The sequence below is a fragment of the Rhodoferax sp. genome, from assembly GCF_028688795.1.
GTDB lineage: Bacteria > Pseudomonadota > Gammaproteobacteria > Burkholderiales > Burkholderiaceae_C > Rhodoferax.
On sequence record NZ_JAQTXM010000036.1, the window covers coordinates 1 to 44,159 of the forward strand.

Sequence of the window (44,159 nt, forward strand, 5' to 3'; positions counted from 1 at the left end):
GAAGAGCCTGTAATTATGTAAAGGGCAAAGACATCCTGTTTTGCCCTTTGCAAACGAGACCGCCAACCCAATGAACCCCAACTGTTGATAACTGGGAACTGTGCATAAGGGGTGTAACCTCGCCACCAAGCCCAAACCCTGAACGATTCCTGCGGGTCTAGTTTTGATGATGGTGGGTGCGCCGAACAGTTTTCCAGGTCACCGTAGCCCAGGTGGTTGCCCGTCTCTGCGTTCAGGGCGCGCTCAATGCAGGCTTCTTTGAAATTCTGAAAGCAGGGTCGCCAATTCACAGTTCTGGGTTGTTCGACCAATGAGAAAAGTGAGCATGCCGGCTATTTGGTCTGGTGCAAGAGTCCAATGATCATCAAGCAGTCGCAGTATTTGCGGCATTTCACCTGCGAGTGTGCTTGAGTGGGTGAGTAAGATGGTTATAAGATTTTTTGGCCTATAGCCCTTATTTTATATGCGTAACACGCTATGTTTAACATGGCAAATTGGCTTGACGGCCGAAACCACTGCAAGCTGTCAAACCCGTTTGGCAAACGCCTCAAACGCCGCCAGCGGCAGCGGTTTGCTGAACAAATAGCCCTGGTACGCATGGCAGCCCAGGTGGGCCAGAAAATCAGCCTGCGCCTGCAACTCAACGCCTTCCGCGATCACTGAGAGCCCGGTGCTCTCGGCCAGTGCAATCACCATCCTGGCAATGGCCGCATCGTTGGTGTCTGTGACGATGTTTCTGACAAACCCCTGGTCAATCTTGAGCTGGTCCAGCGGCAAGCGTTTCAAATAGGTCAGCGACGAGTAGCCGGTGCCAAAGTCATCCAGCGAGAAGCCCACACCAGTTCCCTTGAGTGTGCCCATCTTGGCGATGATGCCCTCCACATCGTCTACCAGCATGCTCTCGGTCAACTCCAGCTTGAGCAGTTTGGGCCTAGCACGGGTGCGTGCCAAGGTGGCCAACACCGTGTCGACAAAATCGGCCTGGCGGAACTGACGCGCGCTCACATTGACGGCGATGGTCAGGTGCGCCAGCGCCGGCTGACTGGCCCACGCTGCCAATTGCGCGCAAGCGGTTTCCAGCACCCATTGGCCAATCGGCAAAATCAGGCCGCTCGCCTCAGCCAGGGGAATGAACGCCGCCGGTGACACCATGCCGCGCTGCGGATGCTGCCAGCGCACCAGAGCTTCCACTCCAGTGACGCGCCCGCTGCCCACCACCTGCGCCTGGTAGTGCAGCAAAAACTGCTGCTTGGCCACAGCTTCGCGCAAGTCGGCTTCCAGCGCCGCATGGGCCGACACCTCGGCCTGCATTTGCGCATCAAAAAAGCGCAGCGTATTGCGCCCCACAGCTTTGGCCTGGAACATGGCCAGCTCGGCGCGCTTGAGCGGCTCCTCGCTGCTTTCCGGCAAGGTGTCACCAAACAAAGTGACCCCAATGCTGGCTGTGCTGTGGTGCGCACCGTTGTCCAGCGGGTAGCTTTGCCCGAGTGTGGCCAGTATTTTTTCGCCCACCGCCTCGACCTGGGTGGCGGCATCCAGCGCGTTTTCGCTCAGGTCTTCAAGCATCACCACAAATTCATCGCTGCCCAGGCGGGCCACGCTGTCGCCTTCGCGCACACATGATTTCAGGCGCTGGGCAACCTGCACCAGCAGCGCGTCGCCCTGGTGGTGACCCAGAGTGTCATTGAGCGTTTTGAAGTTGTCCAGGTCGACAAAGAGCAAGGCGCTTTTGCGCGTGTGGTGAATGCTGGCGGTGAGCGCCTGAGCCAGCCGGTCCATCAGCAGGCGGCGGTTAGGCAGGTGGGTCAACGGGTCGTAGAACGCCAGATTGTCAATTTCAGAGGCTGCAAGGGCTTGTGCTTGCTGGGCTTGTTTGCGCTCGGTGATGTCATGAATGGAGACATGTATGGCGGGCTCGCCCTCGTAGACAACCGAGGTGCCCTGAACGATGACATCGATGCTTGTGCCATCCAGTTTGAGGAATCTGGATTCCGTCGAAGGTGCTTGTGGTGCACCGTCAACGATATTTTTCATGCGTGCCGCTTGGTAGGCCTGTTCGTCTGGGTGAATCAGTTGCTGCGTTGTTTTGCGCAACAAGGCCTGCGCGTTGCTGGCCCCAAACAACTTGATGGCAGCCGGATTGCCGTAAAGAATTTTGCCCCGGCGGTGCACCAGAACCGCTTCTGGCGTCCATTCAATCAAGGTACGGTATTTGTCTTCGCTGGCCTGTAACTCCCGCACCGTTCGCAGCCGCGCTGCCTCCTGCTGCTTCATTTTGACGGCTGCACCCGCCAACAGCAGCGCCGCTGCGGCCAACAGCAAACCGTGGCGCCAGGCACCGTATTGCCATGGGCTCAGCACAGACGCAAGCGATAAGCCGTACGACACCACCACCGGGAAGTCGTTCAAGGCACGGTAGCTGTAGATGCGCTCAATGCCATCGCGGTCGACAACCTGGCGCACCGTTCCAGTGGGCCAGCTTGGCATGTGCTGGCGAAACATGGCCGTGTCAGACCAGTTTTTGCCGATGACCGAATCAGCCATAGGCGAGGTGACCACGGCCCAGCCTGAAGACAGGAAGAGCGTGACAAAACCGTCTGCTCCCCGCTCGATCGAGTCGTAAAAGGTCTGGAAATACGTTGCCCTAACCATGGCCACCACGATGCCAGAAAATGCCCCGCCCGTGCCACCCAGGCGGCAGCTGACAGGCAGCAGCCACTGTCCATTGGCGGTCTTGATCGGTCTGCCAAACACCAGCTCCCGGTCGGCGCCGCGAATATGCGGCGCGAAGTAGTCAAGCGTCGTGTCTGGCCCATTCCCGGCGTCTGGCTCAGCCATGGTGGACAGCACCACGGTGCCGGTGTGGTCAAGCACCAGAAAATTTTGAATCAGTTGGTCGTCAGGCAACAGCCTGGTCAATTGCTGGCGCGCTAGTGGCACATCCAGCTTGCCCGTGTCCAGTAAGCGCTGCAGGGCAATATCGGCTTGGGTAAGACGACCGCCCACCCGTCGCAGGGTCTGGCGGGCATGCTCCTCCAACACCCGTGAAAAATTCTCGGTTTGCACGTTTGCGCGCTCAATCGTCACGGCACGCGCGCCAAGCACCAGATTGGCTGAGTAGGCAACCATGAGCAAAACGCTGAGAACCGCCACCAGCGCAGGGGTAAAACGAAGAGACAGCCTCATGCGATTTTCACTTGGCCGCGTTCAGCCTCTTCACGCCCGCCACAAAGCGTGCCAGCGTGTCAGACAGCACGCCGCGTGGAATGGTGATCTCAATCAGCTGAAACTTGCCGCGCGTCGCCACGGCGTTGTCCAGCGCGGCTTTCAGTTCAGCCCGTGTGCCCACGCGCACCCCGTCGCCGCCCATGCCGCTGGCCATTTCGGCAAAACCCCAGTGGTCCAGGTTGTTGAAGGACGATTCGGGCTGGAACGTGCGCAGCATTTCCCAGCTGGCGTTGTTGAACACCAGCACGATCGGGTCCCAGCCGTAGCGGCGGCAGTTGCCCAGCTCCCAGCCAGTCATCTGAAACGCGCCGTCGCCTACCAGAATCAACGGGCGCTCACCCGTGGCGGCCTGCAGGCCCAGCCCGGCGGGCACGCCAAAACCCATGGTGGCGTAGTAGCCGGGGGCGACCAACGCGGTGTGTTTGATTTCCATCGCGGTGAACAGGCAGTCGCCCATATCAGAGGCAATCGGCATCTTGCTGTGTTTGGCCATCAGGTCATTCACCGCCGTGGCAATGTCAGTGGGGGTGATGCTTTGGCCATCGTCTGGCAAACCCACCGGGAATAGCTGGGGCGTGACACTGAACGCCTTGTCCGGCCCCGGCACACGTTCCAGCATGCGGTTCACCACGGCGGCCAAAGGCAGCTTTGAGTAGGTGTGGTAGCCAATGTTGACCTGCCCATTGAGCGCCTGAATGGTCTTGCGCATGTCGATCTTGGTTTCGGACACGGCGAAGTTCGTATCGCAAATGATCTCACCCAGCAGAAACAGGCTGTCCGAGCTTTCCACCAGCTGGGTCACTTCCGGGAACCCGGCCACACCCATGTAGGTGCCCACCAGCGGTGCGTCTTGTTCAGACAGCAGGCCGCGCCCCATGAAACTTGTCACCACTGGCAGTCCCAGGCGGCGCGACAAGGTGGCCACTTTGTCTTCCAGGCCATAACGGCGCACTTCCACGCCCACCATCAGCACCGGAGACTTGGCTTGCGCCAGCCGTTCCAGAATCTCGTCCACACAGGCATCCAGCGCGTCCGGGTCAACTTTTTGTGCGGCTTCAGGCACCACCTCGGCACAGGGTTCAGCCACCATGTCGCGTGGAATCTCGATGTACACCGGCTCAGAGTGGCGCAGGCAGCTGGCCAGCACCCGCGCAATGTCGGCCGGGGCGCGCTCGGCATCGTCCAAGCGCACCTGGTCGCAGGTGATTTCCTTGAAGATTTGAAACTGGCTGTCGAGCGTTTTGGCCTGGTGGTGCAGCAGCAGCCCGGAGCGCGACTCGTTTTTTCCCGGCCCGCCCGACAGCACCACCAGCGGCGATTTTTCAGCAAACGCCGCCGCCACCGAATTGATCATGTTCAGCGCGCCCGCGCCGTAAGTGACGGCAGCCACGCCCAGGCTGCCATTGATGCGGGCTGCTGCATCGGCCGCAAACCCGACGCCGGGTTCGTGGCTCAAGGTGTAGAGCGGCAAAATTTGCGACTCTTCAATGATGCGAAAGTAGGGCAGGGCAAAGTCGCCAGGGATGCCAAAAATCTGCTGTGCACCGTGCTTTTTGAGCGCGTGCAGCAGTTGTTCGGTGAGATTCATGTGGAATGTCTCCAGGGTTTTAGGTTCGCGGATTATCACTGCCGACGCCGCCTTGCATCCGGTGCATGTCAGGGTTTTGGCGTGCCCAAGCCGTTACCATCACGGCTTATTTTCAAAGGAATTTTTAAAAATGGTCATCACAACAGTAGGCATCATTGGCGCGGGCACCATGGGCAACGGCATTGCGCAGGCGTGTGCGGTTTCTGGCTTGAATGTGGTCATGGTCGACATTTCTGACGCGGCCGTGGCCAAAGGCATTGCCACAGTTTCTGGCAGCCTGGACCGGTTGGTGAAAAAGGAAAAAATCACGGCCGACGACAAGACCGCCGCACTGGCCCGCATCAAGGGCAGCACGCACTATGGTGACCTCACCAGTGCCCAGTTGGTGATCGAAGCCGCTACAGAAAACTATGACCTCAAGGTCAAAATCGTCAAGCAGCTCGACGAAATGTTGCCCCCAAATGTGATCGTGGCGTCTAACACCTCCTCCATTTCCATCACCAAGCTGGCCGCTGTGACGCAGCGCGCCGACCGTTTCATTGGCATGCACTTCTTCAACCCGGTGCCGATGATGGCGCTGGTGGAGATCATTCGTGGCCTGCAAACCAGCGACGCCACCCACGCTGCCGTGCATGCCATGGCCACGACGCTGGGTAAAACCCCAATCACGGTAAAGAATTCCCCCGGTTTTGTGGTGAACCGCATCCTGGTGCCAATGATCAATGAGGCGTTTTTTGTGTTGGCCGAAGGCTTGGCCACGGCTGAAGACATTGACGCAGGCATGAAATTGGGCTGCAACCAGCCGATTGGCCCACTGGCGCTGGCCGACATGGTGGGGCTCGATGTGTGTCTGGCGGTGATGGATGTGTACTTGAGTGAATTTGGTGACAGCAAATACCGCGCCTGCCCCTTACTGAAAGAAATGGTAGCTGCTGGCCGCTTGGGTCGCAAAACCGGGCAGGGCGTCTACAGCTACTAAAAATATAGCTGCTTGCGCTTATTTAATAAGGGCTAGAGCCTATTTTTATATATAAAAATGCAAATTGCGTGTTGGCGCCGAAGGGTGCTGGCACCGTACTGCGACAATGCGTCTCCTTTTTTTGATTGACCACCGGGCATGTCCCCGGCCTTGATTCATGTTCGACATTTCCACGTTAGAAGTTCGCCGCGCTGTTGAGCGCGATGCCAAAGCCATTGCCCAGATTCAGGCCAGTGCCAGCCAGAGTGCCTTCAAGGCGCAGTTTCCAGGCGAGGCCATGCCTGAATTTGACAGCCTGAAAAAGAGCCAGGCCTACTGGCGCGAAGCCATTGAGTTCAGCGACCCGCAGGTATTTGTGGCCACGATCGGGGAAGACGTGGTGGGTTTTGTTGGTTATGACCGCTCACGCGACCCCAAAACCCCCGCCACCATGGGTGAAATCTGGGCGCTGTTTGCTCTGCCTAGCCATTGGGGCCAGGGCGTTGGGCTGGCGCTGTGGGATGCCGCACGCGACGGCTTGGCCGAAGAAGGTTGCACAAAAGTCACTGCCTGGGTGCCGCTGGGTTACGAGCGCGCCTTGCGCTTTTTTGACATGGCCGGTTTCAAGCGTGAAATGACCAGCATCAAAACCGTGTTGGTGGGTTTGACACGCATTGAAGAAATCCGCTTCAAGCGCGACCTGACGTAACTACTCATGGCTGGTAGCCTGCTTTTATTGCTGGACGACATTGCCACGGTGCTTGACGACGTGGCAATGCTCACTAAAGTCGCGGCCAAAAAGACCGCAGGCGTGCTGGGCGACGATCTGGCACTAAACGCGCAACAGGTGGCTGGTGTCAAGGCTGACCGCGAGCTGCCGGTGGTGTGGGCCGTGTTCAAAGGCTCCATGATCAACAAAGCCATTCTGGTGCCGGGAGCCTTGGTACTCAGCGCTGTGGCCCCGTGGTCCATCACACCACTGCTGATGGCGGGCGGCCTGTTTTTGTGTTTTGAAGGCTTCGAGAAAGTGGCCCACAAGCTGCTGCATCGCCCTGAGGACGTGGCGGCCGAGCATGACAAGCTGGTGCAGGCCTTGAGCGACGATTCGGTGGACCTGGTGGCGCTGGAGAAAGACAAGATCAAAGGCGCCGTGCGCACCGATTTCATCTTGTCGACAGAGATCATCGTCATCACGCTGGGCACGGTGGCGGCTAGCCCGTTTGTGACCCAATTGACCGTGTTGGCCGGTGTGGCCGTGCTGATGACGGTGGGGGTTTACGGTTTGGTGGCCGGCATTGTCAAGATTGACGACCTGGGGCTGTACCTGAGCCAGCGCAAAACCCGTGTGTTGCAGAACTTGCAGCAAGCGCTGGGGCGTGGTTTGGTGCTGACGGCACCCCTGCTGATGAAAGCCCTGACCGTGGTTGGCACGCTGGCCATGTTTTTGGTTGGCGGCGGCATTTTGGCGCATGGCTGGCACGCGGTTGGCGATGGTATTGAGCAGATCAGCGCGACCGCAGGCAGCTTGGCTCAGCCCTTGGTCGGTTTGGGCTTGAACACGCTGGTAGGTGTGGCAGCGGGTGCTGCGGCGCTGTTGGCAATGACCCTGTTGGGTCGGCTCAAAACCCGATTTTTTTAGCGTTCGAGTTCAGTGCGACCCGGCGGCGGCATTGGCGCCTGCCGCACCTGCCCTCACATGGCGCGTCAGAAACACCACCGGAATCAAGGCCAGAAAAATCAGCGCCGAGGCAAAAAAGATGTCGTTGGCGGCCAGCATGTAAGCCTGTTGATTCACCAGCCGGTCGACCACGGCCAACGATTGCTGCGGTGTCAAGCCGCTTGAAGCCAAGCCTGACAGGCTGCTGGTGGTGGCACTGCTGCCCAGGTTGACGTATTCGCTGAGTTGCGCGTGGTGCAGGGCGGCGCGGTCTTGCCACAGCGTGGTAGCAATGGAGGTGCCGAACGCACCGGCCGTGATGCGCACAAAGTTCGACAGGCCTGACGCAGCCGCAATGCGATCTGGCGACAGGCCAGAAAGCGTGATGGTCATCAGCGGGATGAAGAAAAACGCCATGGCCACGCCCTGGATCAACGTCGGGACCAAAATGGTGCCAAAGTCAGCCTGGGTGTTGAAGTTGGAGCGCATCCACAGCACCAGGCCAAACACCATGAAGGCAAAGGCGGCAAACTTGCGGGGGTCAAATTTGGCAATATTCTTGCCCACTAGGGGCGACAAAATCAGCGCCATCAGGCCGACCGGGGCCAGAATCATGCCGGCTTGCGTGGAGGTGTAGCTCATGTACTGCTGCAGCCACAGCGGCAACAGCACCACGTTGCCAAAAAACAGCCCGTAACCCACCGACAGCGCCACTACTCCGGCCCAGAAGTTGCGACGTTTGAACAGCGTCAAATCGACCACTGGGTGCTCTTCGGTCAGCTCCCAGATCAGAAACGCCACAAAGCCCACGGCTGCCAGCACGGCCAGTGCCACCATTTCCTGCGAATGAAACCAGTCTAGCTCCTGCCCTTTGTCGAGCATGATCTGCAGCGAGCCCACCCAAAGTACCAGCAGCGTGAGGCCCACCGAGTCAATTGGCAGCTTGCGGGTTTGGGTTTCGCGTTTGTGAAAAATGCGCCAGGTGATGAAAGCAGCGCCCACGCCCACCGGGATGTTGATGTAGAAAATCCACGGCCAGGAGATGTTGTCGGTGATCCAGCCACCCAGCAGCGGCCCCAGCACCGGGGCGATCAGTGTCGTCATCGACCACAGCGCCATCGCTAGGCCGGCCAGCGCGGGCGGGTAGCTGGAAAGCAGCAGCGCTTGAGAGAGCGGAATCATTGGCCCGGCCACCAGCCCTTGCAACACGCGAAAGATGATCAGTGTGGTCATGTTGGGTGCCAGCCCGCACAGCCAGGATGTGATGACGAACAGGATGACGCTGGTCACAAACAGTCGCACTTGACCAAAACGCTGCGCCAGCCAGCCGGTGAGTGGCACGGCAATGGCGTTGGCCACGCCAAAACTTGTGATGACCCAGGTGCCCTGATTGGGGCTGACGCCCAGGTCGCCAGCAATGGCTGGAAGCGACACGTTGGCAATCGAGCTGTCGAGCACGTTCATGAACGTGGCGGCGGACAGCGCCAGCGTGCCCCACAGCCGGGCCGAGCCGGTCAGGGGCGGCGGGTGGATGTAACCGGCGGCGGGGGTGGATTGAGACATGAGGCTTGGGGAATTTCGGTGGGATGATCAGACCAATCAACTGGTTGGTTTGGCACGCCGTTGGCTGTGCCCGGCGCAGCTGCAACCCGTCCGGCACAATTGAATTTCAGGGCTTGACAGGTTGTTTGGCGGCACCCGACTGCCCCAGATTGGCCGCAATCACACGCTGAACCAGCTGTTGAGCAGCGTCATCGGTGGGCAAAGCCACAGGCGGCACAACGGCAACTCGCGGCACATCCGCCAGCGCCAGACCATCGGTCTTGCTCACATCGACCTCGACCGTCATCGACAAGCCCACGCGTAAAGGGTGCGCGGCCAGTTGCTTGGCATCCAGCGCAATACGCACCGGCACGCGCTGTACCACCTTGATCCAGTTACCCGTGGCGTTTTGGGCGGGCAACAGCGAAAAAGCCGCACCCGTACCTGCGCCCAGACCGCTCACCGTGCCGCTGTAGCTGACCTTTTTGCCATATTGGTCAGCCACCAGTGTCACCGGCTGACCAATACGGATATTGCGCAACTGCACTTCCTTGAAGTTGGCCTCGACCCAGACCTTGTTCAAGGCAATCACTGACATGAGCGGTGTGCCCGCCGCCACGCGCTGGCCGAGTTGCACCGTGCGTTTAGCCACGTAACCGTCTACTGGGGCCATCAGGGCAGCGCGCTGGGTGGCCAGAAAGGCTTCGCGCAGGCGGGCGCCAGCCAGTTGCACGCTGGGCTGTTGTTCTACCTGGGTGCCTTCGGTCAAGGCCTGGTTGCTGTTCAATTGTTCGCGTGCTGCCAAAACCCCAGCCTGTGCGGCAGCCAGTGTGCTTTGAGCGCTATTGAATTGTTGCTGCGCGTGCTTTAACTCTTCTTGTGATACGGCACCGTTGCCGCTGAGCGACTGGCGGCGTTTCAGGTCGTCGCTGGTGCGCTCCACGTCCACGCGGGCTCGTGTGATATCGGCATCGCGCAGGGCAATTTGCGCTGTGAGCGTGCCATTGTTGGCGTAAAGCGTGCGCGCCTGGCGCACCGCTTGCGCCAGGGCCGCCTGCGCCTGGTCCAGCGCGACCTTCGAGTCGGCAGGGTCCAACTGCACCAGCGTTTGCCCGGCTTTGACAAAGTCGGTGTCATTGGCCAGGATGCCCAGCACCGTACCGCTGATTTGCGGGGTGATCTGGATCACATCACCCTGCACATAGGCGTTGTCAGTGTTTTCAAAGTGACTGGCCACCAGGTACTCATAGGCGGTCCAACCCAGGCCGGCAAGCACCACCACGGCGACCAGAATCGTCAGGCCTTGTTTGCGTTTGGGGTTGCCGCTGCGGGCTGGCGGGGAAGAAGTGGCGGTGTCGGTCATGGTGGTGATTCCTGTCGGTGTCTGGTCAATTATTTAGATAAAAATGGGCTATAGCCCTTTATATATATGCGTAAGTAGCTATATTAAATAAAGCATTCATTCAAGCGATAGCGGCGTTGACGGGCCCAGCCCGCCGCCTAACGCCCGCGCCAGCGCCACCTGGTTTTGCAGTGCGCGGGTGGTCAGGTCCACGCTTTGGCGGAGCTGCGCCAGCACGGCTGATTCAGCGCTGAGCACCTGCAAGGCGTTGAGCAGGCCGCTGGCGTAGCGCTGCTGCGCGGCGGCATAAACCTCTTGCGCAGCCTGAGCGACTTGCGTCTGCTCGGCTTGCTGGCGGGTCAGGGCTTGTCTGGAAGCGAGTTGGTCGGCGGCGTCGTGCACGGCATTGATCACGGTGGCGTTGTAGCTTTCTACTGCAGCGTCGCGCTCGGCGGTCTTGCCGCCCAGGTTGGCGCGCAGCCGGCCACTGTCAAACAGCGGCAGGCTGATGGCCGGGCCCACGCCCCACTGGCGGCTGCCCGACTGCAGCAACTCACCCAGCCCGATGCTGGAAAAACCGGCAAACGCCGTGAGGTTGATGTTGGGGTAGAACTGCGCTTTGGCGCTGTCCACGCCAAGTTCGGCCGCCTGCACGCGCCAACGCGCTGCCGCTACATCGGCGCGCTGGCCCAGCAGGTTGGCGCTGATGGTGCTGTCTATTGTTATGGATTTAATAGCTTCTTGCGCTTGTGGAATAAGGGCTATAGCCTGATTAGGCTCTCCAATAAGTGCTGCCAGCGCGTTGCGGGTCAGGGTAATTTGCTCATCCAGCAGCGCCAGTTGCAGGCGTGCCTCTGGCAACGCAGCTTGGGTCAGGCGCAAATCAAGCGGGGTGTCCAGCCCGGCGTTCACCCTGTCTTGCACCAGTTGCAGGGTTTGCGTGCGTTGCGCCAGCGTACGGCTGGCAACCGCGTGCTGCTCGTTCAGGCCAACCCAGCCCAGGTAGGTTTGCGCCACTTGGGCGGCGAGCAGCAGTCGGGCTGCTTGCGCGTCGGCTTGCGCAGCGCGCTCTGCGCCCAGCGCGGCTTGCAGGGCAGCACGGTTTTTGCCAAAAAAGTCCAACTCCCAATTGGCGGCGAGTTGGGCTGTGCCGCTGCTTTCCACAGATCCCGCCAAGGGGGGTGGAACGGCACCGTTGGCCGTGTAGCGCTGCTGCGTGGCATTGACTTGCGCGACCAGTTGCGGACCTGTGGCAGCGTGGATGAGCCGGGCGGTGGCCTGCGCAGCGGCGATTCTGGCTTGTGCCAGTTTGAGGCTGGGGTTGGCTTGCAGTGCTTGCGCCTCCAACTGGTTCAGTGTGTCGTCGCCAAAACCGCGCCACCATTGGGCATCTTGCAGTGCGTTGGCGTTGGCTTGGGCAGGTGCTGCGGTCAGCCCGAAGGAGGTGGCATCGCGCAGTTCGGCTTTGGGCGTGATGCCGGAAAAGTCGGCGCAGCCCGCCAGGGTGGCCAGCGCCAGAGCGGCAGTCAACGCGCTGATGCCAAACCGTGTGCTCGCAAACAGTGCGACAGGCTTGGTGGGGGAGGGTGTGAACTTAGTTTTCATGGCTGTCCTTGGGTTCGCGCAGGGTTTGGGCGGTGGTGAGAATGCGGCGCAGCAGCCCTTTGAGGGTGTGCCATTCTTCCAGCGAGAAGCCGGCCAGATGCGTGTTTTGTACTTGGCTGAGTACGGCCGGAATCTGCTTGGCTGCGGCGACGCCAGTGGGGGTGAGCTCGATGTGGACAACGCGCCGGTCGTCCTCCGATCGCACCCGCCGGCACAGCTGCTTGGCCTCCAGCCTGTCAAGCAGGCGTGTCATGGAGCCCGCGTCCAGATCGCACGCGCGGGCCAGTTCGGCCGCGGTGGAGCCGCAGCCCAGGTGCAACTTAAACAGCGGCACCCATTGCGCGTTGGTCAGGCCAAGGGGCTCGAACTCGCGGTCGACCTCGCGTGAGATGTGGGTAACGATGCGCCGCATCATGAAGCCCACGCTCTCGCTGGGCTTGTAATCATGGGCGTTATAAAAAGACGTGGCGGCGTCTGGCGGCGCACTGGCCGGGGATGGTGGGGGAGTTTTTGAAGTCACCCAGAAATTCTAATTGCTTAGACAATCATTGCTTAGGCTTCTATTTATTTTCAATGCATTCGACTGTGCCGGTGCGGCTGCCAGCGCGAGATTCAACCACCCGGCGACAACGCACAAAGCTTGCGGCTAAACAATGAATGATGGCGCTGCTTTGTGTAAAAAAAAGATGTTATAGGCCTCTAGCCCTTTTAAATAAAGCGCGAGCAGCTATAATTTTTGTCAATTGCTAACGTCAAGCCTCGCCGCCAAAGTGCTCGGCGAGCTTGTCGATGTACTGCTCCACCAGCTTTTCAAACTCAGCCTCAACCACCGGGCTGACCACCATTTTCATCAAACCCGGCAGCGGCAGGGTCAACTCGCCTTGAAGCTTGAGCACCAGGTGTGTGGACTTTTTCTTGTCGGTGACCTGCCAGCTGCCCGACACCAGCGCGTTGCCCTCGCCTGCAACCGGTGTCCAAACCACGCTTCCATTGGCCTTGTTGGCTGTGTATTTGGAGGCGTAAATGGTTTGCAGGTTGATCTGTGCCAAACCAATCTTGGCCATTTCCCAGCGGTAGACGTTGTCCCCCAGATCCACCAATTGATCGACCTTGGGGAAGAAGCTGGCAGACACCGGCACATTGCTCAGGGTGTCAAAAACCGTGGCGTAGTCAGCTTTGACGGCAAATTCGTAACCCAAGTCGATGGCAACTTTGATGGTCATGGGTGTCTCCAGTATGTTGTTGATTAATTCGCACGGCTCATGTGGGGAGACGTGGGGCCCGGCCAAAAGCCGGGGCCCGAGTTTGCCACCACAATACCGGTCCCCAACGAGAAATCTATGACAACTTTGCTACTTGCGCCCATGGAAGGCCTGCTGGACTTCGTGCTGCGCGACATATTGACCCGTGTGGGCGGGGTTGACCGCTGCGTGTCAGAGTTCATCCGTGTCACCGACACGTTGATGCCTGAACGTGTGTTTTTGCGCTACGTGCCTGAACTGTTGCAGGGCAGCAAAACCACGTCAGGTGTGCCGGTGCGACCCCAGTTGCTGGGTTCAGACCCGATGTGTCTGGCCGAGAACGCCGCCAGTCTGGCCCAATTGGGCGCCGAGGGCATTGACCTGAACTTTGGTTGCCCGTCGCCCGTGGTCAATCGGCACCGAGGTGGTTCCGCCTTGCTGGAAGAGCCTGAATTGCTGTACCGCATTGTGTCGGCGGTGCGTCGGGCGGTTCCACCTCACTTGCCGGTATCGGCCAAGATGCGCCTTGGGCTGCATGATGACCGTCGTGCCGAAGAATGTGCGCTGGCGATTGAGGCCGCCGGAGCGGCTGAGATTGTGGTGCACGCGCGCACCAAGCAAGACGGTTATCGCCCGCCCGCTTATTGGGAGCGTATTTCCGACATGCGCCTGGTGGTGAATTTGCCGCTGGTGGCCAACGGCGAAATCTGGACGGTGGCAGACGCGCTGCGCTGTCGTGAGGTGTCGGGCTGTCAGAACCTGATGCTGGGGCGCGGTATGGTGGCTGATCCCGCCCTGGCCAACGCTATTCGTGCTGCGGATTCGGGCAGTTCGCTGCCTGTGACGATGACCTGGCCAGAATTATTTGATTTGATGGAGCAGTTTTGGCTGCTGGTGGTGGCACATCTGGACCGTGGCCAGCAGACCGGGCGACTCAAGCAGTGGCTTAACCTGTTGCGGCGCGCACACCCCCAGGCGCAAGTTGCGTTTGTGGCCGTGCGTACCTTCCACGATCCCGCAGATGTGGCCAATTGGCTGAAAGCGCAACGCGTATTTCTTGGTGCCGGACAGTTTTTGGCTTGAAATTTGTGTCATTGGTGCCATGTCCTGTACTCGCACCTGTCAAAGCTGGGCCCGATAGAATCAATTCATGGTTACAAAAACTCCAAAAATCATCATGCCCAAGAAGCCAAAAGTGTTAGAGGGCGACAGTGACGGCACAGTGGTGCTAGAGCGGCGCACGCAAAAAACCCGTCCGCCGCCGATGTATCAGGTGCTAATGCTCAATGACGACTACACGCCGATGGAGTTTGTGGTGATCGTGATTCAGGAATTCTTTGGCAAAGATCTAGAAACGGCCACCCAGATCATGTTGAAAATTCACTTGGATGGCCGGGGCGTGTGTGGTGTGTTTTCGCGTGACGTGGCAGCCACCAAAGTGGATCAGGTGATGGATGCAGCCAACAAGGCCGGGCATCCCCTGCAGTGTGTGAGTGAACCGTTGGAACCCTGATGGATTTGTAATCCATTTACCCTGAACTGAATTTGAAATCAGATTACAGTTAACTTCTGAACCAAAGCTATTAAAGGACTCACATGATTGCCCAAGAACTGGAAGTCAGTCTTCACATGGCGTTTGTCGAGGCGCGTCAACAGCGCCATGAATTCATCACTGTGGAGCATTTGCTGCTGGCGCTGCTGGACAACCCCAGCGCCGCCGAGGTGTTGCGGGCCTGCTCCGCCAACATCGACGACCTGCGCAAGTCGCTGGTTACCTTCATCAAAGACAACACACCGCAAGTGGCGGGTACTGACGATGTGGACACGCAACCCACCTTGGGTTTTCAGCGTGTGATTCAGCGTGCCATCATGCATGTGCAAAGCACTGGCAGTGGCAAAAAAGAAGTGACCGGGGCCAACGTGTTAGTGGCCATTTTTGGTGAAAAAGACTCGCACGCCGTGTATTACCTGCACCAGCAGGGCGTGACAAGGCTGGATGTGGTGAATTTCATTGCCCATGGCATTAAAAAGAGCGACCCACCCGAACCCACCAAGACCGGTGAAAGTCAGCCTGAGACAGAAGAGGGTGCGTCTGAGAAGAATGAAAAGTCTTCTCCGCTTGAGCTTTACACGCAAAACCTCAACCAACTGGCGAAAGATGGCAAGATTGACCCGCTGATTGGGCGCGAGTACGAGGTTGAGCGCGTGATTCAAATTTTGTGTCGCCGCCGCAAAAATAATCCGCTGCTGGTGGGCGAAGCTGGCGTGGGCAAAACGGCGATTGCCGAGGGACTGGCCTGGCGCATCACGCAAAAAGCTGTGCCTGATATTTTGGCCGACTCCATCGTGTACTCCCTTGACATGGGAGCGCTGCTGGCTGGCACCAAATACCGTGGTGACTTTGAGCAACGGCTCAAGGGCGTGTTGAAGGCGCTTAAGGACAAGCCCAACACGGTGCTTTTCATTGATGAAATCCACACCTTGATTGGTGCCGGTGCGGCTTCAGGCGGCACGCTGGATGCCTCTAACCTGCTGAAACCTGCGCTGAGTTCTGGTGCACTCAAGTGCATTGGTGCGACCACCTTTACCGAGTACCGGGGTATTTTTGAGAAAGATGCGGCGCTGAGCCGTCGTTTCCAAAAAGTGGATGTGCTCGAACCCACCGTGGAAGAAACGGTTGAAATCCTCAAGGGACTCAAGTCCCGCTTTGAGGAGCACCATAACGTCAAGTACGCTGTGGCTGCACTGCAAGCCGCAGCCGAGTTAAGCGCAAAGTACATCAATGACCGGCACTTGCCAGACAAAGCCATCGACGTGATTGACGAGGCCGGCGCCGCCCAGCGAATTCTGCCACCTAGCCGCCGTAAAAAAATCATCACCAAGACTGAGGTCGAAGAGATCGTGGCCAAGATTGCCCGTATACCGCCAGCCAATGTGTCAAACGATGACCGCGGCAAACTCAAAACGCTTGAGCGTGATCTGCGCAACGTGGTGTTTGGGCAGGATTTGGCCATCGACAAGCTTGCATCCGCCGTCAAGATGGCTCGTTCGGGCTTGGGCAAGGGCGACAAGCCGATCGGGTCCTTCTTGTTCAGCGGCCCCACCGGCGTGGGCAAGACCGAGGCCGCCAAGCAACTGGCCTACATCATGGGCATTGAACTGATCCGTTTCGACATGAGCGAATACATGGAGCAGCATGCCGTGAGTCGCTTGATTGGTGCGCCTCCCGGCTATGTAGGGTTTGATCAGGGGGGCTTGTTGACGGAAGCCATCACCAAGAAGCCACACTGCGTGTTGCTGCTTGATGAGATTGAGAAGGCGCACCCGGCGATTTTCAATGTGCTGTTGCAGGTGATGGACCACGGCACGCTCACTGACAACAATGGTCGCAAGGCCGATTTCCGCAACGTCATCATCATCATGACGACCAATGCCGGTGCGGAGACCATGAATAAGGCCAGCATTGGCTTTACCAACGCACGTGAGGCCGGTGATGAAATGGCGGATATCAAGCGTTTGTTCACGCCTGAGTTCCGCAATCGACTGGACGCCATCGTCAGCTTCAAGGCGCTCGATGAAAACGTGATTCTGCGGGTGGTGGATAAGTTCCTGTTGCAGCTGGAAGCCCAGCTGTCCGACAAAAAAGTGGATGTCACATTCACAGACAAGTTGCGCAAACACCTGGCCAAGAAGGGTTTCGATCCATTGATGGGTGCCCGGCCGATGCAGCGCCTGATTCAGGACACCATCCGCCGTGCCTTGGCTGATGAGTTGTTGTTTGGTCGCTTAACCGAGGGTGGTCGCTTGACGGTAGACCTGGATGAGACCGATGAAACCAAGACCGAAGTCTTGCTGGATATTCAGCCCTTGCCCAAGAAAGAGGGCAGGGCTAAACCAGAGCCGCAGGAAGCCAGTGTTATTTAAAACCCACACGGTCCAGCAGTTGCTGGACCTTTACCTGGTTCATGCCAACGACACTGACATGAACAGTTTCGCTTTTGAAATTACCGCCCGTCATAGCTTGTAGCGCCGGGTTGTTAATGTGAACCCCACGCGCCGCCGGCCATTCGTTGTTGCCATCAGCAAAGTGGTTTTGAGCAGACGGGCTGGCCAAGTACTCCAAAAATTTGATGGCATTTGCCGTGTTTGGTGCATGTTTGGCCACCGCACCCCCTGCGATGTTCACATGGGTTCCCCAACTGGATTGGTTGGGGAATACCACGCCTACCTTTTCTACAACCGCTTTGTCCTCTGGGTTGGTCGAGCGCATCAGTCGGGCCAAGTAGTAACTGTTGGTAACTGCGACGCCACATTCGCCAGAGGCCACGCCTTTGATCTGGTCGGTGTCGCCGCCTTTGGGTGAGCGGGCCATGTTGCTCACCATGCCCTTGAGCCATTGCTCGGTTTGTTTTTCGCCCAGGTGTTCCATCACCGCACCAAACAGTGATAGGTTGTAGGGGTGCGAGCCGGAACGGATGCACAGTTTGCCTTTGTTTTTTGGGTCGGCCAACTCTTCGTAGGTGTCTACATCCTGCGACTTGACGCTGGTCTTGTTGTAAACAATGACACGCGCCCGAGTTGAAAACCCATACCAAGGCGTTTGACCGGCGCTGTCTGTGTTAGCCCTGAATTGTTCGGGAATGGCGTCGTTGAGCAGTTTTGACGAGATGGGTTTGAATAAGCCCTCAGCTTCTCCGCGCCACAAGCGTGAAGCATCCACCAACAGGATCACGTCGGCTGGTGAGGCGGCGCCTTCAGCTTTCAGGCGGGCAATAATGCCGGCATCATCAGCATCAACCCGGTTGATTTTGATGCCTGTGGCCTTGGTGAAATTGCCATACAGCGCCTCGTCCGTCGGGTAGTGCCGGGCGGAGTAAATATTGAGTTCATTGGTCTGAGCAAAGCCAGTACTGCAAAGAACTGCGAGCATGCCGGTTGTGGTGATTTGGGTCAAGTTCATGGTGAATTCAATTGGTTGTGGTTGTGACTTGACTTTAACACAAATGCGAATCATTCCTATTAAATGAAAATACAATTTCTAGTCATGCGTTTGACGACGCTTGCAATTGCGTTGGTTTTGGCAGCTTGTTCAAGCGTTTCAACGCAAAAGCCAACACCAGTGCCAGTGATGACGCCCGCGCCTGCAGTCCTTAAACCGCCCATCATCGGGTTGGTTCTGGGTGGTGGCGCGGCCCGTGGGTTTGCGCACATTGGCGTGATTCAAGCTCTGGAACAGGCTGGTATACGTCCTGATCTGGTGGTGGGTACCTCTGCGGGGAGTGTGGTTGCGGCGCTCTACGCCAGCGGTAAAAATGGGAAAGACTTGCAGAAGGTAGCCGAGTCGATGGAAGAGGCATCGTTCTCAGACTGGCGTTTACCGGTTTTCAAGCCAGGTGTTCTCAAAGGTGAGGCACTGGCAAGATTCATCAGCGGCCAGGTTGGTGGCAGGCAGATCCAGGAGCTGCCAATTGCACTTGGTGTCGTAGCCACAGACCTTGACAGTGGCCGGGGCATACTCTTTCAGCGTGGTGATGTGGCGACTGCAGTGCGAGCGTCGAGTGCCATTCCGGCCTTGTTCCAGCCAGTGTTGATCGCCGGTCGTGAGTACGTTGATGGTGGCTTGGTGGCTCCAGTGCCGGTGCAATTTGCGCGGCAAATGGGCGCTCAGGTGGTGATTGCTGTTGATATCTCAGGGACACCTCAAGGTAACTCTGCTTCAGACACCTTCCAGATACTGATGCAGACGTTCTCGATCATGGGCAAAAGCATCAGCGCATTTGAATTGCGGGAAGCTGATGTGGTGGTAAAGCCATCTTTGACGGGTTTGTCCAGTGCAAGCTTTGCCTCAAGGGCGCAAGCGATTTCTGCTGGGCATCAAGCGATGTTGCCCTGGATTGACAAGCTGCGTAGCGCCATACAGTCCAAATCGAGGTAAGGAGATAAGTCGAAAAAAAAGGGCTGATCTTACGATCAGCCCTTAAGGGATCCCTGAACCTGAAGGTTTCGAAAGGACCCGAGGAGACAACTTGCAGAAACCAGGGTTTCAAAAAACTATCATTGGTGTGAGTATCTCAGGGTTTTCCCTTGAACTTCAGAGCCGGTAAGCTTAATTTTTAAGTGACATCCAAATATTGGCATGCCGTTAAAAATTAACGTTTTTTTGCTGCGGGCTTGGCAGCGCTAGCAGCGGAATTGGCCACTGCATTGAAATTTGTTTCAGCGACATCTGTGGCTTGTTTGACTGCTTTTTGCACGGATTCAAGGGCGTTGGTGGCAGCAGCCACCGCGCTTTTCATCATTGTCACGGCAGGCTCAGAGCCAGCGGGAGCATTTTTAGCAGCGGACTCGACCATGCCAGTGAATTGTTGTTGAACTTCAGAAACTTGAGCTTCCATTGCCTTGGTGAATTCGCCTGTCGTGCCGGTGGCGATTTCATAAAGATGACGGCTGTATGCAGCAGTCTTTTCAGCCAAAGGCTGCAGCAGGCTTTGTTGCAGAGCCATCAGCTCTTGAGCATCTTTAACGCTCAACATTGCTTTGGCGTTTTCGCCAGTTTCATTGAGAGCAGCTTTGGATGCGCTGAGGTTGAGTTCGACGATTTTTTCCACGCCTTCGAAGGCTTTGGAGGTCAGACCCAACAGGGTTTCGATGTTGGCTTTTTGCGAGGCGAGGACTTGTTCTACGGTCAGCATATTTATTTCTCCACTAAGTAAAAAAAACAGTAACCGCTTTGAACCTGAGTCTGACTCGGTTTATGTTGCGGTGCAGCATGACTTTAATTATAGGGTTAACCCGTTCTGATGCAAGTTTTTTCTGTTGCATTGCAGCAATTTAGGCAATCTTTCCTAAAACAGTCAATTTTTTGCAACAAGACACAATATTGATATGCAGGCTTTTTATTCAGACCGTTTCGTACTCCCGCTGCCTGAGGGGCACCGTTTTCCAATGGCAAAGTACGAAATGTTGCGTGCCGGGATTAAAAGTGCGTTGTCGCAAATCATTTTGCATGAGGCACCTGCTGCCACGGAGGGTCAACTTGCTTTGGTACATACCCCGAGTTACATCGATGCTGTGCTCAGTGGAAGCATCACCGCAGTTGCCTTGCGTGAGATTGGATTTCCGTGGAGCGAGATGATGGCTGAGCGCGCGCGTCGTTCTGTGGGTGCGACGGTGGCAGCAGTTCATGCGGCAATGACCACTGGGCTTGGCGCCAACCTCGCTGGTGGCACGCACCACGCCTATGCCGACAAGGGTAGTGGTTTTTGCGTCTTTAACGATGTGGCTGTGGCCTCCCGTCTGGCGCAAATTGAGTGGGCCAAAGTTCATCACAAGCCTTTACAAGTGGCGGTGATTGATCTCGATGTCCATCAGGGTAACGGCACTGCGCATATTTTTCAAGCCGATCCCACTGTATTTACCTTGTCGCTGCATGGTGACAAAAATTTTCCCTTTCGCAAGGAGGCCAGTGATCTGGATGTGGCGTTGGCGGATGGCTGCTGCGACAGTGATTACTTGGCCGCGCTCGACCTGGCGCTACACACTTTAAGCAACCGTTTTGATCCGGGGTTGATCATTTACCTGGCCGGCGCAGACCCCTTCGTGGGGGACCGACTCGGTCGGTTGAGCGTGTCGGCAGACGGGCTTGAGGCCCGTGATCGGCGAGTGTTTGACTGGTGTTTTGGCCGCCAGATTCCGGTAGCCTTTGTGATGGCCGGCGGATACGGCCAGCAAATCGAAGAAACGGTTCAGATTCAGTTGACGACTTACCGCATTGCGCTGTCCTATTGGCAGCGTTGGCAGTTGCGTAACCCAATGTCAACATGACATTGTGCTGCTGTATCTTGAAATAATTGACAGGGAAGTCGGGCGAATTTCACACGCTGAGAATGGTGATCTGTTTAACAATTGACAAGTTACAAAAATCATAAAGCAGGAGAATCTTGATGAATCCGAATGGCCTGACAAAGCGCAACTACCCAAAAAACCCCACTGATGTTTATTTGTTTGCAACCTGCCTGATTGACCAATTCACGCCCCAGGCTGGGCTGGATACAGTGAATTTACTTGAGCGCGAGGGCATTCGGGTGCATTACCCGCTGGCTCAAACATGTTGCGGGCAACCTGCCCACAGCAGCGGTTACGCTGACGAAGCCCGTTCGGTCGCACTGGCACAACTGAATTTGTTTGTCGAGCCCTGGCCTGTTGTGGTGCCATCAGGCTCATGCGGCGGCATGATTCGCTCCCATTACCCGCACTTGTTTGCCGGTGACCCTGAGTTACATGCCAAAGCGGTGGCCTTGGCTGATCGGGTTTATGAGCTTAGTGAATTTCTGGTGCATGTGGTGAACTTTGACCATGCCGATACCGGCGCACCTTGCACCATTGCCTTGCACACCTCTTGTCATGCACGTCGACAGATGGGGGTGCACGACACCAGTGTTGCGTTGCTTGACAGTCTGGATCAGGTTCAGGTGGTGGAGCAAGCGCGCATTGAAGAGTGTTGTGGATTTGGCGGCACGTTTGCGCTGCTGTATCCAGATATTTCAGAGGCCATTGCAACCGACAAGGTGGCCAGTATCAAAGCCACTGGTGCAGCCTGCGTGGTCAGCGCTGACTGTGGCTGCCTGCTCAACATCACAGGCCGTGCAGCCAAACAAGACGAATTGGCGGGCCGCACCACGCCAAGCCTGCCGGGGGAGCATTTAGCCAGCTTCTTGTGGCGGCGTACCCAGGGGAGTGAAGCATGAGCGCCCGGGAACAAATTCTGAACCGCTTGCGCAAGCCCAACGTGACAGCCCAACCGATTTTGCCAGACGTGGCTCATTGGTTTGAATCCCATCGCCGCGCTGAGGACGTGGCACAGCGCACTGCGAGGCTCCGTACAGCGCTTGAGGCGGTGCACACGGAACTGCATGATGTCACGCATGCCAATTGGGCAGACGTGTTGTTGCAAGTGGCTACCGCAAAGGGTTTACACCAAATTCTGATTGGCACGAATACGCCGCATGGCACTGAGCTCCAGGCGCGTGAATCGGGCGCGATTCAGATCATGGCTTATGACAAACCCATCGACAGTTGGCGCGATTTGCTGTTTGACGGTGTTGACTCGGCCCTGACCCTGGCGCGTGGTGCGGTGGCTGAAACCGGCAGTTTGATTCTGTGGCCCAGTCCGGATGAGCCACGTTTGATGTCGTTGGTGCCGTCCACGCACTTTGTGCTGCTGGATGTGGACACGATTCATGCCGATTTCTATGCTGTCATGACAGCGGAAGGCTGGTCAAAAGGCATGCCTACGAATGCCCTGTTGATTTGTGGACCCTCCAAAACGGCGGATATTCAGCAAACTCTGGCCTACGGCGCCCACGGTCCCAAAGAGCTCGTGGTGTTGTTGCGTCACGCAGACGGGAGCATGGCATGAGCAAAATCGTCCAAATCCACCCAGCCAAAGATTTCAAAGCCCGAAGCAAGACCGTGCTGGACAACCCCGGGCAACGCAAGAACTTTCGTGGTGCCATGGATTTTCTGCAAGCCAAGCGTCGCGCGCAATTTACCGATCAGGACGAATTGCAAGGGCTGCGCGAGCTGGGGGCATCCATCAGGCGCTATAGCTTGGCCAACTTGCCTCGATTGTTGGAGCAACTCGAAGCCAATTTGATAGCCAACGGCGTGCAGGTGCACTGGGCGCAAAACTCAACGGATGCCAACGCCATCGCACTCAAGATTGCAGCGCGAGTGAATGCCACGCGCATCATCAAGGGCAAGTCCATGGTGAGCGAAGAAATAGGCTTTAACCATGCCATGGAGGCTGCCGGCATTGAGGCCTTTGAGTCGGACATGGGTGAGTACATTGTTCAGTTGGCAGGCGAGGCGCCGTCGCACATCATCATGCCGGCCATTCATAAAACCAAGCAGGAAATTGCCCAGCTGTTTGCAGATGAGGTGCCCGGCGTGACCTACACCGAAGACGTAGACGCCCTGATTCAAATTGGTCGGAGGGTGCTGCGGCGCAAGTTTGCTGACGCTGACATTGGTTTGTCTGGCGTGAATTTCGCGGTGGCTGAAACCGGTACGCTTTGCTTGATAGAAAACGAAGGCAATGGTCGCATGTGCACCACTGTGCCGCGTGTTCACATTGCCATAACCGGCATTGAAAAAGTTGTGGAAAAGCTCGAACACGTTCCACCGCTTTTGAGCCTGTTAACGCGCTCTGCCACCGGACAGCCAGTGACCACCTATGTCAACATGATCAGTGGTCCACGCAAAGCTGGTGAAAAGGACGGACCACAAGAAGTTCACCTGATCCTGCTCGACAACGGGCGCACCCAAGCCTACGCAGATGATGAATTGCGTGCGACCCTGCAGTGCATTCGCTGCGGCGCTTGCATGAACCACTGCCCGGTTTACGCGCGCATCGGTGGGCACGCGTACGGCACCACTTACCCCGGGCCAATTGGTGCCATCATTTCGCCGCATATGCTGGGGCTGGAGGCTACTTACCCGTTGGCGTTTGCCTCAACCTTGTGCGGTGCCTGTAACGAGGTGTGTCCCGTCAAGATTCCCATCACCGACATTCTGGTGCGTCTGCGTACCGAGGCGCAGGCCAAGCCCGAGACAGAAGATGCGACCTTGCGCGGTAGTGGTGCGGCTCGCACGGTGGCCGCTTCCACCGTGTGGAGCATCTGGTCCCAGGTTTATAGCAAGTCAGGACTTTACAAATTGGCTTCCTGGTTCATGAGCCGAGGCAGATCGCTTTCGCCTTCCGAGCAAGGGGCTTGGACACGAAGCCGCACGCCTCTGGTTCCCGCGTCGAAGCGTTTGCGTGATTTGATGAAGGATCGACAGCCTTAAACATGTTTATTTCCTCTGGAAACGGTTTGACGCTGACAAAATAGGCATCAAATGCGTTTTGGAGGATTTATATGCATGAAACTAAGCCTGTCGACCTGGCGGAAACAATGGCAGCTGTGGACGCCGCCATCACTTCGCGCATGTCGGTGCGGGCGTTTACGCCGCAAGACGTGTCGCGCGAGACGCTACAAGACATCCTGCAGGTGGCCAGTCGGGCACCATCGGGCACCAACACCCAACCCTGGAAGGTTTACGTCATGCAGGGCGATAGTCGGCAAACGCTGGTGGACAAGGTGTGCGCAGCACATGATGCCGTGCGTGCAGACCCGGGGTTGGCCGCCGAGTACGCGGAAGCCTATGACTATTACCCTGAAAGATGGGTGAGTCCATATATTGATCGCCGTCGTGAAAACGGCTGGGGTCTTTATGGGGTGCTTGGCATAGGCAAGGGCGACAAGGACAAGATGCACCTGCAGCATCAGCGCAATTACCGTTTTTTTGACGCACCGGTGGGGCTGATGTTCACCATCGACCGTGTCATGGGCCGCGGCTCACTGCTCGACTATGGGATGTTTTTGCAGAACCTGATGGTGGCGGCCCGTTCCCGCGGTTTGCACACTTGTCCGCAAGCCGCGTGGAATTCGTTTGCCAGCATCATCTTGCCGCACATCGGTGCGGGCGTTGATGAGATGCTAGTGTGTGGCATGGCGTTGGGATATGCCGATGAGCAAGCCGTTGTGAATACCTTTAAAACCCCAAGGGTTCCGGTGGAAGCCTTCACCCACTGGTTGGCTGATTGAAATGCATTGACTGTGCCCCGGTAGCGAAATTTTCGCAGCGGGACACAAGGGATGCTACTTACTTGAGGTCGTCCGCAAGCACCTGAATAATGCGTTGCGCGTCTGCAGCCTGAGCCGCAGTGCCGTCACCGTTTTGGACTGATATGGTGCTGGCATTGTCCAGACTGACCACGGAAATTCTGAATTTCTGTGGTGCACTGTCTTTTTTGGATGAACTGAACAACTTGCTCAGGAAGCCTGGTTCGGCCTTGTCTGCGGTTGGTGCCACATAGCGAACAAAGTAAATGCCTTTGCTGCGGTCGCGGTCTTCTACCGTGAAGTTGGTGCGGTCCAGCGACAGGCCAACCCGGCGCCAGGCGCGATCAAACCCGTCATCGATTTGAACCACCGGCTGGCCGTTGGCTTGGCTGACACGCGAGCTGTTTTTGGCAGCACCGGCGGCTACAAGTACTTTGGATTGCTCTTGGGCGACGCCGAGCTTGACCATCAAGCGGCGCAAAAACTCGGCCTCCAGCTCGGGGTCGGCGGCACGGGGTTGCCAAACTGTGCGGTCTTTTGCGGCTGAGTCGTAGACCTCAATCATGCCGCGATGGCTGATGAATACATCGGTGCCGCCAGCGGCATTGCGTTCCAGGCGGGTGCGAAACTTGTCGCGCTCACCCGTGGAGTAAAGCGAGTCAAATACCTTGCCAAGTGTGTTGCGAATGAAGTCCTGTGGGATCTTGGCCCGGTTTTCAGCCCAATCCGTTTCCATGATGCCTAGATTGGACTGGTCCATGGCCAGTAAGAAGCCGTTTTCTTGCCAGAAGTCTTTCACGGGTTCCCAAAGCTTGTCGGCTGGGCGGTCAATGACCAGCCAGCGCTGCGTGCCCGCGCGTTCGATGCGCACATCGCCCAACGCGGTCGCGGCAGTAGGTGCCGTCTGGACATTGGCCTGGCCTAACTGAAAGCTTGATGCTGTCACTGGCGCACCGGGAACGGCGTAGCGTGTGTCGCGGCTGAGTTGTGTCAAGTCGGGCGGCACTTCAAGCGTCGGGGTCGCCGACTTAGCTGCGCTTTTGTAATCCACCTTGTCACCTTGCAGAACCGAACAGGCTCCAAGGGTGAACGTCAAGCCAAGCAATGCAATTCTGGAAATAGGGTTCACGAAAGTCCTTCGGGTCAATGATCGAATAAAAAGGGAGGGCTTAGATCAAGCCAACGTCGCGCAAAGCAGCTTCAACCACCGCCTCATTGGCTGTTGTCAGTTCAGTCATGGGCAGTCGCAGCGTACCGCCGCACAGACCCATGCGGGCTACAGCCCATTTCACTGGAATGGGGTTAGCTTCTACAAACAGGTGCTTGTGCAGCGGCAACACCTTGAATTGAATTTCCATGGCGCGTTTGACATCGCCGGCAATGGCTGCCACGCACAATTCGTGCATCAGGCGTGGCGCCACGTTGGCTGTCACGCTGATGTTGCCGTGGCCGCCGCAAAGCATCAGCGCCACGGCTGTTGGGTCGTCGCCTGAGTAGATGGCAAAGTTTTTTGGTGCTTGCTTGATCAGCCATTGGGCTCGCCCAATGTCGCCGGTGGCTTCCTTGATGCCGACGATGCCGGGCACTTCTGCCAGGCGCAACACTGTTTCTGGCAACATGTCGGCCACTGAGCGGCCTGGCACGTTGTACAAAATCAGGGGCAAGTCAACGGCTTCTGCAATCGCCTTGAAGTGTTGAAACTGGCCTTCTTGTGTTGGCTTGTTGTAGTAAGGCACGACCTGAAGCTGGCAGTCTGCGCCGACTGATTTTGCAAATCTGGCGTACTCAATGGCTTCTGCCGTGCAGTTGGAACCACAACCCGCCATGATCGGCACCCGGCCGGCTGACTGCTCGACTGCTACTCGAATGATTTCGCAGTTTTCCTGTGCGCTCACGGTTGGCGACTCGCCGGTGGTACCTACCACGCCGATGCAGTCTGTGCCTTCGGCTATGTGCCAATCGATCAGCTTTCGCAGAGCCGGGTAGTCGACGTTGCCGTCGGCAAGCATGGGAGTGACCAGGGCAACGATGCTGCCGGTGATGGGGCGCTGGGAAAGTGTCATCTTGATGGGCCGGTGATAGGTTAGCCGCTTATTTTAGCGAGAGTAGGTGACGCGTTGGCTGCTGCATTGTGCTGCCTGTATCGGTTGGCTTAAAGGCGGCGATGCGCTGGGTAAAACGCTCTGGGCGCGGCAGGAATCCCTCTTCAAAGGCGACGATTTGCAAGCTCTGGCAGCGCTGTAGCAGTTCGCCGGGTTGTAGCAAAAAATCAGGTCGAGAAGGTTTGCCGACTGTTTCATTGCCGCTGGCAAAGGTTTCGTAAAGTAGCAGGCCGCCTGGCGCCAGGCTGCGCAGCAAGGTTGGAAACAGCGGCCGCCAAAGGTAATTGGTCACCAGCACCACATCAAATGGCTGGGGTTGACCGGCTGTGACCAAGGGCCAGGGGTCATTCTCAATGTCAGCTTGCAGCACTGCGCCATATTGGCTGGCTTCTTTGATAGCTTCCGCTGATCGATCCACACCGGTGACATGGCAGCCAAGAGCGGCAAACCATGCCATGTGGCGGCCGCTACCGCAGGCAACATCGAGCAGGCGCGCACGTGGCTGTACCAGATGGCTCCAGCGTTGCACCCACTCGGAAGGCTCTGGGTTGGCGTGTAGCGCTATCAAAAACATCCCCATATCTGGTTGGCTATGGTCATTGCGAAGTCCGGGCGGGCGTACAGGGAAAACACCAGAGCCAATATGGCAGCCAGGGACGTGAATAGAAGCGCTTTTTGAAGTGGCTTCATAACCCTATGCACCCTGCGGCAAAGGTGCGCGAATAATTGCAGCCTCTTTGATCGGCAGGTTCACCAATGACGCCAGCACACCCAAACCAATGGCGATGTACCAGACAATGTCGTAGCTGCCCGTGCGGTCATACAAGAAGCCTCCCAACCAGACCCCCATGAAGGATCCGATCTGGTGACTGAAGAACACAAAACCGCTTAGCATGGAAAGATGCGCTACGCCAAAAATCTGCGCCACAGCAGCGTTGGTAGGTGGGACCGTAGACAGCCAAAGCAAGCCCATGACCGCAGAGAACACATAGACACTCATAGGTGTTAGCGGCACCAGTAAAAAGATGCTGATGACCACGGCTCGGGTGAAATAGATGAACGCCAGGATGTTTTTCTTTTGCATGCGCTGCCCCAAAACGCCTGACGCGTAGGTGCCAAACACATTGAACAACCCAATCAACGCCAGCGAATAACTGGCCACCTGAGGCGCCAGGCCGTGGTCTTTCAGGTAGCTTGGCATGTGTACGCCAATGAACACCACCTGAAACCCACACACAAAGTAGCCGGCCATCAGCAATTGAAAGCTGCGGTATTGAAACGCCTCACGCAGCGCCTGCATGATGGATTGCTCGCGAAAATGGCCAGCACCACCGCGAAAATGCGGCTCGCGCAAGCCCCAGGCCAGCGGCATCATCAACAGCGCGGCGACAGCCAGCGTTACCAGAGCTTGTTGCCAGCCGAAATGGTCAATCAGAAAGCCTTCGGTGGGCACCATCAAAAACTGACCAAACGAGCCTGCTGCGGCGGCAATGCCCATGGCCCAGGAGCGCCGGTTGGCGCTGATGTTGCGGCCAATCACGCCGTAAATGATGGCATAGGTGGTGCCGGCTTGGGCCATACCAATCAACACGCCGGCTGTCAAGGAAAACCCCAGCGCTGACGTGGCGTGTGCCATGCCATACAGGCCCAGGGCGTAAAGTAGCGCACCCGCGACAATGACCCGGAAAGCCCCAAAACGGTCGGCCAGCATGCCAGCAAAAATGCCAGAAAACCCCCACACCAGGTTCTGGATGGCAATGGCGAAAGCAAAGGTCTCGCGGCTCCAGTTCTGGTCTTGCGTGATCGGCTGCAACCACAGGCCAAAGCCATGCCGAATGCCCATGGACACGGTCACGATGGCGGCACCGCAGATGAGAACCTGGTTGATGGAAAGCGATTTTGGGTGGTGTGGCATGTATGGAATATACCGAAACGGTCAGGCTGGAAGTACAGGACCGTCACTCGCGCGACAAGGCTGTTTGGGCATACAGTGATTTTTTGCCCTGATGATTACAATGCGCCGCTATGGCCACCAAAACCACCCCTGAAAACCCCGAGTATTCCGAAAATTCAATCCGTGTCCTGAAAGGCCTGGAGCCAGTCAAACAGCGTCCGGGCATGTACACCCGCACCGACAACCCGGCTCACGTGATCCAGGAAGTGCTGGACAACGCCGCCGACGAAGCATTGGCCGGGCATGGCAAAAAAATCAAGGTGATCGTGCATGACGATGGCTCCATCACCGTGGAAGACGACGGGCGCGGCATCCCGTTTGGCATGCACCCCACCGAACACGCGCCGGTGATTGAGCTGGTGTTCACCCAGTTGCATGCTGGCGGCAAGTTCGACAAAGGCAAAGGCGGGGCTTACAGCTTCTCGGGCGGCCTGCACGGCGTGGGTGTCAGCGTGACCAATGCCTTGGCATTGCGTCTGGATGCCACCACCTACCGCGAAGGCCAGGTGGCGCGCTTGGTGTTTGCCGGCGGCGACGTGATCGAGCCGCTGGTGATTCGCCCCGCAGGTGAGGGTGACCGCAAATCAGGCACCACGGTGCGCGTTTGGCCCGATGGCAAATACTTTGAGACCTTGACCTGGCCCATGGCACATCTGGAACACTTGCTGCGCAGCAAGGCCGTGTTGATGCCAGGCGTGACCGTGACGCTGGTGCAAGAGAAAACCAAAGAAACGAAAACCTGGGTGTTCAAAGGCGGCCTGCGCGACTACCTGACTCAGACGCTTTCTGGCGAGCCCGTCATTCCCCTGTTTGAAGGCGAGGGTTTCGCCGACGCTCAGAACGACAGTTTTGCCGATGGTGAAGGTGCCACCTGGTGCGTTGCCTTCACCGAAGACGGCCAGCCGGTGCGTGAAAGCTATGTCAACCTGATTCCCACCAGCGCTGGCGGCACACACGAGTCTGGTTTGCGCGATGGCCTCTACACCGCCGTCAAGAGTTTTGTGGAGCTGCATTCGCTCTTGCCCAAAGGCGTCAAATTGCTGCCCGACGACGTTTTTGCCAGGGCCAGTTATGTGCTCTCTACCAAAGTGCTTGACCCGCAGTTTCAGGGCCAGATCAAAGAACGCCTGAATTCGCGCGATGCGGTGCGTTTGGTGTCCGGCTTTGTGCGCCCGGCACTGGAACTGTGGTTGAACCAGAACGTTGAATACGGCAAAAAGCTGGCCGAAATTGCCATCAAGGCCGCGCAAAGTCGCCAAAAAGCTGGACAAAAAGTTGAAAAACGCAAAGGCTCCGGCGTGGCTGTGCTGCCCGGCAAATTGACCGACTGTGAGAGCCGCGACATAGCAGAGAACGAGGTCTTCCTGGTCGAAGGCGACTCGGCTGGTGGTAGCGCCAAGATGGGCCGAAACAAGGAAAGCCAGGCGATTTTGCCCTTGCGCGGCAAGGTGCTAAACACCTGGGAAGTGGACCGGGACCGCCTCTTTGCCAACAATGAAATCCATGACATTTCCGTGGCCATAGGTGTCGACCCGCATGGGCCGGATGACACGCCGGATTTAACTGGCCTGCGATACGGCAAGATTTGCATTTTGAGCGACGCCGACGTAGACGGCTCACACATTCAGGTGCTGTTGCTCACGCTGTTTTTCAAACACTTTCCCAAGCTCATCGACACCGGTCATGTGTACGTGGCGCGTCCGCCCTTGTACCGAGTCGACGCGCCGGCCCGCGGTAAAAAACCGGCGTCCAAGGCCTACGCGCTAGATGAAGGCGAACTCACAGCCATTCTGGACAAGCTGCGCAAAGAGGGAGTGCGCGAAGGCGCCTGGTCTATCAGCCGCTTCAAAGGCCTGGGTGAGATGAATGCTGAGCAGTTGTGGGACACCACGCTAAACCCGGACACGCGGCGCTTGTTGCCGGTGCATTTGGGCAGCCAGAGTGTTTTGCAGACGTCTGAACTCATGACCAAATTGATGGGCAAGGGCGAGGCGGGCGCACGCCGGGAGTTGATGGAGTTGCATGGCGACTCGGTGGATTTGGATGTTTAGCTATTTATTGCATAGCTACTTGCGCAATATATATAAGGTCTAGAGGCTGATTTGTTATAAATATATCAAATGCAGATTCGTTTAGCGAGTTGCCCAGACCGCCTCACGGGTGACACCGCGACCGTTCGCCGATGCTGAATTCACTGTGATTTTTTGAAGACATAAACCTGTTTTGTATCTCTTATGACTGATGAACTGATTTTTGATCTGCCGACACCCGCCCAGCCAGAGGGCGACGACGCGCTGAACCTGGCTACCTACGCCCAGCGCGCCTACCTTGAATATGCCCTGAGCGTGGTCAAGGGCCGTGCCTTGCCGGACGTCACCGACGGCCAAAAGCCCGTGCAGCGGCGTATTTTGTATTCCATGAGCCGCATGGGCCTGGGATTTGGCGGGGCCAATGGCAACACAGCGGCCAAACCGGTCAAATGCGCCCGTGTGGTGGGCGATGTGCTGGGCCGTTTTCACCCGCACGGGGACTCGTCGGTGTATGACGCTGCGGTCCGCATGGCGCAGGACTTCTCGTTGCGCTACCCGTTGGTTGACGGCCAGGGTAACTTTGGCAGCCGTGACGGTGACGGCGCCGCCGCCATGCGTTACACCGAGGCGCGTCTTGCCAAAATCACCAGCCTGTTGCTCGATGAAATTGACGAAGGCACGGTCGACTTCACCCCTAATTACGATGGGTCAACTGAGGAACCCCGCCAGCTGCCGGCGCGCCTGCCGTTTGCCCTGCTCAACGGCGCCAGCGGCATTGCGGTCGGTTTAGCCACCGAAATTCCCAGCCACAACCTGCGCGAAGTGGCCGATGCCTGTGTGGCCCTGATCAAGTCGCCCAACCTGTCCGACGACGAACTGTTTGCGTTGGTGCCCGGCCCCGATTTTCCCGGTGGTGGCCAGATCATCAGCAGCACGGCTGACATTGCCGATGCGTACCGTTCTGGCCGTGGCTCGCTCAAATGCCGAGCCCGCTGGAAGATTGAGGAACTGGCGCGTGGTCAGTGGCAACTGGTGGTGACCGAGCTGCCACCCGGCGTCAGCACCCAGCGCGTGCTGGAAGAAATTGAAGAGCTCACCAACCCTAAAATCAAGACCGGCAAAAAAGCCTTGTCGCTGGAGCAAAACCAGCTAAAGGCCTCTGTGCTGTCGGTGCTAGATGTTGTGCGTGACGAGTCCAGCAAAGATGCCGCCGTGCGCCTGGTGTGCGAGCCCAAAACCAGCAAAGTCGGCCAGCAGGAACTCATCAACACGTTGCTGGCCCACACCAGCCTGGAATCGTCAAACCCAATCAACCTGACCATGATTGGGCTCGATGGGCGGCCCACGCAAAAGTCGCTGCGCCAGATGTTCACTGAGTGGATTGCCTTCAGGCAGACCACCATTGAGCGCCGTACGCGCCACCGCCTCGCCAAGGTGCTGGATCGCATCCACATCCTGGAGGGCAGGGCGCTGGTGCTGCTGAACATTGATGAGGTGATTGCCATCATCCGCCAGGCGGATGACCCCAAGGCGGCTTTGATAGCGCGCTTCAACCTGTCTGAGCGGCAAGCCGAAGACATTCTTGACATTCGCCTGCGTCAACTGGCCCGGCTGGAAGCCATCAAGATCGAGCAGGAACTCGTCGGCTTGCGTGGCGAGCAAACAAAACTGGAAGAAATTCTGGGTAACCCCGCTACCCTGCGCCGCTTGATGGTGAAAGAAATTGAAGCCGACGCCAAAACCTTTGCCGACCCGCGCCGCACGCTGATTCAGGCTGAGAAGAAAGTCACGCTTGAGGTGAAAGTGGTGGACGAACCTGTCACCGTGGTGGTCAGTCAAAAAGGCTGGGTGCGGGCCCAAAAAGGCTGGGCACGTGACCGACTCAGTGGCGCTGCGGGCGTCAATGGTGGCGCAAATGCATCAGGTGCAGCTCCCGCTGAGTACAACTTCAAGGCAGGTGACGCGCTGTATGGCACCTTTGAGTGCCGCACCGTGGACACTTTGCTGGCGTTTGGCTCGAACGGACGCGTCTATTCAGTGGCTGTGTCGCTGCTTCCCGGTGGCCGGGGCGATGGCCAACCGATCACCAGCCTGATTGAGCTGGAGTCTGGCACCCAACTGCTTTATTACTTTGCTGGCCCTGTTGAGGCCGGTTTGCTGATGTCAAGCTCGGCCGGCTACGGCTTTACCGCCACGGTGGCGAACATGATCTCGCGGCAAAAAGCCGGTAAGGCCTTTGTGACTGTGAACGAGGGTGAGACGCTGTGCCAGCCTTCGCTGGTGGCTAATGCGGCTTTGTCAGTGCCGATTGCGACGCACGTGGCCTGCGCGTCTACCGGTGGACGCATCTTGACCTTCGAGCTTGCCGAATTAAAAACCATGACCAATGGCGGCCGGGGCCTGATGTTGATTGACCTCGAAGACAAGGATGCGTTGGCCGGTGCGGCGGCCTACACCCGCAGCGTGCGCATTGACGGCATTGGCCGAGGTGGCAAAGTACGTGATGAAACGCTGGAAATTCGCAGTCTCAACAACGCCCGGGCTGCGCGGGCGCGCAAGGGCAAGATGGCTGATCTGGGCTTCAAGCCCAACAAGATCACGCGGGTGGAATAGGGTGGGTTGTGCTGTCAGGTAGCGCGTCATCCGCGCTTCATGTGACCCACAGGGCGATGGGGCGTGTCGCCGTTAAAGTTTGTTGAGCTTGTTCAGAGCCAATTCCAGTGTCTCGGTTTTTTTGGCGAAGCAAAAACGGATCACGTGCTGATCAAAGCCGTTGCCGTAAAAAGCCGAGGTCGGAATGGCCGCCACACCGACTTCAGACGTTAGCCATTTGCAAAAATCAGCCTCATTCAAGGGGCTCACTTCTGAAATATCCACGCTTTGAAAGTAAGTGCCCTCACACGGCAGCAGTTTGAAGCGCGTTTGGACTAGCCCGGCGCGAAACAGATCGCGCTTGTTCTGGTAGAAATCGGGCAGGGTCAGGTAGGGCGCGGGGTTGCTCATGAAATGCGCCAGCGCATGCTGCACGGGGGTATTGACCGTGAACACATTGAACTGGTGCACCTTGCGAAATTCGTGGCTCAGAAACCCAGGGGCGGCAACATAGCCAACTTTCCAGCCGGTCACGTGAAAGGTTTTGCCGAAACTTGACACCACAAACGAGCGCTCGGCCAGACCGGGAAAGCTGGCTGCACTTTGGTGGCTTAGGCCATCAAACACCATGTGTTCATAAACTTCGTCGCTGATCAGCAACACCTTGGTTGGGGCAAGCAAGGCTTCCAGCTGTTGCATCTCAGCGGCAGTCCACACTGTGCCGCTTGGGTTGTGCGGCGAGTTGACAATGATGGCCCGTGTCTTGGGTGTGAGGGCCGCAGCAATGCGATTGAAGTCTGGACGAAAAGTGCCTGGCGTCAACGGCACCCGCACCGGCACGCCACCGGCCAGCTCGATGTTGGGCACATAACTGTCATAACAAGGCTCCAGCACGATGACCTCGTCGCCCGCATGCACCACGGCCAGGATGGCGGTGAGGATGGCCTGAGTGGCACCGGCTGTGATGGTTATTTCATCTGTAGCCGAGTATTCATGGTCGTAAAGCACTCGTATTTTTGTAGCAATAGCCTCGCGCAGGGCGGGTACCCCAGCCATGGGTGGGTACTGGTTGAGGCCGCTTTGCATGGCACACGTTACGGCGTTGACCAATTCCGGGTCGCAGTCAAAATCCGGAAAGCCTTGGCCCAGATTGACGGCCTTTTTCTCGGTGGCCAGGGCTGACATGACCGTGAAGATGGTGGTGCCGACGTTTGGCAGTTTGCTATTTATAGTGATCATATGGCGCTAATCAGTTGAGGACAGAGCTGGCTCACTTCGTGTAGCTGCGGTCTGTCCCGCAAGGTTTCACAATTCATAATCATTCACATGACCGGTCATGGCACGGGCGACCAAATTGCGGTCGAGGCGGCTACTCAGAAGCTCAGCGAATTTGTAGACAAAATTCCGAAGATAAGCACCGCGCTTGAAGGCCACCCGGGCCACGTTCTGGCCAAAGAGCTGGCCGGCAGGGCGCACCACCAGACCGGTTTGCGCCTCGTTGTCGACCACGTCGCGCACTGACATTTCTGCGGCAATGCCCACACCCAAGCCCAATTTGACGTAGGTCTTGATCACGTCTGAGTCAATGGCTTCTAGTGCAATGCGGGGTTCCAGCTTGCGCACGGCAAATGCATGGTCAATTTTGGTGCGCCCGGTGTAGGACGGGTGGTAGGTGATGAGCGGTTCGCGGGCAATGTCTTCCAGCGTGATGTGCTCTTTGGTGCAAAGGGCATGGCCAGTTGGTAACACCAGCACATGCTGCCATTCGTAGCAGGGGAGAGTGACGAGTTCGCTGTAGCCATCAAGGGATTCGGTGGCAATGCCGATTTCAGCCACCTCGTCAATCAGCATGCGCGCCACTTGGTCGGGAGAGCCTTGGTGAAGACTGACGTTGACCTTGGGGTAGGCTTGGCGCAACTTGGCCACTGGCTCAGGTAACACATAGCGCGCCTGGGTGTGCGTGGTAGCAATGGACAAGGTGCCACTGTCTTCGGCACTGTATTGCTCGCCAATGCGCTTGAGATTGGTCACTTCACGCATGATGGCATCGATGCTTTTTAGCACTTGCAGGCCCGGCTCGGTGACGCGTTTAAGGCGTTTGCCGTGGCGGGCAAAGATGTCTATGCCAAGTTCTTCTTCCAGTTCGATGATGGCTTTGGATACACCGGGCTGCGAGGTGTGCAGCGCCTTGGCTGCCTCGGTCAGGTTCAGGTTGCGCCGAACGGCCTCTTGGACAAATCGAAACTGGTGCAAGTTCATGATGCGTTGTGATTCATGTCACCCTTGGGCGACGCTGACCTCTGCATCAGGCAGGGATAGTCTGGCCAGCATGGCAACCACGCGGGGGTCTTCACCCACCGAGGGGCGAAGGATAAAGTTGACTGCAGGGTAAGTTTGCTGAAGCGCGGTGACCAACACGGGTAGGTCCTCCCGGGCATGCCGCCCAACACCTAAAAACATCGGCACGATGGTGATGTGTTTGACCTCAGTGGCCACCAAGTCGGCCGTGACGCTGGCCAGGTCGGGCTGCGTCAGCTCCAGAAACGCGCAGCGCACAACGCACTGGGGCTTAAGCTCGCGCATGCTCTCGGCCACACTGTCGATGGGTTTGCGCCAAGCCGGATCGCGCGAGCCGTGGCCAAAGAGGATGGTTGCATGCATGGTGTGTACCTTTTGGTTGAAGGGTGGGAAGTGAAGGGTGTTTGGCAGTTGAGCGGACTCATCGCCTGAGAACCAGCCAGCCAAATGCCGTGAGAGAGATGACGGAATATATGAGTCCCGGCAGCGCTGCCGTCAACCACGGCTGCCAGTTTTGCAGGTTGCCGATGTAGCCAAACACGTTGTTGAGTAAAAAGAAGCTGATGCCGGCCAACACCCCGCCAAACACATAGCTGGTGATACTGCCAGAGCGAAAGTGCAGGTAGGCAAAGGGCAGCGCCAGCACCACCATCACCAGACAACTCAAGGGATAAAACACTTTTTTCCAAAACTCTATTTCGTAGCGCTGGGCGGTTTGCGCATTGTTTTGAAGGTGCTGAATGTATTGAAAGAGGTCAATCGTGCTCATGCGCTCGGGCTTGAGCAGGGCAGCAGACACCATTTCAGAGCTGATGCGGTTGGGCCAACGCAAGGTTGGAATCAAGGTGCGCTCGATTTGCGCGGTCTCGGCGCCATGCTGGGGAAACTCTGTACGGTGAACCTGCTGCAGTTCCCAGGCATCGTCTTCATTAAGTGTGGCGGTGTCGGCCCGCATCATCGACATCAGAAAGCCCCGGTTGTCGAATTCAAAAATGCGCACGCTTCGCAAATGGCCTTCGGGGGTGAGCTCGCCCACATTCACCGCATATTGGCCATAGTCTTGTCGCTCTTTCAGCCAAGCACCCGTTTGGCCGACCGTAAGCCGGCCGGTGTAGCGGGCTTTAAGCAGCTGTCCCGTGCGGTCAGCCAAGGGGGAAACATAGTCTCCGATAGCAAAGGTCAGCACCACAAATCCAAGGCCCAGCAGCAGCAGGGTTTTAAGCGCACGCCAGGGGCCCAAGCCGCTAGTGCGCAAGATGGTGTATTCAGAGCTTTGCGCCAGTCTGGACATGACAAAAATGGTGCCGATCAGCACTGCGATCGGCATCAGCTCATACAAATGACTGGGAATCATCAGCGTGACGTAGGTCAGCGCGTGTATCAGGCGGTATCCCGTGGCGGCATGCCGGCCCACCGATTGAACCTCTTCAACAAAGTCAAAAAAGAAAAAGAGTGACAAAAATCCGAGCGTGACAAATGCCACCGAGGTAATGATCTCACCGTAAATCAGGCGGCGCAGTGTCTTCATGCGCTGGCCTCAGGCAACTTTGCAGCCGCTGGACGCTTGCCAACCAGTGTTTGCCACTGCCAGTTGTTGTGGCCCTTGGCCAGCCAGAGCGCGGCCAGCACGAACACGCCTCCGTGCAAGCCAAGCATGAATGTGGTGAAGCTCATCTTGCTGGAGGCTATCCAGCTTTGCCCCAAGCTCAGCAGGTTGAAATAGATGACAAATGCGAACAGCGAAAACACAAGGTTCAGGCTTTTACCGACCCGCGGATTAACGCTGGAGATGGCAATGCCAATGATCACAAAGTTAATCGCCGCCAGAATCAGCCCGATGCGCCATGACAACTCACCTAAGGCTGCGCCTGTGGGCTGTTTGAGCAGTGTCAGAGTGGTGTAGGTGTTAACAAACGCTGTATCAGCGCCTGGCAGTGGGTCTGAGGTAATTTGGGTGCCGTATTCGGCAAACTCACTGACCTTGAGGTCGTTGGTTTTGGTGACTGTCTCCAGGCGCTGACCGTTTTTGAGTATCAGGAATCGGCCTTGAGGTAGCTGGTCGATGCGCCCACTGCGGGCCGATGTCACTGTTTCTTTGCCGTTTTCTGTGGTGGCAATAAAGACATTGGTGCCTGACTGTTGGCCTTGAGTGTTTTTTTCGACAAAGAAAACCCTTGCGCCATTGGCAGACTCTTGAAACTGGCCGGGTTCGATACGCTCAAGATCTCCGCGTTTTTCGTACTGGCTTTTCAGATCATCAATGCGCTGGTTGGTCCAAGGTAACACCAGCAAGGCAAGCGCTGCGATCACTGCAAAGATCGGCCAGGAAAAACGCATCAAGGGGCTGATCAATGCAGACAGTCCCTTGCCGCTACAGAACCAGATGACCATTTCACTGTCCCGGTACATTCTGGACAAGGTGGCGATGATGGCAATAAAGAGGCTCATGCTCAAGAGCGTAGGCGTGTAGGCAAGCACGGTGTAGCCCATGACCAGTGTCACGTCAGATGGGTTAAAGCTGCCGCGCGAGGCTTGGCCCAGCGTGCGGATCAGGGTCATGGTCATGACGACGGTGACCAGCACCACCAGGGTGGCGCCAAAACTGCGCGACAACTCTTTGCGTAGGGAGGAATGGAATAACATTGCTGCAAAGGAAACCGCTAATTATGAACTTTGAACTCAAGAATTTTGTGCCGTCGAACGTATCCATTGAAAAATGCGATGTTTCCTTGGTACTGGTGACAAATACCTTTCAAGCGGGTAAAGACGCCCTGTCGGTATTGATTGCCAAAGCGATTAAATCGGGCGATTTGAAGGCCAAGGCCGGGCAAATATTAGATATTTACCGTCCCCTGGGTTTCTGTGCCACCCATGTGGTGTTGGTTCAGGTGGCAGACGGCACACCCGCGGATATGCGCAAAGGCCTCAGCGCCGCCATGGTGCTCGTCAAGGCTTTTAAAGCCCGTCAAATGACCGTGAGCTTTCTGCAGCAACCCACCGCGCAGGGGCTTCGGGTGGCCATCACCACGTTGGCTGACGCGAGCTATGTGTACACCACCACCAAGTCTGACCAGGAAGGCCACAGCTTGGAGGCAGTGGCAATTGCCGTGCCGGATGAGCAAGCTCTGGGCGCCATTTTTGCGCGGGCCGTGGCGGCGGTAAATGGAATTGAGCTGGCCAAGGAGTGGAGCAATCGGCCCGCAAACTACGCCACACCAACGCACTTGGCGGGTGTGGCCAAGGCCTTGGCCAAGTTTTCTCGCATCAAAGTCGAGGTGTTGGGCCACAAGGATGTAGTTAAGCTCGGCATGGGTGCGTTTCTGGCGGTTGCCAAAGGGTCTGATGAGCCCTTGCGTTTTATTGTGTTGCACTACCACGGTGCGGCAAAGTCTGATGCGCCCGTGGTGCTGGTAGGCAAAGGCATCACCTTTGACAGTGGTGGTATTTCCATCAAGCCTGCAGCTGAAATGGATGAGATGAAGTACGACATGTGTGGTGCGGCCAGCGTGTTGGGCGTGTTCCGTGCCCTGGCTGAACTTCAGCCGGACATCAACGTGGTGGGCTTGATCGCATCTTGTGAGAATTTGCCCAGCAACTGTGCTCTGAAGCCGGGCGACGTGGTGACAAGTATGAGTGGTCAGACCATTGAAGTGCTCAATACCGACGCAGAGGGCCGCTTGGTGCTGTGTGACGCGCTGACCTATGCAGAACGCTTCAAGCCCAAGGCTGTATTGGACATTGCGACCCTGACGGGAGCTTGCGTGGTTGCCTTAGGGGGCGTGCGCAGCGGGTTTTTCACTGATGACGCAGGGGTGTCAGCCGCTTTGCTGGCTGCGGGAGAGTCTTCACAAGACCTGTGCTGGCAGATGCCGCTGGACGAGGACTACGCCGAGGGTCTGAAAACCAGCTTTGCCGATGTGGCCAATGTGGCCGGGCGTGCTGGCGGTGCCGTCACGGCGGCCAAATTTCTTCAACGATTCACGGGCAAATACCGTTGGGCGCATCTGGACATTGCAGGCACCGCCTGGAAGAGTGGAGCGGCCAAGGGCGCAACGGGCCGGCCTGTTGGCTTGCTGCTGGATTATTTGCTGGATCATGACCCTGCTGGACCGAGCGCTTGACCGAGATTGCTTTTCACTTCAATGCGCCTGATCGGCTGAACCACGTTTGTCGCTTGCTGCGCAAAGCGGTGGGCAGCGGTGCAAAGGTGGTAGTAACTGGGCCTGCAGATGCGCTGTCGCAACTTGACTCAGCCCTGTGGATGCTTTCGCCCACTGACTTCATAGCGCACTGCGCCCTGGATGCTGACCGTACCGTGGTGTCCAAGTCGCCTGTTGTGCTGGCTCAGTCCGCACGCATCTCACCTTTTTTTGACATCTTGGTGAACTTGGGCGAATCGGTGCCGGATGGGTTTGAGCAGTTTCAAAGACTCATTGAGGTGGTGACTCCGGATGCGCAAGATCGGCAACTCGCCCGCGGCCGCTGGAAATACTATGCAGAGGCGGGCTTTCACCTGATTCGTCATGACCTGCAGAAGGCGCCCGCATGAACAATACCCCTCGCCCTCCGCCACGCTTCGTTCCGACCCTGACCGAGGTGGTTGACCCCGCCAGCTTGAGCCGTTTGGCTCCAAATCCACAACCGGATGTGCAAGCGGTCATCAATTTGGTGCAGCGCCAGATTCAGCCGATTTTTGAGCGGCGGTTGCAGGAAGAACTTGACCGCTTGATACGCACCATGGTGGCCAAGCAGTGGTCTGACCTTAGCGCCAGGTTGCAAGATGAAATGGATATGTTTGTCCGTCAGGCCGTTGCAGACGCATTGAGCGAACAAAGTATTGGCAAAACACAAAAATAAGCGTGATTCATGGCCTATAAGGGTGCGATCTTGGTGTCTACCCTAAGCACTTGGCGTAAAAATTGCGTTATCGTTTGTGTTGCTGAATTAACCAATTCACAATTTTTTTAACCTGGAGTTGTCTATGCAAATGAAATTGAAAATTACCGTTGCGGCAGCCATTGCCGTGGTTGCTGGTTTGGCTTCTGCACAAGATGTGCAGGTGGTCAAGATCGGTCACGTTGCCCCAATGTCAGGTGCGCAGTCGCACTACGGCAAGGACAACACCAATGGCGCGATGATGGCTATTGAAGATTTGAACGCCCAGAACATCGTCATCGGTGGCAAGAAGATCAAGTTTGAACTTCAGGCCGAAGACGACGCTGCTGATCCAAAACAGGGCACAGCAGTGGCACAAAAATTGTGCGACAGCAAGGTCGCTGGCGTTGTTGGTCACCTGAATTCAGGTACCACCATTCCTGCATCAAAGATTTACCATGACTGTGGTATTCCCATGGTCACTGGTGCAGCCACAAACCCCAACTTGACCAAGCCAGGTTACAAGACAACGTACCGAATCATTGCCAATGACCTGTCGCTGGGCGCTGGCTTGGCTTTTTACGCTGCTGATACGCTGAAGGTCAAAACTGTCGCGATGATTGATGACCGTACTGCTTACGGCCAGGGTGTGGCTGAAGTGTTCAAAAAAATCGCGCTGACCAAGGGCATCAAGGTTGTGGACGATCAGTTCACCACTGACAAAGCGACTGACTTTATGTCCATTTTGACAGCCATCAAGGCCAAAAAACCTGATGCCGTCTTCTTCGGTGGCATGGATCCCCAGGCCGGCCCGATGTTGCGTCAAATGGAGCAACTTGGTATGAGCAATGTCAAGTACTTTGGTGGCGATGGCATTTGTACTGCTGAGCTTGCCAAACTCGCTGATGGCGCCAAAATTCTGGACAACGTGGTGTGCGCAGACGGCGGTGCTTCCTTGGCCAAGATGCCTGGCGGCGAGGCTTGGAAAAAACGCTATGACGCTAAGTACCCTGGCCAATTCCAGGTTTACAGCCCGTATACCTATGACGCGACCTTTGTCTTGGTCGATGCAATGAAACGTGCCAACTCGACTGACCCTAAGGTTTACATCACTAAATTGGCTGACAGCAACTTCAAGGGCGTGACGAACACCATCGCTTTTGAAACCAGTGGCGAGATGAAAAACCCCGCCATCACTTTGTCTGTGTACAAGGCTGGCAAGAAAACTGCTCTGAACTGATCAGCGACCGGTTTCATCCTCAAAAATGCCGCCTTTGGGCGGCTTTTTTGTTTTCATAAAGTGCGGGTCGGGGGAAACGGCCGAATAGCTCAGTTAGAATTGAGGGCTTGCGGAGCGGTGGATGAGCGGTTTAAGTCACACGCCTGGAAAGCGTGCGGGGAGTTAAATCCCCCGGGGGTTCGAATCCCCCCTGCTCCGCCAGATAGTTTAGAAAATCCCTTGTAAATCAATAACTTACAAGGGATTTTTTTCGCCTGTACGCTTTTGGATGCAATTTTTTTTGATGGCAAATTACTTAATTTCCCCCAAAATTGCGCCCGTTTTGCGCCGGAAGTGTGCCCGTTTTGTGCCGGAACTGTGCCCGTTGCTTGCCTTTTTGATGTGCCCGTTTTGTGCCGGTGTCTCCTGAGATGCGGTTTTTGAGATAAGTCGAATTTTTTTCTGCGTTCAAGCCAGGAAATTTTGGCGATGCTTTCAGCCCGCGCTCTATTCGTTGAACCAAGCCAATACTGCAGAACGCCCGGATTGTCTTGTCCCATTCGGGTAACGATCGCTATCGCAACATCCGAAGTCCGGGTTCAACTCATTGGGGATGTCGTTCGACAACCCCAGCCGTAAGGCTAACCCCTGGACGACGCTCAAACGGACTGTCAAAACAAAGTCGCTTCGCTTGGTTCGCTTTGCCAGTCCGTTTCAGCCCGGCAGCAAACCCCACCATTCAATCGCGCGCTCACACTTGCGACTTACCAGTATTGGCTATCCGCCGTCGTGCCGGCTAGTCGATTGGAGATGCAAATGAAAAGAATGTGCCTGGTGGCTTCACCTGTCAGTGCCACTGCCGTCATGGCAACGTCCGGGCGCCTCAACGCGGTCAGCCGGTGAATGATTCCGTCTGATCATGCAACGCTCAACGTTCTTAAAACTTAGGGTTTCGCTTGACGAAGCCGAACGCTTCAATGCGCGTGCAGCAGCCCTGGGTGTCAGCGTGTCTCAGCTGATCCGTGACACCGCATTGCATGGTGCCGTCTATGTCACCCTTGAAAAAGCGCAGGCGGGTTACGAATTTCGCCGCCTGGGAGCCATGCTCAAACACCTGTACCCAGCCAGAGATAGCCGCTGGACAGCAGAAGACCGAAAAAAATGGTGGGCGTTGATCAACGAGTTGCGGGAACGCGCTGACATGCTTGAATCAACCGCATCTGGTGGCAAAGACAAAGCAGTCGGATTGGTACATGCTGGCTAAAGTCATTCTGCTGAAAAAGTCCTGGAAGACCGTGGCCAGCGCAGCGAACTATGTGGTCGATGACCTGAAAAGGAGTCCGGAGCAAGCAGAACCAGGCCGCTACGAATCGGAGGACGCCGTCAATTACCTTGCACGTGAGGGTGTGCTGGAAGCTGCATCCTTCAACCTGGAGGGACTGAACCCCACTGATCCGGACGACCGTCGCCAAATCATCAAATTGATGGATGGCACGGCGCGGGCCTGGGCCTCAAGATCAAAGGCTAATTCCAAAACCAATCCGTTTTATCACGTGGTCTTGTCATGGAAGGAGGGCGAGCAGGCCACCATTGAGCAAGCTACGGCCGCCGCCGCCAAGGCGCTCAACGCGGTTGGCATGGCCAACAACCAGGCATTCTTTGCGATCCACCGCGATAAAGATCACCACCACCACATTCACATCATTGCCAACCGTGTTCACCCTGACCATTTGATATTGACTGGGCCACCTCGATATGACTTCCTGGTGTTGGACAAAACCTGTCGAGAAATCGAACTGGAGCAGGGCTGGCAACACGACAACGGCCCCCACGTGGTCATCGACGGGCAAATCAAGCGGTTGACGCATGCCCTGCGTCGCCAGCTCGGACTTGAAACCGACAAGTCACTGGCGCCTTATGCACCGGCCGTTAAGGCACGAATGGGCGAAGTCAAGGCAGGACTGCCATCACTGGCAGGCTGGCTCAAAAACAGGGTTGCGCCGGAGCTCCTTGCAACGCAGAACTGGCAAGAGTTCCACGGCGCTTGCGCCGCCAGAGGGCTGAGTGTGGTGAAAGTCAAATCAGGTTTGATTTTCGAGGCCAACATGCTGGACAAGGCGACGCAAACCAAAGCCTCGGCCGTCCACTATGCGCTCAGTCTGGGGCGCTTGCAAAACCGATTTGGTGCATACCAGCCGCCAGACATCACTACGGCACCTGCCACATTGGCCAATGGGCCGAAATTCGGATCCACCTACAACG

38 protein-coding genes and 1 tRNA gene are annotated in these 44,159 nt (G+C 56.9%); 21 read left to right on the forward strand and 18 right to left on the reverse strand.

The window, feature by feature from the left end:
• Nucleotides 1-525: 525 nt before the first annotated feature.
• Nucleotides 526-3,186 (reverse strand): EAL domain-containing protein, encoded by a 2,661-nt coding sequence (locus tag PHQ58_RS19990; protein WP_300114763.1) that lies wholly within the window; start codon nt 3,184-3,186, stop codon nt 526-528.
• Nucleotides 3,187-3,193: 7 nt separating this feature from the next.
• On the reverse strand, nt 3,194-4,816 hold the full coding sequence (gene ipdC, locus PHQ58_RS19995; protein WP_300114765.1) for an indolepyruvate/phenylpyruvate decarboxylase: 1,623 nt from the start codon (nt 4,814-4,816) through the stop codon (nt 3,194-3,196).
• Nucleotides 4,817-4,946: 130 nt separating this feature from the next.
• On the opposite strand from ipdC, the gene PHQ58_RS20000 reads away from it, so the two are divergent.
• From PHQ58_RS20000 to PHQ58_RS20010, 3 genes are all read left to right on the forward strand, one after another.
• On the forward strand, nt 4,947-5,795 hold the full coding sequence (locus tag PHQ58_RS20000; RefSeq protein WP_300114768.1) for a 3-hydroxybutyryl-CoA dehydrogenase: 849 nt from the start codon (nt 4,947-4,949) through the stop codon (nt 5,793-5,795).
• Between the two features lie 166 nt (nt 5,796-5,961).
• A complete protein-coding gene (locus PHQ58_RS20005) occupies nt 5,962-6,483 on the forward strand; it encodes a GNAT family N-acetyltransferase (RefSeq protein WP_300114858.1) in 522 nt (173 codons plus the stop codon).
• A 6-nt stretch (nt 6,484-6,489) separates the two neighbouring features.
• Complete coding sequence (locus PHQ58_RS20010; RefSeq protein ID WP_300114771.1) at nt 6,490-7,413, forward strand: DUF808 domain-containing protein; 924 nt, start codon at nt 6,490-6,492, stop codon at nt 7,411-7,413.
• 9 nt (nt 7,414-7,422) lie between these two features.
• On the opposite strand, the gene PHQ58_RS20015 is transcribed toward PHQ58_RS20010, so the two are convergent.
• The 5 genes from PHQ58_RS20015 to PHQ58_RS20035 form a co-directional block, all read right to left on the reverse strand.
• Nucleotides 7,423-8,994 carry a DHA2 family efflux MFS transporter permease subunit gene (locus PHQ58_RS20015; protein ID WP_300114773.1) on the reverse strand — a complete coding sequence of 524 codons (1,572 nt, stop codon included), beginning with the start codon at nt 8,992-8,994 and terminating at the stop codon, nt 7,423-7,425.
• A gap of 106 nt (nt 8,995-9,100) precedes the next feature.
• The gene (locus PHQ58_RS20020; RefSeq protein WP_300114775.1) at nt 9,101-10,336 is read right to left on the reverse strand and encodes an HlyD family efflux transporter periplasmic adaptor subunit; all 1,236 of its coding nucleotides are present in this window, start codon (nt 10,334-10,336) and stop codon (nt 9,101-9,103) included.
• A gap of 96 nt (nt 10,337-10,432) precedes the next feature.
• Nucleotides 10,433-11,920 (reverse strand): efflux transporter outer membrane subunit, encoded by a 1,488-nt coding sequence (locus PHQ58_RS20025; RefSeq protein WP_300114778.1) that lies wholly within the window; start codon nt 11,918-11,920, stop codon nt 10,433-10,435.
• Nucleotides 11,910-12,440: a MarR family winged helix-turn-helix transcriptional regulator gene (locus tag PHQ58_RS20030; RefSeq protein ID WP_300114781.1), complete on the reverse strand. Its 531-nt coding sequence runs from the start codon at nt 12,438-12,440 to the stop codon at nt 11,910-11,912. The genes PHQ58_RS20025 and PHQ58_RS20030 overlap by 11 nt, the downstream gene beginning before the upstream one ends.
• A 232-nt stretch (nt 12,441-12,672) precedes the next feature.
• On the reverse strand, nt 12,673-13,143 hold the full coding sequence (locus PHQ58_RS20035; RefSeq protein WP_300114784.1) for an SRPBCC family protein: 471 nt from the start codon (nt 13,141-13,143) through the stop codon (nt 12,673-12,675).
• Between the two features lie 117 nt (nt 13,144-13,260).
• Here PHQ58_RS20035 and PHQ58_RS20040 point away from each other — a divergent pair, with 117 nt between their 5' ends.
• The 3 genes from PHQ58_RS20040 (at nt 13,261) to clpA (ending at nt 17,085) form a co-directional block, all read left to right on the forward strand.
• Nucleotides 13,261-14,244, forward strand: a complete 984-nt coding sequence (locus PHQ58_RS20040; protein ID WP_300114786.1) for a tRNA-dihydrouridine synthase — start codon at nt 13,261-13,263, stop codon at nt 14,242-14,244.
• Between the two features lie 94 nt (nt 14,245-14,338).
• Nucleotides 14,339-14,674, forward strand: coding sequence for an ATP-dependent Clp protease adapter ClpS (gene clpS, locus PHQ58_RS20045; protein ID WP_300114861.1), 336 nt, complete (start codon nt 14,339-14,341; stop codon nt 14,672-14,674).
• Nucleotides 14,675-14,757: 83 nt separating this feature from the next.
• A complete protein-coding gene (gene clpA, locus PHQ58_RS20050) occupies nt 14,758-17,085 on the forward strand; it encodes an ATP-dependent Clp protease ATP-binding subunit ClpA (protein WP_300114789.1) in 2,328 nt (775 codons plus the stop codon).
• Here clpA and PHQ58_RS20055 read toward each other — a convergent pair.
• Nucleotides 17,078-18,091: an extracellular solute-binding protein gene (locus tag PHQ58_RS20055; RefSeq protein ID WP_300114864.1), complete on the reverse strand. Its 1,014-nt coding sequence runs from the start codon at nt 18,089-18,091 to the stop codon at nt 17,078-17,080. The genes clpA and PHQ58_RS20055 overlap by 8 nt on opposite strands.
• Before the next feature lie 198 nt (nt 18,092-18,289).
• On the opposite strand from PHQ58_RS20055, the gene PHQ58_RS20060 reads away from it, so the two are divergent.
• Complete coding sequence (locus tag PHQ58_RS20060; protein WP_300114792.1) at nt 18,290-19,096, forward strand: patatin-like phospholipase family protein; 807 nt, start codon at nt 18,290-18,292, stop codon at nt 19,094-19,096.
• Between the two features lie 214 nt (nt 19,097-19,310).
• On the opposite strand, the gene PHQ58_RS20065 is transcribed toward PHQ58_RS20060, so the two are convergent.
• Nucleotides 19,311-19,853, reverse strand: a complete 543-nt coding sequence (locus tag PHQ58_RS20065) for a phasin family protein (RefSeq protein WP_300114795.1) — start codon at nt 19,851-19,853, stop codon at nt 19,311-19,313.
• Nucleotides 19,854-20,046: 193 nt separating this feature from the next.
• Here PHQ58_RS20065 and PHQ58_RS20070 point away from each other — a divergent pair, with 193 nt between their 5' ends.
• The 5 genes from PHQ58_RS20070 (at nt 20,047) to PHQ58_RS20090 (ending at nt 24,809) form a co-directional block, all read left to right on the forward strand.
• Entirely contained in the window at nt 20,047-20,985 is a 939-nt protein-coding gene (locus PHQ58_RS20070; RefSeq protein ID WP_300114798.1) for a histone deacetylase, read from the forward strand.
• A 119-nt stretch (nt 20,986-21,104) separates the two neighbouring features.
• A complete protein-coding gene (locus PHQ58_RS20075; protein WP_300114801.1) occupies nt 21,105-21,908 on the forward strand; it encodes a (Fe-S)-binding protein in 804 nt (267 codons plus the stop codon).
• Nucleotides 21,905-22,579: a lactate utilization protein gene (locus PHQ58_RS20080; RefSeq protein ID WP_300114805.1), complete on the forward strand. Its 675-nt coding sequence runs from the start codon at nt 21,905-21,907 to the stop codon at nt 22,577-22,579. Before PHQ58_RS20075 ends, PHQ58_RS20080 begins: the two co-directional genes overlap by 4 nt.
• A complete protein-coding gene (locus tag PHQ58_RS20085) occupies nt 22,576-24,009 on the forward strand; it encodes a LutB/LldF family L-lactate oxidation iron-sulfur protein (RefSeq protein WP_300114807.1) in 1,434 nt (477 codons plus the stop codon). Before PHQ58_RS20080 ends, PHQ58_RS20085 begins: the two co-directional genes overlap by 4 nt.
• A gap of 71 nt (nt 24,010-24,080) precedes the next feature.
• Entirely contained in the window at nt 24,081-24,809 is a 729-nt protein-coding gene (locus tag PHQ58_RS20090) for a nitroreductase (RefSeq protein ID WP_300114810.1), read from the forward strand.
• A 58-nt stretch (nt 24,810-24,867) separates the two neighbouring features.
• Here PHQ58_RS20090 and bamC read toward each other — a convergent pair whose 3' ends face one another.
• The 4 genes from bamC to PHQ58_RS20110 form a co-directional block, all read right to left on the reverse strand.
• Nucleotides 24,868-25,956: an outer membrane protein assembly factor BamC gene (gene bamC / locus PHQ58_RS20095; protein ID WP_300114813.1), complete on the reverse strand. Its 1,089-nt coding sequence runs from the start codon at nt 25,954-25,956 to the stop codon at nt 24,868-24,870.
• Between the two features lie 40 nt (nt 25,957-25,996).
• Nucleotides 25,997-26,890, reverse strand: coding sequence for a 4-hydroxy-tetrahydrodipicolinate synthase (gene dapA, locus PHQ58_RS20100; RefSeq protein WP_300114815.1), 894 nt, complete (start codon nt 26,888-26,890; stop codon nt 25,997-25,999).
• A 28-nt stretch (nt 26,891-26,918) separates the two neighbouring features.
• On the reverse strand, nt 26,919-27,503 hold the full coding sequence (locus PHQ58_RS20105; protein WP_300114817.1) for a bifunctional 2-polyprenyl-6-hydroxyphenol methylase/3-demethylubiquinol 3-O-methyltransferase UbiG: 585 nt from the start codon (nt 27,501-27,503) through the stop codon (nt 26,919-26,921).
• Nucleotides 27,504-27,623: 120 nt separating this feature from the next.
• Nucleotides 27,624-28,844, reverse strand: coding sequence for an MFS transporter (locus PHQ58_RS20110; protein WP_300114820.1), 1,221 nt, complete (start codon nt 28,842-28,844; stop codon nt 27,624-27,626).
• 110 nt (nt 28,845-28,954) lie between these two features.
• Here PHQ58_RS20110 and PHQ58_RS20115 point away from each other — a divergent pair, with 110 nt between their 5' ends.
• Together PHQ58_RS20115 and parC are read left to right on the forward strand one after the other, a co-directional pair.
• Complete coding sequence (locus PHQ58_RS20115; protein ID WP_300114823.1) at nt 28,955-30,934, forward strand: DNA topoisomerase IV subunit B; 1,980 nt, start codon at nt 28,955-28,957, stop codon at nt 30,932-30,934.
• 183 nt (nt 30,935-31,117) lie between these two features.
• Nucleotides 31,118-33,526 carry a DNA topoisomerase IV subunit A gene (gene parC, locus PHQ58_RS20120; RefSeq protein WP_300114826.1) on the forward strand — a complete coding sequence of 803 codons (2,409 nt, stop codon included), beginning with the start codon at nt 31,118-31,120 and terminating at the stop codon, nt 33,524-33,526.
• A gap of 72 nt (nt 33,527-33,598) precedes the next feature.
• On the opposite strand, the gene PHQ58_RS20125 is transcribed toward parC, so the two are convergent.
• The 5 genes from PHQ58_RS20125 to lptF all read right to left on the reverse strand — a co-directional run bounded on the left by PHQ58_RS20125 (nt 33,599) and on the right by lptF (nt 38,446).
• On the reverse strand, nt 33,599-34,744 hold the full coding sequence (locus tag PHQ58_RS20125) for a pyridoxal phosphate-dependent aminotransferase (protein WP_300114829.1): 1,146 nt from the start codon (nt 34,742-34,744) through the stop codon (nt 33,599-33,601).
• A 66-nt stretch (nt 34,745-34,810) separates the two neighbouring features.
• Nucleotides 34,811-35,764, reverse strand: a complete 954-nt coding sequence (locus PHQ58_RS20130; RefSeq protein WP_300114832.1) for a CysB family HTH-type transcriptional regulator — start codon at nt 35,762-35,764, stop codon at nt 34,811-34,813.
• A gap of 18 nt (nt 35,765-35,782) precedes the next feature.
• On the reverse strand, nt 35,783-36,166 hold the full coding sequence (locus PHQ58_RS20135; RefSeq protein ID WP_300114834.1) for a CbiX/SirB N-terminal domain-containing protein: 384 nt from the start codon (nt 36,164-36,166) through the stop codon (nt 35,783-35,785).
• 58 nt (nt 36,167-36,224) lie between these two features.
• Nucleotides 36,225-37,331 carry an LPS export ABC transporter permease LptG gene (gene lptG, locus PHQ58_RS20140; RefSeq protein WP_300114837.1) on the reverse strand — a complete coding sequence of 369 codons (1,107 nt, stop codon included), beginning with the start codon at nt 37,329-37,331 and terminating at the stop codon, nt 36,225-36,227.
• On the reverse strand, nt 37,328-38,446 hold the full coding sequence (gene lptF, locus PHQ58_RS20145) for an LPS export ABC transporter permease LptF (RefSeq protein ID WP_300114840.1): 1,119 nt from the start codon (nt 38,444-38,446) through the stop codon (nt 37,328-37,330). Before lptF ends, lptG begins: the two co-directional genes overlap by 4 nt.
• A 23-nt stretch (nt 38,447-38,469) precedes the next feature.
• Between lptF and PHQ58_RS20150 the strand changes: the two genes are divergently transcribed.
• From PHQ58_RS20150 to PHQ58_RS20180, 7 genes are all read left to right on the forward strand, one after another.
• On the forward strand, nt 38,470-39,924 hold the full coding sequence (locus PHQ58_RS20150; protein WP_300114843.1) for a leucyl aminopeptidase: 1,455 nt from the start codon (nt 38,470-38,472) through the stop codon (nt 39,922-39,924).
• Nucleotides 39,921-40,352: a DNA polymerase III subunit chi gene (locus PHQ58_RS20155; protein WP_300114845.1), complete on the forward strand. Its 432-nt coding sequence runs from the start codon at nt 39,921-39,923 to the stop codon at nt 40,350-40,352. The genes PHQ58_RS20150 and PHQ58_RS20155 overlap by 4 nt, the downstream gene beginning before the upstream one ends.
• On the forward strand, nt 40,349-40,660 hold the full coding sequence (locus PHQ58_RS20160) for a hypothetical protein (RefSeq protein ID WP_300114848.1): 312 nt from the start codon (nt 40,349-40,351) through the stop codon (nt 40,658-40,660). The genes PHQ58_RS20155 and PHQ58_RS20160 overlap by 4 nt, the downstream gene beginning before the upstream one ends.
• 124 nt (nt 40,661-40,784) lie before the next feature.
• The gene (locus tag PHQ58_RS20165; protein ID WP_300114851.1) at nt 40,785-41,918 is read left to right on the forward strand and encodes a branched-chain amino acid ABC transporter substrate-binding protein; all 1,134 of its coding nucleotides are present in this window, start codon (nt 40,785-40,787) and stop codon (nt 41,916-41,918) included.
• 111 nt (nt 41,919-42,029) lie between these two features.
• Nucleotides 42,030-42,119, forward strand: a tRNA-Ser gene (locus tag PHQ58_RS20170).
• Nucleotides 42,120-42,816: 697 nt separating this feature from the next.
• Entirely contained in the window at nt 42,817-43,161 is a 345-nt protein-coding gene (locus tag PHQ58_RS20175; RefSeq protein WP_300114854.1) for a ribbon-helix-helix protein, CopG family, read from the forward strand.
• Nucleotides 43,151-44,159 (forward strand): relaxase/mobilization nuclease domain-containing protein (locus tag PHQ58_RS20180; protein WP_300114856.1); only part of this gene is annotated, 1,009 nt, incomplete at its 3' end. The genes PHQ58_RS20175 and PHQ58_RS20180, both read left to right, overlap by 11 nt.

What these genes read in the sequence shown, in the direction of transcription:
- PHQ58_RS20020 (WP_300114775.1), bottom strand. Translation starts at nt 10,336, where the DNA reads ATGACCGACACCGCCACTTCTTCCCCGCCAGCCCGCAGCGGCAACCCC.
- clpA (WP_300114789.1), top strand. Translation starts at nt 14,758, where the DNA reads ATGATTGCCCAAGAACTGGAAGTCAGTCTTCACATGGCGTTTGTCGAG.
- PHQ58_RS20130 (WP_300114832.1), bottom strand. Translation starts at nt 35,764, where the DNA reads ATGAACTTGCACCAGTTTCGATTTGTCCAAGAGGCCGTTCGGCGCAAC.
- PHQ58_RS20060 (WP_300114792.1), top strand. Translation starts at nt 18,290, where the DNA reads ATGACGCCCGCGCCTGCAGTCCTTAAACCGCCCATCATCGGGTTGGTT.
- lptF (WP_300114840.1), bottom strand. Translation starts at nt 38,446, where the DNA reads ATGTTATTCCATTCCTCCCTACGCAAAGAGTTGTCGCGCAGTTTTGGC.
- PHQ58_RS20090 (WP_300114810.1), top strand. Translation starts at nt 24,081, where the DNA reads ATGCATGAAACTAAGCCTGTCGACCTGGCGGAAACAATGGCAGCTGTG.
- PHQ58_RS20105 (WP_300114817.1), bottom strand. Translation starts at nt 27,503, where the DNA reads ATGTTTTTGATAGCGCTACACGCCAACCCAGAGCCTTCCGAGTGGGTG.
- PHQ58_RS20115 (WP_300114823.1), top strand. Translation starts at nt 28,955, where the DNA reads ATGGCCACCAAAACCACCCCTGAAAACCCCGAGTATTCCGAAAATTCA.
- PHQ58_RS20125 (WP_300114829.1), bottom strand. Translation starts at nt 34,744, where the DNA reads ATGATCACTATAAATAGCAAACTGCCAAACGTCGGCACCACCATCTTC.
- dapA (WP_300114815.1), bottom strand. Translation starts at nt 26,890, where the DNA reads ATGACACTTTCCCAGCGCCCCATCACCGGCAGCATCGTTGCCCTGGTC.
- PHQ58_RS20135 (WP_300114834.1), bottom strand. Translation starts at nt 36,166, where the DNA reads ATGCATGCAACCATCCTCTTTGGCCACGGCTCGCGCGATCCGGCTTGG.
- PHQ58_RS20000 (WP_300114768.1), top strand. Translation starts at nt 4,947, where the DNA reads ATGGTCATCACAACAGTAGGCATCATTGGCGCGGGCACCATGGGCAAC.
- PHQ58_RS20070 (WP_300114798.1), top strand. Translation starts at nt 20,047, where the DNA reads ATGCAGGCTTTTTATTCAGACCGTTTCGTACTCCCGCTGCCTGAGGGG.
- PHQ58_RS20160 (WP_300114848.1), top strand. Translation starts at nt 40,349, where the DNA reads ATGAACAATACCCCTCGCCCTCCGCCACGCTTCGTTCCGACCCTGACC.
- PHQ58_RS20015 (WP_300114773.1), bottom strand. Translation starts at nt 8,994, where the DNA reads ATGTCTCAATCCACCCCCGCCGCCGGTTACATCCACCCGCCGCCCCTG.
- PHQ58_RS20110 (WP_300114820.1), bottom strand. Translation starts at nt 28,844, where the DNA reads ATGCCACACCACCCAAAATCGCTTTCCATCAACCAGGTTCTCATCTGC.
- PHQ58_RS20085 (WP_300114807.1), top strand. Translation starts at nt 22,576, where the DNA reads ATGAGCAAAATCGTCCAAATCCACCCAGCCAAAGATTTCAAAGCCCGA.
- PHQ58_RS20080 (WP_300114805.1), top strand. Translation starts at nt 21,905, where the DNA reads ATGAGCGCCCGGGAACAAATTCTGAACCGCTTGCGCAAGCCCAACGTG.
- PHQ58_RS20055 (WP_300114864.1), bottom strand. Translation starts at nt 18,091, where the DNA reads ATGCTCGCAGTTCTTTGCAGTACTGGCTTTGCTCAGACCAATGAACTC.
- PHQ58_RS20025 (WP_300114778.1), bottom strand. Translation starts at nt 11,920, where the DNA reads ATGAAAACTAAGTTCACACCCTCCCCCACCAAGCCTGTCGCACTGTTT.
- PHQ58_RS20035 (WP_300114784.1), bottom strand. Translation starts at nt 13,143, where the DNA reads ATGACCATCAAAGTTGCCATCGACTTGGGTTACGAATTTGCCGTCAAA.
- PHQ58_RS19990 (WP_300114763.1), bottom strand. Translation starts at nt 3,186, where the DNA reads ATGAGGCTGTCTCTTCGTTTTACCCCTGCGCTGGTGGCGGTTCTCAGC.
- PHQ58_RS20075 (WP_300114801.1), top strand. Translation starts at nt 21,105, where the DNA reads ATGAATCCGAATGGCCTGACAAAGCGCAACTACCCAAAAAACCCCACT.
- PHQ58_RS20165 (WP_300114851.1), top strand. Translation starts at nt 40,785, where the DNA reads ATGCAAATGAAATTGAAAATTACCGTTGCGGCAGCCATTGCCGTGGTT.
- ipdC (WP_300114765.1), bottom strand. Translation starts at nt 4,816, where the DNA reads ATGAATCTCACCGAACAACTGCTGCACGCGCTCAAAAAGCACGGTGCA.
- clpS (WP_300114861.1), top strand. Translation starts at nt 14,339, where the DNA reads ATGCCCAAGAAGCCAAAAGTGTTAGAGGGCGACAGTGACGGCACAGTG.
- PHQ58_RS20175 (WP_300114854.1), top strand. Translation starts at nt 42,817, where the DNA reads ATGCAACGCTCAACGTTCTTAAAACTTAGGGTTTCGCTTGACGAAGCC.
- PHQ58_RS20040 (WP_300114786.1), top strand. Translation starts at nt 13,261, where the DNA reads ATGACAACTTTGCTACTTGCGCCCATGGAAGGCCTGCTGGACTTCGTG.
- parC (WP_300114826.1), top strand. Translation starts at nt 31,118, where the DNA reads ATGACTGATGAACTGATTTTTGATCTGCCGACACCCGCCCAGCCAGAG.
- PHQ58_RS20010 (WP_300114771.1), top strand. Translation starts at nt 6,490, where the DNA reads ATGGCTGGTAGCCTGCTTTTATTGCTGGACGACATTGCCACGGTGCTT.
- lptG (WP_300114837.1), bottom strand. Translation starts at nt 37,331, where the DNA reads ATGAAGACACTGCGCCGCCTGATTTACGGTGAGATCATTACCTCGGTG.
- PHQ58_RS20150 (WP_300114843.1), top strand. Translation starts at nt 38,470, where the DNA reads ATGAACTTTGAACTCAAGAATTTTGTGCCGTCGAACGTATCCATTGAA.
- PHQ58_RS20065 (WP_300114795.1), bottom strand. Translation starts at nt 19,853, where the DNA reads ATGCTGACCGTAGAACAAGTCCTCGCCTCGCAAAAAGCCAACATCGAA.